Below are 57199 nucleotides of genomic sequence, written 5' to 3' on the forward strand. Positions count from 1 at the left end.
CGCGCCGGTGGTCCTGGACGCCTACGGCCGCCAGCTCCCCGCCCCGAACCGGTTCCCCTCCGCCGTGGCGGGAGCGGGCTTCGGACCCCTGGCCGGGCGGGTGCACGACCTCGGCCTGCGCTTCGGCCTGCACATCATGCGCGGCATCCCGCGCCGCGCCGTCGCCGCCCGGCTGCCCGTCGCGGGAACCGGCTTCACCGCCGACGAGATCGCCGACACCGGCTCGGTCTGCCCCTGGAACTCCGACAACTACGGTCTCGACCACGACCATCCCGGCGCCCAGGCCTACTACGACTCCCAGGTGGCCCAGTTCGCCGCGTGGGGCGTCGACTTCGTCAAGGCCGACGACATGCTCTTCCCCTACCACGAACGGGAGATCACCGCCTACGCCCGGGCCATCGAGCGCAGCGGACGCCCGATCGAACTGAGCCTGTCGCCCGGAACCGATGTCTCACTGGCCCGCCTCGGCCACCTCCGCCAGACGGCCACCATGTGGCGGGTCTGCGACGACCTGTGGGACCGATGGACCGACGTCGAGGCCCAGTTCACCCGGATGGCCCGCTGGGCACCCTGGCAGAACGAACACGGCTGGGCCGACGCCGACATGCTGCCACTGGGGCATCTCGGCATCCGCGCCGAACGCGGCGAGGACCGGCTGAGCAACCTCACCCCCGCCGAACAGACCAGCCTCCTCACCCTCTGGCTCATCTCGCGCTCCCCACTCATGATGGGCGGCGACCTGCCCACCAGCCCACCCGAGACCATCGCCCTCCTCACCAACGACGAGGCCCTGGACATCCTCTGGCACAGCAAGGACAACCGGGAAGTCCTGCGCGAACGCGACCTCATCCTGTGGACGGCAACAGACACGGACAGCCGCACCCGCTACGCCGCCGTGTTCTCCCTGGCCGACACCCCGAGCCAGGTGACCGTACCCCTCGGGTCGATCGGCGCACACACCAGCGACCAGATCCGGGAGGTATGGACACACACCGACACCCCACACGACGGACACCACCTGCACCTCGAACTACCCGCACACGGAGCGGCCCTGCTACGCCTGACCCCACCCGACGCATCTGCCTGAGCCGGTCACGGTCGCACTGCTCGCCCACACCGGGCGGCGCGGCGCGACCAACCGCACCCTGCTCTCCCTACGTCCTCCCCAGCCCCCAAGAGGAGTTGTCGTGACGAGCAGGAAGTATCCCTCTGGCCGTTTCGATTGCCTCCCTTGTACCGATCATGGGAGGGGTCTGGGAGAGGTCTGGGAGGGGTCAAACTTCTCACCCGCTCTGCCGAGCGCCGCTTCCTCTCGGCGAAGCCGCGAGCGGGAGACGATACGAAGTCGTCCTGCGACAGCTCCTCACGGAGCCGCTGTTCTACCGCCCGGGAAACCGTAGAGCGTACCGGTGCCGGCGAGCCCGGCTCACCACAAGTGGGCCTCGGGGGCGTACTCGACGCGTAGGTACTTGGCGTTTCGTTCGCCGTAGGCCGCGCGGAGGACGGGTTCGGCGGTGCCCGGGTCGTCCACGCCGACCGCGATGAGGCCGGTGCCGTCGAGGCCGACCTCGCGCATGGTGAAGCTGCCGTCCCAGCGGGTCATGTCCTCGCCGACGCGGTCGAGGAGTGCGTTGAGATCCCTCTCGTTGATGTCGCGGTCGTGGAGGCGTACGGTCACACCCTTCTCGGCGGCCCCGCAGACCGCGGTGTCGAAGGGCTTGGAGGGGATGCGGTAGATGTCCAGGGAGGCTTCGTCCTCGTCGAGGACCAGGCCGGTGTAGACGGCGGCGTAGCGGCCGGTGACCAGCTTGTCCACGTGGCCCAGGGTTCGGTACATGGGGGTGTCGTCCTCCGGGCCGCCGTCGCCGGAGTCACCGGTGCCGCCGCCCTTCGGCTGGGTGCCGTGGCAGGTTGTCGAAGGGCTCGACACGGCGTCCACGGCCTGCGCGCCCGCCGCCGAGCCCTGGAGCCCGCCGAGAGCCAGGACTGCGGCCGCCACGGCCGCGATAGTGCCGGGCCTGGCGGGTGTTCGCTCGGCCATGTGTCCCTCCGGTTCTTTGTCCATGTGTCCTACGGTTCTTGGTCCATGTGTCCTCCGGTCCTTCGTCCCGTGTGCGGTAGCCCGGGTGGGCGGGACGGAACCGCGATCGGTACTGAGACGCCGGAGAAGGGCGCGGCGTTCGGCCCGTGGTCCGGAGATCTCCACGCCTTCCCCGCTCTCACCTCTTCCGTCGCGTTCCGAGGGTCGTGCGGGGGTTGTGCCTCTTGAGCCTCGCCCCTCTCCGTGGGTCGCGGGGAGCCGGGGTCAGGCGCCAGTATCCGTACGGGTTGTGGAAGAAGTCGTCGTCCTCGAACCGTTCGCACTCCACACGGTTCATGATCCAGCGCGTGGCGTCCTGCGCGATGCGGAAGCCCTCGCCGTTCTGGACGCCGTGGTCCGGCTGCTCGGTCAGCAGGTAGTACGACGCGATCTCCATGGTGGTCACCCACTCGCCCAGCAGCTCCGGCTCGGGCACCGCGGTGCTTCCGGGAGCCAGCTCCACGTCGGCCTCGCCCAGGAGGTGCATGCCGCAGCTGTAGTAGACCTCCCCGTCGTGGATCACCGGCACGACCCACGCCCGGACGAGGGCGCCGACCAGGTCGTCCGCGGTCTCGGCGGCCGCCGCCTCGCTCGCCAGGGCCAGCCACCGCTCCCGACCGCAGGCCACCCCGCTGGACTCGTTCTTCACCGCGGTGGCTCCGTTGGCCAGCAGGGCCGCGGTGACGGCCAGCGCCCGGCGGGACACGTCGAGGCCGGTGGCCTGGGAGATCGGCGGTGACAGGACATAGGCGACCGAGTCGTGCGCGTCCACCGCGGCCCGGTCGTCGTCGCCGAACCCGTCGTCGCCGAACTCGTCGACGCCGAACTCATCGACGCCGGTGGCCCGGCGGGAAGCCACCGCGACGTCGAACGCCTCACGCATCCGGGGGTCAGGCTCCCGCTGGAACTCGTCGAGCGTGAAGTCCCCCGCGCCCGCCTCCTCGACCACCCGGCTGATGACATCGGGATCCAGGCCCACGCCGACCGCGCACAGCACGTGCCGCGGCGTCACACCGGACGCCGGGACCACGAAGCGCGTGCCATCGATGACGTGTCCTTGCCACATCTTGCTCATCAGCCCAGCATCGCAGATGTGCGTACGACGTCGTGATCTCTGTGGCACCAACAGACATTGTGGTCCGGCCCGTTCACGCGGTTCCCCGCGCCCTCCGGGAAAGCAGAGGCGCGTCCCGCACCACAGGCAGCGCGCCCTTGACGCGCCGGGCCCGGATCTGTTCCCCCCGGCCGTCCGCCGCATCGAACAGGGCCTGGACCTCGTAGTAGTCCAACTGCCGTCGCCGCGGGTCGCCTTCGTAGTCCGCGATGTGCTTGACGCTGTTCCACTCGTGGAACACCTGCTGCGGCGCCGCCCCGAGCCTCTCCGCACAGACCCGGCCCCACTGGTAGCGGGCGTCGGTCGGATACGCGCGGAACAGTTGGAGCGTGATCTCGTAACTCCGCGCCGTGGAGACCATGATCGGTCGCGGCCCCGAGCGGAGATCGCTGATGACCGCCTCCGCCTCCGCCGACGTCCACTGCCACGGATACCGCCCAGTGAACGCCGCCATCCGCCGCACCAATGCCAGACGCGGCTCGATGGTCTCCCGCTCGCCAAGGAACCCCGCCCGCTGTTGACAGGCCCAGCCCTCCAGCGTCGCCGCCCGGAACACCGTCGATTCCAGGTCCAACGGCACGACACCGTCCGCCAACACGATCAGCGCCGAGCCTGGAGCCTCGATGCTTCGGCGACGCCGGCGTAGTGGAGGACAGCTCGCCCCCTACGAACCGGCGTCCCTCGCGCGGGGCGGCGACGCCTGTCGAGCCGCTGCCGGTGAACGGGTCGAGGACGGTGCCGCCTTCGGGGCAGATCCGCACGAGCTGCTGCATGATCTCGACGGCTTCTGGTGATGTGGACGCGGTCCTTGCGCACTTGGGAGGCGACGAAGTGGTCGGGCAGGTACAGGTCCCTGCTCTTGGCCACAGTCAGGGCCAAAGCTGTCGCCGACAGTCACCGCTGGGGCAGTCGCGCCACGACGTACTCGGTGAGATCGAGGAGCCGGTTGGTGTACCCCCACTCGTTGTCGTACCAGCCGAACACCTTCACGAGGTTTCCGTGGGCCTGGGTGAGCAGGGCGTCGAAGACGCAGGAGGCCGGATCGCCGACGACGTCGCGGGAGACGATCGGGGCGTCGGACACCCGCAGGATGCCCTTGAGCGGCCCGTCGGCGGCCGTCCGGAAGGCGTTGTTGATCTCGTCAGCGGTCACCTCCCGGTCCAGTACGAGGGTCAGGTCGGTGAGGGAGCCGTCCTCGACGGGGACGCGGACCGCGAGGCCATCGAGGGTGCCGGCCAGCTCGGGCAGCACCAGGCCGACGGCGCGGGCCGCTCCGGTGCTGGTCGGGATGATGTTCACGGCGGCGGTCCGGCCGCGCCGGAGGTCCTTGTGCGGGCCGTCCAGGACGACCTGGTCGTTGGTGTAGCCGTGGATGGTGGTCATCAGACCCTTGTCGATGCCGAAGGCGTCGTCGAGCAGCAGCCGCTGGTACGCCTCCAGGCGCGGCGATTTCGGCTCTGAGCGGCCGTTCTCGTAGTTCTTCACCGTCTGCGTCGTGGTCCTGGGCGCGGTCGCGAGGCGGGCCTGGGTGATGCCGGCGGCCTCGCGCAGCCGGGCACGCTCTGCCGGGGGCGGGAGCTGCGGCTCCTCCTCCAGCAGGGCGTCGATGTTCGCGAACAGTTCTTCCGCGGACGCCATATCTGTCCTTGTGCCCCGTGCCACCGGATCTTGACGGCCTGCCGGCTTTGACGGACGCGAGTTCGTGTCATCGGAGTTTGATCACCTCAGGTCAGCGACTCAGCGCACCTTCGGTGCGCACCGGGTGCGTGGTAAAACCCGTGGCTCGCTGGAGATGCTTCTGTCGGCCCTGACCGCCATCTGCACGAGTGCGGCCTGTCGTCACCGTTCCGTCACAAGCAGTCGCCGCACGGAACCCTGCCGCTCTCCCGCCCCGTCTGCACTCACGTACAACGAACACGCGTACCGCAGGGCAACAACCGACGACCGAAACCCGCGGACGAGACAACTCAGGGGGACAACAGCATGCGGCACAGCAACGGCATTCGCAGGGCGGCTCTGGCGACGACGGCGGTCACGGCCGTCGCGGCGGCGGTGACCGGCATCCTGCCCGGCGCCGCCATGGCGGCGAGCACCACCACCGCCACCCCGCCGCCCGCCTGCTCGGCCTCCGCTCTCCAGGTCAGCGCCTGGCAGGCCGAACACCGGCCCGTCGGGACCGGGACCGGGGCGGCGGTCGTGCAGTTCACCAACGTCTCCGGGAAGACGTGCGTCCTGAAGGGCCATCCGACGACGGTCGCGGGCGCCGGCAACGGCTCCCCCACCCACACCACCCCGCTCAAGATCACCACCACCGGCAGGGCGACCACCGTGACGGTCCGGCCGCATGGCAAGGCGTGGGTGAAGCTGACCTTCGTCCAGGTCCAGGGTGAGGGCGACGGCTACTGCGTGTCGGGCAAGACCCCGAAGGCGTTTCCGACGATGGTCATCGGGCTGCCGAACTCCGGGAAGCACCAGGTCGCCCTGAACGACGGGTGGTGGGCCGAGTGCGACAACAAGGTGACCGTCACCCCGGTCTCGGCCGTCGAGCCTTCCTGACCCCACCGTCCCCACAAATAGAGCAGCCTGCACGAAGATCTCAACGCTCTGACCTGCACGTTTGCGAGGCACTGCACATAAGTACAGTTCAGCGACTCAGCGCGCCGAAGGTGCGCACGCCGACGGCGGCAAGGCCGAACTCCATCGCCGGGTACGGCGGCACGAAGAGACCGGGTTGCGGCGCGAACTACTGACGAGGCCGTAAGCGATGAGGGTGGGCCCTCCCGAGACGAGCGGGAAGGCCCACCCTCATCGCGTTGACCTGCGGAAAGAAGATGTGACACAGGCACTGACCGAAACTCGATGAATGACTCGCCCTCCCGGTGCCCTGGCAACTTGTCCGTGTCCGCCCAGGCCGGTACCTGTATCGCCGGTCAGATGGCAGCGGGTGCGGTCTTGACTGTGGCGTCCTCTCCGACAACTTCCTTCAGGGCGGCTGCAACCGCCTCGAACGTCTTCTTGGCGAGGCCGGGGATCATCTTGGTGATCGCGTTGATCGTCTTGCCGAACATCAGGTCCGGCTCTTTCACCTCTTCGGACAGAGTGCCGTCCTCGGCGTACACGGCCACGAGCCCGTACTGCGGATTCCTGGTCCGGTACATCGGATCAGGCGCGTGGTCGCGAAGGTCGCGAAGGTCGCGAAGGTCGAAGACCTGACCTCCCCGCCACACTTCCATCCAGTGTTCGACAACGGCAACTGCCAAGGCGTCACCCCCTTCACCATGGGGTGACCTCGTTAGCGGTGCCAGCCGACTCCAGAGTTCCCAGACCCTTGGGCGCCGCCGCCAATGACGTGCCGCGTCTGTCCGGGAGCGTGCTGCTGAGTCCGAGGGCGTTCCTTGACGTACGACGTGGGTCTGGCCGGGTCGGTCGTCCTCGGCTGATGATGACGGCATGCCATCTGAGTTGCTCACGGGGTTGGTCGGTCTTCTCGGCGCGTCCCTGGGAGCCGCCGGCGCGGTCTGGGCGGGATCGGTGACGGCCAGGTCACAGCGCCAGCAGACGCGTGATCAGCTCGACGCGGCGCACCTGCGATGGAAACTGGACAACAAGCGTGACGTCTACCTGCAGCTCCTCAAGTGTGCCTCCATGTGGCAGTCGGCTTCCTGGGAGCTCCACAACGCCCTTTCCGCGGGCATCGACGGAGACGAACGGGCCGAGACCCGCCGTCGGAAAGTCGGGCGGTGGCAGGAGTTCGCGGCGATGGAGACGGCCGCGAAGGTGTTCACCACGGATACCTCGGTCCAAGCGGCAGCGGGCCGGCTGCAGGGAACTCTCCTGGCCCTCGACCGGGTCATCGAGGACCGTTACCACGGGCGGGAACCGAACGGGCCGGACAGCTGGGAGGAAGCGTTCCGGACCCGAAGCCAGGCATGCTCGGCAGCAACCGCCGCGCTGGCCCGCGAGATCGAGACCGCCTTGAGCCTGGCCACGATGCCTGCGTCCGCGACGCCCGGTTCCTGAGCTTGACACCGGGCATTCCCGCGATGGCCCTTGAGTGGGCACAGGCTGGGTAGTACGACCGGAGCGCCATGACATGGAGAGTCCATAGGCGCTCGGGACGGGGGAGGACGCGGTGCGAGCGAGGATGTCCGTGGGCAGGATTGTGTGGATAGCGGCGGCGGTTGCGGTGGCGCTCGGGGTCGTGCTGATGACTCCGTTCCTCCTGATGGCCGTGGGGCCGAAGGACGCGGACTGGGCCAAGCTGAGCGAGATCAGCCAGGCGTACGGCGCTTTGTCCGTGATCCTGTCCGCGGGCGCGCTGGCCGGGGTCGCGGCCTCGTTGGCGTACCAGGCCCGTCAGACGGGCGGCGACTTCGCCCAGCCGACCCTGCCCGATCCGCGGCCCTCGCCTGCATAGACAGCGCTGCCTCGGGCCACAGCCACCTCATATCGCCGCCGCTGCGCCCAAGTGTGCCCCGCCCAACAGAACTTGTTCTCGACCTGAACTCGTAGGGAGATTCGACGTCACCCTCGGCGCTGACCCCCGTGGTCATCTTTTACGTCCGGGATTCGTTGCACGGGCATGACGCCGCACAATGCCCGGCCGAGGGTGGAGCAGTACGCCGAAGAGATCGCCGACAATGCCTGCGATCTCGCCGATACGGCCAGGCCGGAGGCCTGGAGCACTGAGGCCAAGGACGATGTCCTGGAGGCGATCGACACGCTCGCCGGTGCGCTGTGCGCGCTCGGACCGGACACGGCGAAGGCCCGCGCCCCGGTGAGGGCCGCCACCGCTGGCGCACGCCGACAACTCGGACTCGCAGACGGCGAGGAAGCCGGGCCTGGTCCGGGGGCGCGGGGGCGACGTCCCGTACGACGTGCCCGGCGCGGGCTGTGTCCCGGCTTCAAGGGCGTCCGTTCGGGCAGTTGACCAGAGCCGCGCCCGAACCGGCGGCCGGCCCGGCTGGGAGCGAAGTCTTCGGCCAGCCGGAACAGGGTTTCAGGGCCGCCGACGCGGTGTGCAAGCCGCAGGCCTTCGACAGCGGCTCGTCCGGCAGCGGGGGATTGTCAGTGGTGGCGTGCAGGATGGCGGGCATGACCACACCAGTTGCAGTGATCGTGGATGCCGCCGCCTACGCGCAGGCGGTCGAGGACGCGGTGAAGGCGTCGGCCGCCTACTACGAGGGCGGCACCTCGGTCCTGGACGACGACTCCTACGACCGGCTGGTACGCGGCATCGCCGCGTGGGAGGCCGCGCACCCCGAACAGGTGCTGTCCCGGTCGCCGACCGGGAAGGTCGCCGGCGGCGCCGTGGAGGGCGATGTCCCGCACACGGTGGCGATGCTGAGCCTGGACAACGTCTTCTCCCCGGAGGAGTTCACCGCCTGGACGACGTCGTTGGCACGGAGGATCGGCCACGACGTCACCCGCTTCAGTGTCGAGCCGAAGCTGGACGGTCTGGCGATCGCCGCCCGCTACACCCGAGGCCGCCTCACCCGGCTGATCACCCGGGGCGACGGGACGGCCGGGGAGGACGTCTCGCACGCCGCAGGCACCATCGAAGGCCTGCCCGCCGAGCTTGCCGAGCCGGTGACGGTGGAGGTGCGCGGCGAAGTCCTCATGACCACCGCCCAGTTCGAGCACGCCAATCAGGTGCGCACCGCCCACGGCGGGGCGCCGTTCGCCAATCCGCGCGGCGCCTCGGCCGGCACCCTGCGCGCCAGGGAGCGCGCCTACACCGTGCCGATGACCTTCTTCGGGTACGGCCTGCTGCCCCTCGCCGACACCGGGGCGCCGCTCACGGACCGGCTGGGCGATCTCGCCCACAGCGGCCTCATGACGCTGGCCGCCGAGTACGGGGTGAACACCACCGCGACCACCGCCGTACCCGGCATCACCGCCGACACCGTCGAGGAGGTGATGGCCCGCGTCAAGGAGATCGCCGCGCTGCGGGCGGAACTGCCGTTCGGGATCGACGGGATCGTCATCAAGGCCGACCTCGCCGCCGACCAGCGGACAGCCGGATCGGGATCACGCGCCCCGCGCTGGGCGATCGCCTACAAACTGCCCGCCGTCGAGAAGATCACCCGGCTCCTCGATGTGGAGTGGAACGTGGGCCGCACCGGGATCATCGCCCCGCGCGCCGTCCTGGAGCCGGTCGAGATCGACGGCGCCACCATCACCTACGCCACCCTCCACAACCCGGGCGACATCACCCGCCGCGACCTGCGCCTGGGCGACCACGTCATGGTCCACCGCGCCGGCGACGTCATCCCCCGCGTCGAAGCCCCCGTCGCCCATCTACGCACCGGGACCGAGCAGCCCATCGTCTTCCCCCAGGACTGCCCGCGCTGCGGGGCCGGCATCGACACCAGCGAACAGCGCTGGCGCTGCGCGAACGGCCGCAACTGCCACCTGGTCGCCGCCCTCTCCTACGCCGCCGGCCGCGACCAGCTCGACATCGAAGGCCTCGGCCACACCCGCGTCGTCCAGCTCGTCGACGCCCGCCTGGTGACCGATCTCGCCGGCCTGTTCGCCCTCACCCGCGAGCAGCTGCTGAGCCTGGAGCGGATGGGCGAGACCAGTACCGACAACCTCCTCGCCGCGATCGGCGCGGCGAAGGACCAGCCCCTGTCACGGGTACTGTGCGCGCTCGGGGTCCGTGGCACCGGCCGTTCCATGTCCCGCCGCATCGCCCGCCACTTCGCCACCATGGACAACATCCGTACCGCAGACGCCGAAGCGATGCGGCAGGTCGAAGGCATCGGCACCGAGAAGGCCCCCTCCATCGTCACCGAACTCGCCGAACTCGCCCCGCTCATCGACAAGCTCGTGGCGGCCGGAGTGAACATGACCGAACCCGGCGCCACCCCACCCGCCCCCGCTGCCACAGACGCCGCCCACGACACCCGGGAAGCAGCGGATACGCCTGCGGAGGCAGCCGGCGGGCCGCTGGCCGGGATGACTGTCGTCGTCACCGGAGCGATGACCGGCTCCCTGGACAAGCTCAGCCGCAACCAGATGAACGAACTCATCGAACGCGCCGGAGGCCGCTCCTCCTCCAGCGTCTCCAAGAAGACCACCCTGGTCGTCGCCGGAGACGGCGCCGGCTCCAAGCGCGCCAAAGCCGAAACCCTCGGCATCCGGCTGGCCACACCCGGCGAATTCGCCACCCTTGTCGCCGACTACCTCGGCTGACGCCCCCCAGCGGGACAGGTGCGCCCCAGCTGCCGTGGGCGCACCGCGCCAACGGCAACTGACGGCTCGTCTGTATGCGGCTGCGGAGGGGACCGAGGCCCCGGGCCTCGCTCACAGCCCATGGGGACGATCGCCCGGCTGAAGGCCCATCGGGCCCTCCGCCGCGAGGCGACCACCTACGCCTGGCTGCTTCTCCCCCGTCCAACCTGCGCTTCTCCAACGGGTTAGGGGTACACCGTGTTCGGCGAGCGGCGGCAGAAGGCGGATCGGGCTCAACGAACGGCGATCGGGACAACGATCGAGGCCATGGCCGCCACGGCGGCGATGCCGACCGCCATCGGCCCGCGCGCGGTGGGATGGCGGTACACCAGGTACGCGAGGGTACTGGGGGCGGAGACGAAGGCCAGGGCAACAAGGACGAGAACGAGCAGGGCGAGCGTGGACACGGCGGGTCTCTCCCGTGAGGTCAGGGCCTGCGCTTCTCGCATGCGGTGTGGAGCGTGGGCGGCTCTCACCCCTGTGTCGCGGGGTGAAGATCCGACAGGGTCCGGAGTGTGCGGGAGCGGGGGGCCGCGCAAGTCCGTGTCGGCGCACGGGTGGTGAACCCCGCCCCGGGTCCCTCGAATGCGCTTTGTTCAGCGCGTTCAGCGCGTTCAGCGCGTGCGGGGCGTGCGGGGCGTTCAGCGCGTGCGAGGCGTGCGGGGCGTGCGAGGCAGGAGGGTGCGGGCCTCCGGCCGCTGACGGGTCAGCCGCGCAACCCGACCGCACGTGCGAGAAGTCACGGCGGAGTCGTGCGAAACCCCGTTCTGTCCGCGAGGGTTGAGTGGGGCAGCGGCGAGCCGCTCGGCTAGGTGGAACGGGGTGGGGAAAGGCGCTGCGCGGAACGGCGGGTCTGTTCGGCGGCGAGCCGCTTGGCCTTGCGCCGTACCCGCTCCCCGAAGGCCTCCGGGTCGGTCGCGCCGACGACGGCCGCCGCCTCCGTCCATGTGGTGCCCTCGCCCTCGGTGTACGCGAAGACGACCACGCGCTCCGCCGGAGTGAGCCCGCGCAGTACGGCGTTGAGGCGCTCGTCCTCGAACACCCCGTCCGTCGTACGGGCGAGCAGGTCGAGGTCCGGGGCGACAAGGTCGTACAGCGACAGACCGCTACGTCACCTCTCGGTCGCGGGGAACGGGGCCACCGGCAATAAATCTCCGGGAAGCGAGCGTGATCCAGGTCACAGTGCGGAGGCAGGGGTGTGCTGCGGGGCGAGGAGTCCGGCGTACTCCCCGTCGGAGGCAGCCCCGGCGCGGATCACCTCGGCGCGGGTGCTGTGCACATCGGCCGGCTCGCCCGGTTCCAGCTCGCTCAGCTGGTCGCACAGACCGGCCGTCTCGTCGTACAGGTCCGCCTGCCGGTGCAGCGCCTCGGCCCGGTCGGCTGGTGCGGCGCGCCGGTCGGTGAGGTCGCGGAACGCCGCTCTGGCGGCGTCGCGTTGGTTCTGCAGGGCGACGAGGCGGGCGCGCAGGCCTGCAACGCGTTCGCGGCGGGCCAGCTCGGCGGCCTCCGCCCCGGGGAAGCGCACGTTCGTCCAGGCCGGAGCTGAAGGCGTGCTCCGGATGCTCCTGCGGGTTGCGGCGGCGGTGGGTGGCGTCCAGCGAGACGGCGGCGTCCAGCGCGGACAGCCCGCTGCTGCCGCCGAGCGCCGTGCGGCCGGTGGCGACCCAGCCCTTCACGTGGTCGGCCCACCGCTCGCAGGGGTGCCCGCCGGGCACCGTCGGTGTCGGGGTCGGCCTGGAGGCCATCGCGGAGTAAGGAGCCGACACGGGGGGCGAAGCCCGGGCCCGGCAGGGGGATCTCGAAGTCGTGCCGGACGGGTTGCCGCCGATGGTGAACCGTTGCGACCCGAACTCCCCCTGGTCGCATCAAAGTGGCTTGTTTTCAAGCGAGTTGACAGGGAATGAAGGGGGCGGGGCAGGTGTGAGGAGGGTGATCCGGGGTGGGTCGGACATGTCCCCTCAGCAGACGGCAGAACGGCCGGGAACTCCTGCGCTCCCCCGTACCGTTCGGTCTCGCCCGTGGTGAGGCCGGTTCGGTCCAGAAGTGATGGCCATCCGACAGGGGGGGGCGGGCGTATGAAGTGGCGCCGTTCAGCGAAGTCCGGTGCATCCGGTGACGATACGGGGAAGACCGGTTCACCTGGGGCGAGCGCGGGCCCTGGTCCGGCTCAGGACACGAGTACCGCCGACCTCCAACGGCAGGTGGGCGAGCTGTACTCCAAGGCAAAAGCGCTGATGATCGGTGGGTTGTCCGCCGAGGCCGCGCCGCTTCACCAGCAGGCCCGGTCGCTGATGTACGTGCTGGTCGACCGCGACCCGGGCGACCGGCAGGCCAAACGTATGCTCGGCAGCGTGCTCTACGGACTGGGCGCGACGCTGCCGCGCGTGGAGCAACCGAATGAGGCGCTCGCGGCGCTCACTGAGTGTGACGGAGTCTACGGGGAACTCGATGCACTCGGTGAGCCCGGCATGCAACCACTCATCGCCGACGTCCGTGTACGCAAGGCAAACGTGCTCAGCGAGCTGGGCCGCGGGGTGTCCGCTGTCATGGAGTCCGACCAGGCGGTCATGACGTACCTGGACCTCGGCGCGGACAACTCCGCTCACCCCCTGTACCTGGACCTCGCCCGAGTGCTGAGCCTGAACTCGAACGTCCTGTACAACTACGGCGACCACGATCTGGCCGTCTGTTCGGCGGACTGGGCCGTTCGCTACTACCTCGCCAAAGCCGAAGCGATCAACAACGCCCCGCTCGCGGAGTCCTTCATGCACGGTCTGTACCTGCGAGAGGCCGCCCGGATCGCGGTGCGTGTGCACACCGAACAGGGCCGGCCGGAGATCGCCCTCGCCGTCGGCGAAGCAGAGGTGCACACCGCGCGGGCGATTGCCCGGTCGAACGCCCCCGAGCACCTCACCTACCTGGCCTCCGCCCTCACCCGCCACGGACTCAACCTCCGCAAGACGGGTCGTACGGACAAGGGCACAGAACTCGTCGAGGAGGGCCGGGGGATCGATTCCGCGGCCGCATCCGCGGCCACCGAGGACTGGCGGTCCATCAGCACGGACAGTACCGGGGACACCGGAGACAGTGACGTGTCGTGGCCTTTGTCATTCTCCGCCGCCCTGACCGCCGCGGCGCGCAAACTCGGTGACGACCGGGTGCCCTCGATACTGCGCGAGCTCGCGTTCAACCCTGCCGAGAGGGCGACCACCGTGACCCCCTCGCTGCGCTGTCAGGTGCAGATCGCACCCGCTGCTGCTGCGATGCTCGCCGAACTCGCCGTCGGCCTCCTCGACGACCCGGACCCGTACAGCGCCCGGGAAGCCGGCCTTCTGGGGCGTGAGGCCCACTACTTGTTCGCCGCAGCCTCCCGGGCTCGCGTGATCTCCATGCGCTATCAGTTCCACGAATTCGGGGCCGTCTGGGCACGGATGCTCCTGGCCCTGATTCCCGCCTTCGAAACCAACTCCGCAGGCGCGGCGATCGCGGAGGATTTGGCCGGCTGGCTGGCCGGCATCACCCTGCAACTCCAGCCGTTCACCTTTGTCGACCAGGAAACCGGTCGGCTGGTCGAGGAGTGCAACGACCTCGTGGAACGCATATTGTCGTGACGCCCCATCAGGTCTTTGGAGGAGATCCCTCGGCTACTGAATACGCAGAGTGATGGCCGAGAAGAGGGCGCTCCAACCCGGCCGTGAGGTCGAGGTGTTCGCGCTGCGTGCGGACGAGGAACCCGAGTCCTCGGCACGGCTGGCGGCAGCAGTTGTCGCCGCCGCGAGGCAGACCACCTGGCTCACGGTACCTACGCTGCGCCCAGGCGCCGTCGAAGCCGTCGCGCCGTGACGTCGAGCTGACCGAGCGGATCAAGCTCGCAAGCCGCCCCTGGCTGTGCGGGACCGTGAGTGCGTATTTCTGATGGCTCCGGGCCTCCGCCCGCGTCAAAGCATGTGGGTAGCCCGTTTCCCCGCTTCATGCCGGTTTGAGTGGTAGGCCTGAACTCTCGTGCAGGGATTCGAGTGCAGTGAGGTCCACGGCCGCAACGAGCAAGGTGTCGGTGTTGTAGGAGTAGCTGGCCAGAATGCGTCTCGATGGGTCGATGAAGCTCAGCCGGTCTCCGCCCTTTTGTATCTCGTGAGACCCAAGGTAGCCGAGCAGTGACTCGACGACCCCCAGTTGCTGCTCGCGGATCCGGCACGTTGCTTGATGCGGAAGCGACCTCACGGCCTGCCTGCCAGCGACATTGATCAGGAAGGACGACAGTCTCCGGGATTCGCTGTACCACTTCCCACTCGGCTCGCTCCGCCCATGGACCCTGGGGTCGGGCCAGCCGACATCGTCCGGGCACACGCTCCACTGGGCCGACCATCGGTTCTCACCACAGAAGGCCATGTATCCGTCCTCAACGCTCAGGTGCTCGGGAGCGCTCACCCGGAAGGTGTGCTCGTGGCCGCTCATGCCCATCAGCTCCGGGTGCCGGCCTGCGGCAACGTAATAGTCACGCAAGGCGTCTGGCAGGCAGATCCCCAAGCGATCCCCGGCAGCCGCGACTTCGGCATCAGTGCATCCGTCGCTCGGAGTCCAGATACCGAGCGCGGTCGAAATGAGCTCCTGAAGCAACTCTTTGAGAGTGGCAGGCCCCAAGCCGATGGGATCATCACTTACTGCGAGTGAGCGTTCCATCCGAAATGATCATAAGTTACCCGTCCACGGCCTGGTAGTCGGGTCGCCCGGGGGAATCTCAACCCCGGCGACCCGACTACGGCCTTCCCCCGTGAAGGTGGGCACGCGGTTGAACAGCACTTTCAAGGCCGAGCTGATCGAGATGCAGGGCCCCTGGAAGGACACCGCCCAGGTCGAACGGGCGATCTTCCAGTGGATCACCTGGTACAACGAAGAACACCTGCACTCCGCGCTCGACTACGTGCCACCAGCTGAGTACGAACGCGACTTCCGGCAGAGCCAGGAGGGTATGGGTCTGTCGGTTCATGGCCTCGGCCTCGGGTCGCCGCTGATGGGAGGCTGGAGCCGCTTGAGTAGCAGTTCCATGACGGGGACGGGTAGCGCTGGATGCTGGGCGACTGTCTCCGCGGTGTCGGTGTCCCGCAGCAGCCGGGTCAGCACCTGCGCGGGTACCCGGGGGTGCTTGGCAGCCGCGTGGCGTACCTGTTCGTACGGGTCGTCGAGTAGTCGCACCGCTGATGAGGGCATCAGCCGCGGGTCGACTGCTGCCCGGAGCCGTACTTCTACGCTGCTGTCCCGACTGAATTGTTCGACAAGTTCGGCCGTGGACTCCGGGTCGTCCAAAGCCAGTTGGCGCATGCGCGGGTTCGGGTCGTCGGCGTAGCAGAGCAGACTGCGGCGGGGGAAGTTCGGGTGACTGCGAGGGCGGTCAGGGGCACTGAGACTGCCCGTCCACCAATGCCATACCCGCAGCAGCATGTCAGCGGGGGCGTCGTCGCAGGATTCCGCCAGGAAGAGCTGGACGACACGGTCTTCGTCGTGGGCAAGGAGTGCGACGACGTCCGGCGGGAGACGTCGGGCCCGGGCGACGCTCCGGCGCACGAGAGGGTGAGCGGAGGCGGCGAGGCGGCGCATGGCGTCGGGATCCTCATGCAGCGCCGTGACCCAGTCGAGCGGGTAGTAGTGGCCGCGAGGGTCGAACCCGAATCGGATGTCTGCCCGCTGCTCCTCAGTGAGGTCGGGGCGTGTAGCCACCACGGAGCGGACGTTTTCGGCGGGGTCCTGGGCGAGCAGGATGATCAGGTCCGGATCCAGGTGGGGGTTGGCCGCGAGGGAGCAGCGCAGGGCTGAATCGCTGTGACGGGCCAAGTGCTCGGCGAGGTCACGTTCCAGGTGACAGGTCACCACCGCGCGGTCTTTGGGTTCCGTCGTGTCGAAAACCGATCGGGGCATCGGGTGTTCTCGGTGGTGCTGGAGCAGTGCTTCATTACTGACCTTTCCGGAAGGGTCGCCAAGAAGTTTGTGCCGGAGGGTAGTTCCCAGCTGAGGCCAGGCACTCCGGCAGACCGAGGCCCGTACGGACGGATCAGTGTCGGCGGCCAGGGCGGTCAGTATCTGTGCGGGCATCCCGGGAAGACGAGCGGCCTCTTTGCGGACCTGGGGAGAAGGATCGATGGCGAGTTGTTCGCACGTGGCGTCGCTGAGCTTGGCGCGTCGGTCCGCCGCGAGCATGACGAGGATCCAGCGGTGCCGAGGGTCCGGCTCGTCCAGGATCAGGCGAGCCCACTGTTCAGCCGTGATGCCCGGCTGAACCTCGGCCAGCAACTGCCGCACCTTCCAATCTGGATGGACGATGGCCGCTTCAACGACCGCTGCAGGCAGGCGGCGCCACAGGAGGAAATGCGACAGGCCCAGGAGGCGGGCGAGCAGGTCATCAGGCGTGGCCGGGTTGCGCGCCAGCCCGTGAGCCCACATCTCACGCAACCTCGGCGTAGGCATTGGCCCCCGAAACAATGATGCCCAAGCGGCTGCCCGCTCTTGGGGGCTTTCCTGAGCTGCCGACTGCGCGGCTGCCTCCTGCCGCTCCCGGATGCGGTCCACGGCGATGAGCCAGACCTCGTCCTCCTCGGCGGTCGCCCCCACCAATGTTTGCCCGTCCAACGAGAGGGTGACGAACTCCGGCTGGCCAGGCCGCTCGCCCAGCACACCGGCGAGGTCCCATTCGCTGGTGAGCCGCACCCGCGTCCAGCGCCTGGGCCCGCCGCCTGTCCAGTTACCGGCGACGTCGATGAGGAAGACACCGTCACCACCGAGGAGCCTGTTCTCAGCCGCGAGCCGGTACCACTGCGCATTGAGCTCGGCGACCAGAGCAGGATGGTCTTCCCGAATGCTTACGGTCGGCGCGGCGTCCCCCGCGACGATCGGACGCCACGCCGTCCGGGGCGGCAGCACATCCTCGGTCCTCCTCTCCCCCACGATCTCCAGTCCGGCACGCCGCAGCAGCTCCAAGAGCTTGTCCCTCTCACCTGTCACGAGAGCTCATCCTGCCCGAGTGCCTTCCTTGCCGTTTCAGCATGTAGCGGGAGCCGCAGGCCTCAGATGGGCAGGGACTGCGGCGGTAGCGGTGTGCCAGAACGGATATCCCTTAGGACGCCCTCAGCGAGCCGGGCCTCTCCCTCCCGCGGGTATCTATTACGCCGTAATAGATACCGCCCTTGAGCGTGGTGCCGTCGCCGTAGCCCAGGAGTACGTCTCGGTACACCGGTCCGCGGAGTCGGCGCCTGCCGAATTGCCTCGTGCTGAGGCAGTTGGCGGTGATCGTCGGGAAGGAACCACATCTCGGACTCATGGTGGGGGACCGATCGGGTCAGGACAGTAGGCCTCACCAGGCCGCGGGAACGCGAGCCCTCTGAACTTCCTCTGTGGGCGACGAACTTGGGTGAACGCACGGTGGTGTCAGTTCGCGTCGAGCCCGGTGGCGCCGGACGAGTATGGGCGAAGCCCCGTCACCCGGCGGCACCCCGGAATGGCTCCGCCCCTTCTCTAGCCGGCGAAGGAGGAAGACACCGTGGAGATCCACACTGTGGGCGACGTGATGACCGACGAGGTCGTCCAGGCGCACCGGGAGACCCCGTTCAAGGACGTGGTCTCCCGGTGCGCCTGGACGCCCAACGGATCAGCGGGGTGCCGGTCGTCGACCACGACGACAAGGTGGTCGGGGTGGTCTCCGGGACCGACCTGGTGCGCGGTCAGGCAGCCCGGGCCGGTGGTCGCAGGGATCGCCGGTACCGGCTGCCGCGCCTGCGGCGTCCGGGGCACCGAGCGGCTGCCGGGGTGCTTGCCGCCACCGCCGGGGAACTGATGTCCACGCCCGCGATCACGGTGCGTCCGGAGCAACCCGTGCCGGACGCCGTACGAGTGATGGAGCGTCACGGAATCGAGCGGCTTCCCGTGGTGGACGAGGAGGACCGGCTCATCGGTATCGCCACCCGCCGGGACCTGCTGCGGGTCTTCCTGCGCACGGACGAGGGCATCCGCCGGGAGGTGACCGACGAGGTCCTGGTCGCCGCTCTCGGTCTGCCGCCCGATGCCGTCGTCGTGTCGGTACGCGACGGCCTGGTGACACTCGAAGGGCGCCTGGAACACCGTGCCGACCTCGCTCACGCCGTCAGGTCGACCTGGCACGTGGACGGGGTCGTCGGGGTGTTCAGCAGCCTGGCCTTCCGCCTCGACGACGACCGCTCGGCCGGGACGCGCTCTTCCCGGGGAGTCACCCGCCGCCGTACGCCCGGACAGTCCGGACACTGACGCGCGCCGCTCGGCCCGCCCGGACCGGGGGCCGGTCAGGCCTCGACGGGGGACCTTCGGCACAAGAGGCGAACTGTCGCGCGGACAAGAGTGGGGACAGGAGCGGCCGCGGTGCGGCTCCCACCGCAAGCCGCCGGGTCAGTCCTGGCGGCCCTCGACAACGGAGGCGCACTCATGACCCGTCACGACGTCGGAACCGAGGCCGCGGCCACCACCGGCGCGCCGTCCGACAGCGCCGTCGCGGTGGACCGGCTGGTGACGGCCGGTCTGAAGTCGCTCGCCGACTACGAGTCGCTGACCCAGGAACAGGTCGACCAGATCGTGAAGAAGGCCTCGGTCGCCGCCCTGGACCAGCACACCGCGCTGGCCCGCCTCGCGGTGGAGGAGACCGGGCGCGGTGTCTTCGAGGACAAGGCAGCGAAGAACATGTTCGCGTGCGAGCACGTCACGCACAGCATGGGCTCGATGAAGACGGTCGGTGTCATCGCCCGCGACGACACCGAGGACATCGTCGAGATCGCGGAGCCGGTGGGTGTGGTGTGCGCGGTGACGCCGGTCACCAACCCGACCTCCACCACGATCTTCAAGTCGCTCATGGCGCTGAAGACCCGCAACCCGGTCGTGTTCGCCTTCCACCCCTCCGCCCAGCGGTGCAGCGCGGAAGCGGCCCGCGTCGTGCGCGACGCGGCCGTCGCCGCGGGCGCGCCGGAGCACTGCGTGCAGTGGATCGAGGAGCCGTCCGTCGAGGCGACCCGCACACTCATGCACCACCCCGGGGTCTCGCTGATCCTCGCCACCGGCGGCAACGCCATGGTCAAGGCCGCCTACTCGGCGGGAAAGCCGGCCCTGGGCGTCGGCGCCGGCAACGTCCCCGCCTACGTGCACAAGAGCGCCAAACTGCGCCGGGCCGTCAACGACCTGGTGCTGTCCAAGACGTTCGACAACGGCATGATCTGTGCCTCCGAACAGGCCGTCGTCCTCGACGACGAGATCTACGACGCGGCCCTCGCCGAATTCCGCACCCTGCACGCCCACCTGGCCACCGCCGAGGAGAAGGCGAAGCTGGAGACGTTCCTCTTCCCGACGGGCAAGGTCGCGGGCGCCGGCTGCGAGCCCAAGGTCAACTCCGCGGCCGTCGGGCAGAGTCCGGCGTGGATCGCCGAGCAGGCCGGCTTCACGGTGCCCGCCGACACCTCGCTCATACTGGTCGAGGCCGAGCGGGTGGGCCCGGACGAGCCGCTGACCCGCGAGAAGCTGTGCCCGGTGCTCACCGTGCTCCGCGCGGGTTCACCGGCCCAGGGCTTCGACCTCGCCGCCGACATGGTCGCCTTCCACGGCCAGGGACACAGTGCCGTCATCCACACCGAGGACCGGGAACTGGCCGAGGCGTACGGCCGGCGCATGAAGACCGTACGGATCATCGTCAACGCCCCGTCCTCGCAGGGCGCGATCGGCGGCATCTACAACAACCTCCTGCCGTCCCTGACCCTGGGCTGCGGATCCTGGGGCAGCACCTCGGTGTCCAACAACGTCTCCGCCGCCCAGCTGCTGAACGTCAAGCGGGTCACCACGCGCCGCAACAACCTGCAGTGGTTCAAGGTCCCGCCGAAGATCTACTTCGAACCGCAGGCCATCCGCTACCTCGCCTCGATGCCGGACGTGCACCGCGTCACGATCGTCACCGACGCGACCATGACCCGTCTCGGCTTCGTCGACCGGGTGAGCCGGGTCCTCCAGCGCCGCCAGGAACCGGTGACCCTGCAGATCATCGACAACGTCGAGCCCGAGCCGAGCATCGACTCCGTCCGGCGCGGCGCCCGCCTCATGCGGGACTTCCGCCCGGACACCATCATCGCGCTGGGCGGCGGCTCCCCCATGGACGCGGCCAAGGTGATGTGGCTGCTGTACGAGCAGCAGGCCGAGGGCAAGGACGTGGACTTCGCCGACATGCGGCACAAGTTCTCCGACATCCGCAAGCGCGCCTTCCGCTTCCCCGTCCTCGGCAGGATCGCCCGCCTGGTGTGCGTCCCCACCACGTCCGGCACCGGCGCGGAGGTCACCCCTTTCGCCGTCATCTCGGACCCCGCCACCGGCAAGAAGTACCCACTCGCGGACTACGCCCTCACTCCCAGTGTGGCCATCGTCGACCCGCTCCTCACCACCGAACTGCCCCCGTCCCTGGCCGCCGACAGTGGCTTCGACGCCCTCACCCACGCCATCGAGGCGTACGTGTCCGTCTACGCCAACGACTTCACCGACGGGCCCGCCCTGCACGCGATCCGGCTCGTCTTCGACCATCTCGAAGCGGCGGTCAACGACCGCGCGAACAGCCCCGAGGCCCGGGAGAAGATGCACAACGCCGGAACCATCGCCGGCATGGCCTTCGGCAACGCCTTCCTCGGCATCGTGCACGCCATGTCGCACACCCTCGGCGCCACCTTCCACATCGCCCACGGACGCACCAACGCCGTTCTGCTGCCGCACGTCATCCGCTACAACGGCACCGTCCCGACGAAACTCACCGGCTGGCCCAAGTACGAGAACTACCGCGCCCCGGAACGCTTCCAGGACATCGCCCGCACCCTCGGTCTGCCCGCCGCGACCCCGCAGGAGGGCGTGGAGTCGCTCGCCACCGCGGTGGAACGTCTGCGCGACGCCGTGGGCATCGAACCGACCTTCCGGTCCCTGGAGGTCGACGAGCGCGCCTTCCTCGACGCCCTGCCCCAGCAGGCCATGAACGCCTACAAGGACCAGTGCGCACCCGCGAACCCCCGTATGCCCATGCTCGACGACATGCGGGAGCTCATGCGCGCCGCCTACTACGGCCGTGAGCGCCGGGACCAGGGCCGTCCGGACGCCCCGCGGTCGGCTCAGCCGTAGTCCGCACAGCCACATGACCGGCGTCCGACGGGTCCGACGGAGCTGAGAGACGCGGTTCCCGCCCGATCGGCCGGCGAGCAGAAGGGAGTTGTGTGATGGCGAGGGCATATCTGGTGGGCAGCGGAATCGCGGCACTGGCCGCGGCCACGTTCCTGATCCGCGACGGCGGCTTCAAGGGTTCCGACATCCATCGGACGTCCACCGTGGTGCCCTGTGTGATGCCGTACATCACCAGCCAGTTCCTGGCCCGGCGCCGCGACGACCGGCCCCGTGTGGTACCGGAGGGATCGGTCAACCTCGCCTTCACAAGGGCCACCACGACCCCCGCGTACTGGCCGCCGCCCTGGAAACCATGCACCACCGGTAAGCCACCCACGGCCTGAAGGCCGTCCGGCCCACAGTGAGGACCATCGGCACCTGTGGGAACAGCGTGACCCGAGAGACAGTGGACGCAGGAGCGGCACCGATCCCCCGCGGTGTCGCTCCGTGCAGGTTGATACGCCCTGAGCCGCGCGAAGCAGGGACCACCGGACACCGACCGGGGCCGAACGGCCCTGGTGCGAGATGCTCCCGCGCGGTTCGAATGACCCGATCAGGCCCACGCGTGGCTCCGGGAGACAGTGAACTGTGAGTGACCCAACGATACGGAAACCTGCCATGGTCAGCGACGACGAACCGTCGAGCTCCTCAGGAGCGCACACGAGTGTCGAGCTGGACGGGCGCGAGGCGCTGCGGCTGTTGGGCAGTGTGTCCTTGGGGCGGGTCGTCTTCACCCGGCTCGCGCTGCCGACCGTCCGCCCGGTCAACCACGTCGTCGTCGACGGAGACATCGTCATCCGCACCCACGGTGACGCCACCCTGGCCCGGTACGCCCAGCAGAACGGGGGTGAGGGCGCCGTCGTCGCCTACGAGGCCGACGACATCGACCCCGACACACACACCGGCTGGAGCGTCGTCGTCACCGGCTACGCGCGACTGGTCACCGACCCACACGAACTGGACCGCTATCGGGCCTTGTTGCGCCCCGGGGTGATGCAGCGGATGGATCACGCCATCCGCATCCACCCCGATCTGATCACCGGGCTCCGCCTCAGGGACCACGCCCCGCCCCCGTTTGCCTGAGCGCCGTCAGTCGTGCGGCACCACCGCGACCGGTGCGACCGCGTTCCGGAGGACAAGGGTCCGGCGAGGACACACTGCCCGGCGACGCCGGGCGCTCGGGCCCGGGACATGCGCGCGGCCTCGCCCAGCGCCCCACCGCCACCGTCCGGGCCGCCGACCCGGCGTCGCGAATGGATGGGGGCACCCTGCGGCACAGGACCGGAACGAGATCGTGGTCGGCGTGTCCGAGCCCGGGCCGGCCGTCGGCCTCCTGCTCTCGGACGGTGGCGGTCCGCAGGCCTTGGCCGCGGTCGGTGAGGTGCACCGGCTGCTCACCGAACGGCTGTTGCCCCGTCTGCTGACCGAGCCCGAGCCGTGGCGGTTGGTGGGCGCGGACCCTTCCAACGTCTCGCGGGCCATCGAAGGGACGCCGCACGTCGACTCGTCGGTGCGGTCACTGATGCGGAGCACGACCGAGGACGTCGAAATCAACGGCCGGCACATCGCCAAGGGCGAACGAATCGCGCCTCTCACCGCGTCGGCCGGCCCTCGGTCCTCCGCTCCTCGGTCCTCCGCTCCTCGGCCCTCAGCCCTTCCGTGCCGGCACCCGCCACACCAGCGCGGTGCCGCCGGTCTCGGGCGTCCCCAGTTCCAGCCGTCCGCCGAGCTGCTCGGCGCGCTCCGCCATGTTGCGCAGCCCGCTGCGACGGCCGTCGGCGGGGATGCCCACTCCGTTGTCGGTGACCGACAGCCGTACCTCGCGCCCGTCCGTGGCCAGGAGTACGTCGGCACGGTCCGCCCGGGCGTGCCGGGCGATGTTGGTCAGGGCCTCGGAGAGCACCGCCACCACGTGGTCGGCGATGTCCCTGGGTACGTCGGTGTCCAGCAGCCCTTCCATCCGGACGCTGGGGGCGAAGCCGAGAACCGGGGCGGCCTCGCCCACGACCCGTACGGCACGGGCCCGCAGGCCGGTCTCTCCCGTGCCTCCGCGGGTGCGCAGGCCGAAGATCGTCGACCTGATGATCTTGATGGTCTCGTCGAGGTCGTCGACCGCGCGGGCCACGCGCTCGGCGGCCTCCTCGTGCTCGATGAAGCGGCCGGCGCTCTGAAGCGTCATTCCGGTGGCGAAGAGCCGCTGGATGGCCAGATCGTGCAGGTCGCGTGCGATGCGGTCCCGGTCCATGAGCACCGCGACCGCCTCGGCGTCCTGACGGCGTTCGGCCAGCTCCATCGCGACGGCCGCCTGGCCCGCGAAGGACTGGAGGGTCTCGGTCTCCGTCGCCGAGAACTCCGGCTGACCGGCCTTCCGCGCCAGCAGGACCACGCCTCGCGGCCCCGCCTCTCCCGTCCCGATGGGCACCGCCACGGCAGGGCCGAGTCCGCCGAACCTCGGCGGTTCCAAGGAGACACGTTCGTCCTGGGTGACGTCCGCGCTGGTCACAGGGGCCGCGTCGGAGAACGCCAGCCCCATCAGGCTCTTGTCCATGGCCAGTACGAGGCCCCGGTGCGCCTCGGCGTCCATCCCGACGGCGATCTCCACGGCGAGCGACCCGGTGTCCTCCATCGGCAGCGCGACCGCCGCCAGTGCGCATCCGGTGATCTCGCCGGCCCGCTCGGCGATCAGGGCGAGGACCTCGGAGCGCTCACCGCCGGACATCAGGCTGTGTGTGATCTCCGCGTTCGCCCGCAGCCAGCGTTCCCGCAGCCGGGACTCCTCGTACAGCCGGGCGTTGTCGATCGCGACTCCGGCCGCCACGGCGAGCGTCAGCGTGACCGAGACGTCGTCCTCGTCGAACTGGGCTCCGCCCCGTTTCTCGGTCAGGTACAGGTTGCCGAAGACCTGGTCGCGCACCCGGATCGGGACGCCCAGAAAGGTGTTCATCGGCGGGTGGTGCGCCGGGAAGCCGAACGAGGCCGAGTGCTCGGAGATCTTCGCCAGGCGCAGCGGCTCCGGGTGGCGGATCAGTTCCCCCAGGATGCCGTGACCTTCCGGATACGGGCCGATCCGCGCGATCTGCTCCTCGCTGACGCCCACGGTGTGGAAGGCGGAAAGACGCCTGCCGTCCGGTCCGATCACGCCGAGCGCCGCGTACTCCGCGTCGACGAGTACCGCGGCGGCCTCCACGATGCGGCGCAGGGCCTGCTCCAGATCCAGCTCCCGGCCGACCGACAGCACCGCCTCCAGCAGGCTGTGCACCCGGTCCCTGGTGCCGCGGGCCGCGTCCAGCCGCGACTGCAGCTCCTCCAGCAGCTCGTCCAGCCGCAGCTGTGGCAGCCGCACGCGAGCCTCTTCCGGGGTTTCCACCCTGCGTTCCTCCAGGTCACCTCGACGCTCGGACCCCCAGTGGTCCGGTCAGGTGTCACGGTAGTGGTCGGCCGCGAGGTCCGGTAGCGAATCCGGCCGGGCATCCCGGCTTCCGTCCCCCGGATCTCTGCACCACCGACATCATGTCCGTCCCGGCGTCAACCCGCAGGCGCCAGGCTCACGACGGACCGCCCCGGACCTGCCGGGGCCGACCGGCCCCCTGGAGGGGACCGAAAGCACCTGCCCCTTCCGGTCCCGGTGGCCGGACGCTGGAGAGGTACCCAGCCCGAAGCCCATCGGAGGAGACCGGCGTCATGGTCCGATACGTGTACGACTTCACGGAAGGCGGCCGTGACCTGGCCGGCCTGCTCGGCGGCAAGGGCGCGAACCTGGCCGAGATGACCCGGCTGGGCCTGCCGGTCCCGCCGGGCTTCACCGTCACCACCGAGGCCTGCCGGGCCTTCCTCGCCGAGGGCACCGAGCCGGAGACCCTGGCCGGCGAGATCCGCGCCCACCTCACCGCCCTGGAGCAGGCCGCGGGACGGCGACTGGGGCAGCCGGACGATCCGTTGCTGCTGTCCGTCCGCTCCGGGGCGCGGTTCTCCATGCCCGGCATGATGGAGACGATCCTCGACATCGGCCTGGGTGACGACTCGGTGCTCGGCCTGGCGAAGGTCTCCGGGAACGAGCGCTTCGCCTGGGACTCCTACCGCCGCCTCGTCCAGATGTTCGGCAGTACGGTCATGGGCGTCGACAGCTCCCTGTTCGAGGACGCCATCGCGGACCTCAAGCGAAAGCAGGGGGCGCCGAACGACCTGGGCCTGAACGCGGCGGACCTGGCCGGGCTCGTCGCGACGTACAAGGAACTGATCCGCCGGGAGACCGGTGAGGACTTCCCGCAGTCCCCGGCCGAACAACTGCGCCGGGCGGTCCTGGCCGTCTTCGAGTCCTGGCACGGCGAGCGGGCCAGGCTGTACCGCCGCCGCGAACACATCCCCGACGACCTGGGCACCGCCGTCAACGTACAGACCATGGTCTTCGGCAACCTCGGTTCAGATTCCGGCAGCGGCGTCGCCTTCACCCGCGACCCCGCCACGGGACAGCCAGGCCTGTACGGGGACTACCTGGCCGACGCCCAGGGTGAGGATGTCGTCGCCGGCATCCGCAACACCGTTCCGCTGACCGCTCTGGAAGAGCTGGACCCGGCTTCGTACGGGCAACTACGCCGTCACATGGGCACGTTGGAGACGCACTACCGGGATCTGTGCGACATCGAGTTCACCATCGAGCGGGGCCGGCTGTGGATGCTCCAGACCCGTGTGGGCAAGCGCACCGCCGAAGCCGCGTTCGCCATCGCGACGGAACTCGTCGACGAGAAGCTGATCACTCCCGACGAGGGCCTGGCCCGGGTCGGCGGGGACGGCCTGGCCCGGCTGATGTTCCCCCGGTTCGACACCTCGGCCGTCGGCGGGGCGCTCGCCCATGGACTGCCCGCCTCACCCGGTGCGGCCGTGGGCGCGGCCGTGTTCGACTCGGCCGAAGCGGTCCGCCGGGCCGCCACGGGCGAGAAGGTCGTCCTCGTCCGCCAGGAGACCACGCCCGACGATCTGCCGGGCATGATCGCCGCCCAGGCGGTCCTCACCAGCCGCGGCGGCAAGACCAGCCACGCGGCCGTGGTCGCCCGTGGCATGGGCACGGTGTGCGTGTGCGGTGCCGAGGAGATCGTCGTGGACCTGAAGGCCCGCCGGTTCACCGTGGGCGACACGGTCGTCGAGGAGGGCACCGTCGTCTCCGTCGACGGCTCGGAGGGCACCGTGTACCTGGGCGCCGCTCCGCTGGTCGACTCGGCGGTCATGCGGTACTTCGAGACGGGCGAGCGGTCGGCCGGGCTGGTCGAGGCCGTGGCCCGCGCCATGGAGCGGGCCGACGACGCCCGGCGGCTGGAGGTACGGGCCAACGCCGACACCCCCGAGGACGCCGCCCGCGCCCGGCGGTTCGGAGCGCAGGGCATAGGGCTGTGCCGCACCGAGCACATGTTCCTCGGAGAGCGTCGCAGGCTGGTCGAGGCGATGATCCTGGCCGGCGACGAAGCCGAGCGGGAGAAGGCGCTGAGCGCGCTGCTGCCGCTCCAGCGGCGGGACTTCATCGGCATCCTGGAGGCGATGGACGGTCTGCCGGTGACGATCCGGCTCATCGACCCGCCCCTGCACGAGTTCCTGCCCGATCTCACCGCACTCGCCGTGCGCATCGCCGCCGTGGAGGCCCGCGGGGAGCGGCCCGATCCGCACGACACCGAACTCCTCGCAGCGGTCAGCCGTATGCACGAGGAGAACCCGATGCTCGGGCTGCGCGGCGTTCGCCTGGGCCTGGTGGTGCCGGGGCTGGTCGCCATGCAGGTGCGGGCGATCGCCGAGGCCGTCGTGGCCCGCACCCGGGCCGGGGGCTCCCCCGAGGCGGAGATCATGGTGCCGCTGGTCGGCGCCGTCGAGGAACTGCGCATCGAGCGGGCCGAGGTGGAGCGTGTGCTGGCCGAGGTCTCCGAGGAGTCCGGCATCCCTGTCCACTGCCCGGTCGGCACGATGATCGAGCTGCCCCGGGCCGCGCTGACCGCCGGCAAGATCGCCGGTGAGGCGGAGTTCTTCTCCTTCGGCACCAACGACCTCACCCAGACCACCTGGGGCTTCTCCCGCGACGACGTCGAGGCGGCCTTCTTCTCCGCCTACCTCGACAAGGGCATCTTCGCCACCTCTCCCTTCGAGACCCTCGACCGTGACGGGGTGGGCCGGCTGGTGCGGATCGCGGTCGACGAGGGCCGCGCCGCGCGTCCCGATCTGAAGATCGGCGTCTGCGGCGAACACGGCGGGGACCCCGACTCCGTGCACTTCTTCCACGCGGCCGGTCTGGACTACGTCTCCTGCTCGCCGTTCCGTGTCCCGGTCGCGCGGCTGGAGGCCGGCCGGGCCGCGCTCCCCGAGCCCGGGACGAGCGACAGCCGGTGACGAGGAGGTGGGGCACAGGGCCGCACCGTCGGCGAGCTGATGGCCCATGAGGGCGTAGAGGCCCGCCGGGAGATCAACGACGAGGTGCTGTCCCACGCCCTCGGCCGGCCTGACCACGGTGTGGCCGTCTCGCTCCGCGACAGCATGGCCACGCGGGATGGGGCGCCGGAGCACGGCGTGCCGGAGACCCTCCGCTCGTGATCCGGCCGACGTTTCGGGTGGACGGTGTGGTGGGCGTCGTCAACAGACCGACCGTCCCTGTCGCCTTGGGACCGGTCGGCCCCGTGAAGGGACCAACAGGTCCTGGGGCGGAACACCCCTGACGAGAGACGCTGCTCATGGGAGCCGCTCCGCTCCCTCCCCCGCAGTGCCGTTCCCCGCAGTGCCGTCCGTGCGGCGGCGCCCTTTCGACAACCGACGGAGGCTCACCCTCATGACCCGCCACGACGACCGCGGCGCGACCGCCGAACCCGCCGCCGCGCCGTCCGGCAGCGCCGTCGCGGTGGACCGCCGGGTGACGAACGGGCTCAAGGCATTCGTCGGCCCCGACGCGCTCGACCAGGAGCAGGTCGACCACATCGGGAAGCGCGCACCCTCGATATGCCCGCCACCCCGGCCGAGGGCGGGAAGTCGCTCGCCCCGGCCGTGGAGCGGCTCCGCGACGCCGTCGACATCGAACCGCCCTTCCAGGCGCTGGGCATCGACGAGGGCGCCGTCCCCGGCGCCCTGCCCCAACAGGCCCTGAACGCCTACGAGGACCAGCCCGCGCCCGCCAACCCGCCCATGCCGACGCCGATGCCGATGCCGATGCTCGACGGCACGCGGGAGCTCGTACGCACGGCGTATTACGGCCGTCGCGGGGAGACCGGCACGAACGTGCCCACGAACTGACCCGACCGGGCGAGCCCGCCCCTTTCCCTTCCCTTCCCTTCCCATCCCTTCCTTTCGCTCCCCTCACCCGCCTTCCCAGGAGGATCCATGCTGTCCGCGGAGTCCGCAGCCCTCGTACGGGCCACCCTGCCCGCCGTGGCCGGAGCGCTCGACGAGATCACCACCCGTTTCTACGCCTCGATGTTCCACGACCGGCCGGAACTGCTCGACGGGATGTTCAACCGCGGCAACCAGGCCAGCGGGGTCCAGCGACGGGCACTGGCCGGTTCGATCGCCGGGTTCGCCGGCGCGCTGCTGGAGAACCCCGACACGCGGCCGGACGCGCTGCTGTCCAGGATCGCCCACAAGCACGCCGCCGTCGGCGTCACCGACGACCAGTACACGATCGTGCACAAGTACCTGTTCGGCGCGATCGCCGAGGTTCTGGGGGACGCGGTCACCCCGGAGGTGGCGTCCGCCTGGGACGAGGTCTACTGGCTGATGGCCGGAGCCCTGATCAGCCGCGAAGCCCTTCTCTACCAGGAGGCGGGCGTACGGCCGGGGAGCTGGCGGCCCTGGACGGTCGTCGAGCGCCGGACCGAGACACCCGACGTGGTGTCCTTCGTGCTCCGCCCGGCGGACGGCGAACGCGCGCCGCGGGCCCGCGCGGGCCAGTACGTGAGCGTCCGTGTGCGCATGGACGACGGCGCGCACCAACTGCGCCAGTACAGCCTGTCCTCGGACCCGGGCGGAGACCTGCGGCGGATCACCGTGAAGCGGGTGCCGGCCGGCGCCGACGGACCGGAGGGCGAGGTCTCCGCCCTGTTGCACGACCGCGTCCGTGACGGGGACGAGCTGCTGCTGTCCGCGCCGTTCGGCGATGTCTTCCTCGACGACCCGGTGGACGCCACCACGCCCGTGGTACTCGTCTCGGCCGGTATCGGCTGCACTCCCATGACGGGCATCCTGGCCCGGCTCGCCGCCCTCCGTTCCATCCGCCCGGTACTGGTCCTGCACGCCGACCGCTCCCCCGCCGACCACGCCCTGCGGGCCGAGACGCACGACCTCGTCGGGCAACTGCGGGACGCCCGGGCCGTCTTCTGGTACGAGCGCCCCGGACCGGAGGAACCCGACGCCCGCACCGGCCTGATGGACCTGAGCGGCACGCGGCTCCCCGACGACGCCACCGTGTTCCTGTGCGGCCCGCTGCCCTTCATGCGTGAGGTACGGGGACAACTGCTCGGCGCCGGGGTTCCCGCGCGACGTATCCGCTACGAGGTCTTCGGCCCCGACCTGTGGCTGCCCGGCACCACCGGCTGAACAGCACCGCTGCTTACCGCACCCCATTGAAAGGACCCCTCATGACCAGCGAGAACATCCAGGAGACTCCCCTGGTCCGGCTGCGTGCCGACGGCGCCGTGGACGAGGAGACCCTGGCCTACGCCCGTACGAAGATCGACGCCGTGGTGGGCAGGCCGGGCCTGTCCGCCGTCACCGGCGAGGTGCACATCGTGCGTGCGGCGGTCCACCACGCCGGCCACCCGTGGTCGGCCACCGCCGACCTGCGCGTCGGCGGCCGTCAGGTGGTCGCGGCGGCCGAGGAGGCGACGGGCACGGAGGTCGTCGACCGGCTCCAGGACCGGCTGCGCCGCCAGACCGACAGGGCCGCCCATGCCTGGGACGCCAAACAGCGGACGACGGCGCCGCCGTGGCGCGGCGGAACAGTGGACGACCCTCGCACCGCGTGATCTCGCGGTGCCCGATTGACGACAGACCCGGTCGGTGACGATCCGCCGACCGGGCCGCCGGGCCCGCGTGGTGTGGGCCGTCCGGCCCGGTGCGATGACCAACGGCCCACTGACGCACCGCCCGGCTGCGGGAAACCGTGGGAGACACGGTTCCCGATCGGCCGGCGAGCAGAAGGAGTTGTGTGATGGCGAAGGCATATCTGGTGGGCAGCGGAATCGCGGCACTGGCCGCGGCCACGTTCCTGATCCGCGACGGCGGCTTCAAGGGTTCCGACATCCATCTCTTCGAGGAACAGCGGTCCCTCGGCGGCAGTCTGGACGCGGGCGGCACGCCGGAAGCCGGCTACACCATGCGCGGCGGGCGCATGTTCGAGGCGGAGTTCCGCTGCACGTACGACCTGCTGTCCGGCATCCCCACTCTCGACGACCCGGCCGTCTCCGTGACCGACGAGATCCTGGCCGGGCACGAGGAGTTCGCCTGGGACGACATCGCCCGGCTCGTCGACGGGGACGGCAAGATCGTCGACACGACCTCGCTGGGGTTCTCCGAACGCGACCGGCTGGAGCTGGTCCGCTGCCTGGCCACCTCCGAAGGGCACCTGGACGGCAAGAAGATCACCGACTGCTTCGGTGAACACTTCTTCACGACCAACTTCTGGTTCATGTGGTGCACCACGTTCGCCTTCCAGCCCTGGCACAGCGCCATCGAGTTCCGCCGCTACCTGAGGCGCTTCATCCATCTGTTCTCCGAGTTCGCCTCCATGTCGGGCATCCACCGCACCCGCTACAACCAGTACGACTCCATCGTCCGGCCCCTGACCGCCTGGCTCCGCGAGCAAGGCGTCACCGTGCACACCCACTGTCACGTCACCGACCTCGGATTCGCCCCCGGCGCCGGCCGCGGCACCGTCGAGACGATCTACCTGAACCAGGACGGCTTCGACAAGGAGATCACCGTCGCGCCCGAGGACCTGGTCCTCGTCACCAACGGCTCCATGACCGACGCCTCCAGCCTCGGCTCGCACACCACCGCGCCTCCGCCCGCCCCGCACCGCTCGGACGCCTGGCTGCTGTGGCACCGACTGGCCCGTGGCCGCGACGACTTCGGCAACCCCTCCGTCTTCGACAAGCACGTCAAGGACTCCCGGTGGGAGTCGTTCACGGTCACCACCAGGGACCCCGCCTTCGTGGAGGCGCTCAAGGAGTTCAGCGGCCGCGAGACCGGCAGGGGCGGCCTGATGACCTTCACCGAGTCCAACTGGCTGCTCACCATCGTCGCGAACCGCCAGCCCGTATACCGCGACCAGCCCGAGGGGGTCTCCGTCTGGTGGGGCTACGGACTGTTCCCCGACCGCGCCGGCAACCACACACCCAAGCCGATGACCATGTGCACCGGCCGGGAGATCCTCGAAGAGGTCCTGCGGCACCTGCCGTTCGACGAACCGACCTCGGCCCGGATCCTGGAGACCTCCACCGTGGTGCCCTGTGTGATGCCGTACATCACCAGCCAGTTCCTGGCCCGGCGCCGCGACGACCGGCCCCGGGTGGTCCCGGAGGGATCGGTCAACCTCGCCTTCATCGGACAGTTCGCCGAGGTGCCCGACGACGTCGTCTTCACCGTCGAGTACTCCGTACGCACCGCCTGGACGGCGGTGGCGCGGCTCCTGAAGCTCGACAGGCAGCCACCGCAGGTCTACAAGGGCCACCACGACCCCCGCGTACTGGCCGCCGCCCTGGAAACCATGCACCACCGGTAAGCCACCCACGGCCTGAAGGCCGTCCGGCCCACGGTGAGGACCATCGGCACCTGTGGGAACAGCGTGGCACGAGAGACAGTGGACGCAGGAGCGGCACCGATCCCCCGCGGTGTCGCTCCGCTTCACATGAGCACTCGGTCGTCCGCGTGATCAGGGGACTTCCGGTGCACGCGTGGCTGCGGGAGAGGGAGAGAGAAGCATGAGCGACCCGCCGATACGGAAACCTGTCCCGGCCTGCGACGACGCCTCGTCGAACGTCTCGGAAGGGCGCGTCAGCGTCGAGTTGGACGGCGTCGAGGCGCTGCGGCTGTTGGGCAGCGTGTCATTGGGGCGGATCGTCTTCACCCGGCTCGCGCTGCCGACCGTCCGCCCGGTCAACCACGTCGTCGTCGACGGAGACATCGTCATCCGCACCCACGGTGACGCCACCCTGGCCCGGTACGCCCAGCAGAACGGGGACCCGGGAGCCGTCGTCGCCTACGAGGCCGACGACATCGACCCCGACACACACACCGGCTGGAGCGTCGTCGTCACCGGCTACGCGCGACTGGTCACCGACCCACACGAACTGGACCGCTATCGGGCCTTGTTGCGCCCCTGGGTGTCACGGCGGATGGATCACGCCATCCGTATCAGCCCCGAGCTGGTCACCGGGGTTCGCCTCACGGCGGACGATCCGCCCGCGACGGCCTGAACCCGGCCCGGACCGCGCGCCGTCAGCCGTGCGGGACCGCGGCGACCGGTGCCGGTGTGTGCTGCGGGACGGTGTGTGCCACCGGGCCGGTGTGCGGGCCGAGGGCGGACCACGTCCACGGACACGAGCGGGCCGCCTTCGGAATGCGGCTGACGGCGTGGCGGCGGGCGGGTCATCCGGGGACGACGACCACGGCACAGTGCGCCCGGTGCAGGAGTGTGTGGGCGACCGGGCCCAGGCGGGGGCCGAGCGCGTGCGTACGGCGGTGGGCGCCGATGACGACCACGGCAGCCTCCCGGGTTGCCGCGAGCAGCTCGTCGGCGGGAGCGGTGCGCACCGTGCGGGTCTCGACCGTCACGTCCGGGTACCGGTCCCGGAGGCGGGTGAGGGCGTAACGGGGCACTGCCTCCTCCGCCCGGGCCTTCGCGGTCTGCCGTTCCTGACCCGGACCGCGGGCCGGCACGAGCGAGGGAAGTTCGGGGGTGACGTGCCGATGGGTCCAGGAATGCAGGACACGGAGGTTCACACCGCGCCGCTCGGCCTCCTGGAAGGCGTACGCCGCCGCAGCCGCGTCCGTGTCGTCCGCCAGGCCGAGCAGCACGTCCCGCCCGTCGCCGCACGGGTGGTTCCCGCGGACGACCATGAGCGGTCCCCGGGTGAGCGCGGCGAGCCTCAGACTCACCGAGCCGAACGCCAGACCGGTCAGCGCGCCCATGCCGCGTGTTCCCACGACGGTGAGTGCCGCGTCCGCGCTCTCGCGCGCCAACGCCCGCACCGCGCCGCTCTCCGCCGCGACGGTCTCCACGAGCAGTTCCGGATGCCATGCGTGGGTGCGCGACGCGGCGTAACGCAGGATCGGTGCGGCCTCGTCACGGTCGGGGACGGCGTAGAGCACGCGCAGTCCGGTGCCGTGCCGTACGGCCTCGCTCTCGGCCCAGTCCAGGGCCCTTACGGAATTCAGCGAGCCGTCCACTCCGACGACTATGTGACGCGAGGTCATGGCCGCAACCGTCCCTTCTCCGAGTGACCGTCAGCGGAAGCGGCGCTCGACGAACGCGCACCGGCCTCCTCGAACGATGCTCCTCGTGGGCCATCGCCTCGGGCAGGAGCCGGGAGACCCGGAGAAACGCCGAACGGCCCTTGCTCCAAGGGCCGTTCGGTCCCGGACAGCACGGACAGGCGCAGCCCGGGGGCAGATTCAGGAGGGAAGGTGGACTCCGTACAGGGTGCGCCCGCCGACGAGTTCACGTCCGGTGACCAGCTCCGGTTCGATCCGTACGAAGACCTCTCTGGGTGCCGGCGCCCAGGAACGCGGCCCGGTCCGCAGCAGCCGGGCGTGCTCGGCGGGGTCGGTCACCACGGCGGCCGAGCCCATGACCACGACGCTCCAGCCCGACTGCGTCGTGGCGTCGACCGCGTCGGCCTCGAAGGCCACCACGGCTCCGTCGACCGCGCTCACCAGTTCCGACGAGGCCGAGGCGCGCACCAGCACCGCACCGTCGCGGTCGAGGCCGAAGTTGACCGGCAGGACGGCGGGCAGGGCCTGCCGTGTGTACACGATGCGGCCCAACGGCACCTTGGCCAGCAGGCCCAGGCACTCCTGCCGGTCGAGTTCGCGGAATCCGTCGTTGGCGTCCATCTGCCTTCTCGTCTCTCACCTGACATGGTGGTGGTACGGGCACTGCCCATCGTCGAGCGGGGCGGGCGCCCCGGCCAGGGGCCTTCGGTCCCGGTTTCCGGAGAAAGGCCCTGTTCGGACCACGCTGCGCCGTCCGGCGAGGGCATCCGGTTCGATGCGTACCCTCAGGCCGCCCGGACGGCGACCTCCTCGTGGGACGGCCCGCCGAGCACCACCTTGAGGGCGCCCGTGTCGGCGGCGCGGGCGAAGACGTCGTACGCCTCCTCCATGTGCTCCAGCGGGAAGGTGTGGGTGACCAACTGCTCCGTGGGCAGCCGGCCGGCGGTGGCCATGCGCAGCAGGGTGGGCGTGGAACTGGTGTCCACGAGCCCGGTGGTGATGGTCACGTTCTTGATCCACAGGTCTTCCAGGTGCAGCGTGGCCGGCTTGCCGTGGACGCCTATGTTGGCCACGTGGCCGCCGGGCCGCACCATGCGCGTGCACAGCTCGAAGCTCTCCGGCACGCCGACCGCCTCGACGACCACGTCGGCGCCGAGCCCGTCGGTGAGATCGGCGATCAACTGTTCGGGGTCCTCGCGGGCGTCGGCCACGGCGTCGGCGCCGAGCCGCTTCGCGGCCTCCAGCCGGGGAGCGGCGATGTCGACGGCGACGATCCGCTCGGGCGCGAACAGGTGTGCCGTGGCGATCGCCGCGAGTCCGATGGGACCGGCTCCGACGACGGCGACGGTGTCGCCGGGACGTACCCGTCCGTTGAGCACGCCCACTTCGTAGGCGGTCGGGAAGATGTCCGCGAGCAGGACGGCGTCCTTGCTCTCGACCGCGCCGGGCAGGGCGTGCACGGACAGGTCGGCGAAGGGGACGCGGACGTACTCGGCCTGGGTGCCGTCGATCAGGTGGCCGAGGATCCAGCCTCCACCACCCCGGCACTGGCCGTACGCGCCCTCGCGGCAGTAGCCGCAGCGTCCGCAGGCGCTGATGCAGGAGACCAGCACGCGGTCACCCGGACGTACGGTCCGCACGTCGGTGCCGACCTCGACGATCTCGCCGACGGCCTCGTGCCCCAGGACCGTGCCCGGGCGTACCTCGGGGACGTCACCCTTGAGGATGTGCAGGTCCGTGCCGCAGATGGTGACAGCGCCGACCCGCACAATGGCGTCGGTGGGTTCCTTGACGGCGGGGTCCGGGACCTCCTCCCAGGCCGACTGCCCGGGGCCGTGGAAAACGAAGCCTTTCATGACGCTCCTCCCTGATCCTTTCGAGTGCCGAGGGTGCCCCACGCATCCAGGTTGTCCGGTATTCACCCGCTCCGCTTGGGCCGTCCGGCCCCTTCGCCGGCCGGACGGCCCCGGCCGCCGGTTCGAGGCGCGTCGCGGGGCCGACCGACCCGCCCGAACGGGGACCGAACAGCCCTTCCCCGCACCCCGACGGCCCCGCTTCTCTCTCCTCATGGCCGCTGACGACACGAGGTTCACGCCGTTCCGCTCCCACCGCACATCCGGTGGCACGACCGTCCTGCCCCTGCGGGGCGAGATCGACATCCTGACGGTGCCCGCGCTCTCGGCACAGCTGGACACCCTGACCGCCGACCACTCCCCCGACCTGGTGCTCGACCTGCGCACCGTGTCCTTCATCGACTGCGCCGGGCTGGGCCTGCTGTGCAGGGCGCGGAATCGCGCGCGGGCCCGGCACGGCCGGCTGCGGCTGGTCACGGACAGCACCTGGCTCCTGCGGCTCCTGCGCTGCACGGGCCTGACCGACAGCTTCGACATCCGTCCCCGGTGGCCCGAGGATCCGGCCGGTACGTCGACGGCGTAGCCGTGTCCGCGACGGTCTTCAGCAGCGCGGCACCGGGCTTGGGCCGCGTTGACAGCGGTGACCGCGGTGACCGCGTTTCAGGTGGACCTCATGACCTCTTGGGCCGAACGGCCCTTCTCGACCGTGGAGTTGACCCCGAGCGGCCTTGCGGCGGCACCTGGTCGGCCCATGTGGCGGCACAGCCCTCGCTGTCACCTTCGGAGGTGTCACGACGGCGTAGAGGACGAAGAGGGAGTGCGGACCGATGGCTGGTGGCAGGTACGCGAAGAAGTGGCTGTGGCGGTGGGGCGGCAACCCGCTGCGACGGCGCGACGACATCGTCGAGGCCTGGATCGTGCTTGCCGTGTGGACGGTCTTCGCCGTGGGCGGCACCGTGGCCGGGCTGGTGACCGCCCATGCCGCGGACGAGGTGTTCGCGCGGCAGCGAGCCGAGCGTCACCCCGTACGCGCCCTGCTCCTGGACGACGTCCCCGCCGGTACCACCACGCTCGGTGGTACCTCCGACCGCAGGATGGCGCGCGTGCGCTGGACGGCGTCCGACGGTTCGGCCCGCACCGGCCAGACCCTGCTGAAAACCGGTCTCAAGGCCGGATCCAGGGTCACGGTGTGGCAGGACGGCCAGGGCCGTTTCACCGTCGCGCCACGGAGTTCCACCGAGGCCGCGGTCGAGTCGGGGTTTCTGGGGACCGGGGCCGCCGCGGGCTTCGCCGGCCTGGTGTTCGGTGCCGGAGCTGTCGCCCGGTGGCGGCTCGACCGGCGCCGCGTCGACCAGTGGGGCAGGGAATGGGACCTGGTGGGACCGCGATGGAGCCACAGGACCACCTGACCGCACGACACATCCGGAGCTCCAGGCCGAAGGGCGGCCTGGAGCTTCTCCGTGCGTCCGGGGCACGGGTCGGCACGCATCGGCGCAGGTCGGCACGGGTCCACACGGGTCGGCGCAGGTCGGCACGGGTCGGCACGGGTGCATGACTCCGCCCGACCGTTCGGGCCCTGCCCCGGCCCGAAGACGTACGCCTGTACCGACCCGTCGCGCCGAGCCGTTCCGCGGTCGGCCGGGCCGAGCGCGCGGCACGACTGCGCGGTCCGACGACGCGCACGAGATGCCCTCCCGCACGTCGTACACGCCCGGTCGCTTCCGCCCGGTGCCGCGGAGTGGCCTTTCTGCGTGCCGGCGGCGGAGCGTGCGGCCTGGGAGTAACAGGAGGTACGACGTTCCCTGCCCCGTTGCCGTGGTGCCGGCCCGGACGGCGCCGTGAGGTCGGCCCCGAGGTCCGGTGCGAACCGGACCTCGGGGCCGACCTCACGGGCTGGGCAGTTCCTCTCCTTCTACGAGTCCTTCGAGTCCTTCGAGGGTGTCAGCGCCTCGGCGATGCCTTGCGCCCATGCCTCGATCGCCCCGAAGTCCCGGAAGTCGCCGCCTTTCCCGGAGCGGAGGATCATCCCCGCCACCCACCCCTTGGCGCCTTCCTCCAGGCTCCCTCCGAATGTGACGTGATCCCGGACGTCCAGGCGGTTCATGGTCCGCCGCACGCCGGGAACCGGCGGGATGTCCCGCTCGGAGGCCGAGGCGTCGAGCGGGCCGCTGCTGAAGAGCCACACCGGACGCTGCGCGAGTGCGGTGCGGTACCGGCGGACGAACCGCCGGGCGTCCTTGTGCCAGCGTCCCGCGTAGAGCCCGCCGCCGACCACGACGGCGTCGTACCGCGCCACGTCCGTCACGGACCGGGCGGGGGCCGACTCGACGGTCAGCCCGTCCTTGCGCAGGACGTCGGCGACGGCTTCGGCGATCTCCGCCGTGGCCCCGTTCGTCGTTCCGTAGGTGACCAACACGGTGTCGGTCGTGCTGCCGGTCATGATGGTCCGCCTCCTCTCACAGCCGGCGCAGCCAGTCGTCGGCCACGCCGTGCGTCGCGTGTGTCTGTGCCTCGGCACGCAGGTCCGCGTCGTCCAGTCGGTAGGTGAGTTCGCTGACCACGTCGACCACACCGTCGATCCGGCGGGTCATGGCGACGGCGATCTCCGTCTCGCTCTTGCGTTCCATGTGCCCGGTGAGTGTGACGACGCCTTCCTCGACGGAGACCTCGACGCCGCGCGGCGCCAGCCACAGCGCGCGCACCAGGACCTCGTCGATCACCTCGGTGCGGATCTCGGGGTCGGGCCGCAGGAAGACCCGGAGGAGGTCGCGGCGGGTGACGATCCCGACGAGCCGGTCCTCCTCGTCGAGGACGGGGAGCCGTTCCACGTGGCGTTGGACCATGGTGCGGGCGGCCTGCACGATGGTGTCGTCGGCGTGCACGGTGACGGGTGGCCGCGTCATCAGCTCACCGGCGGTGCGTGCGCTGCCCTTCGCGTACTGGTGCCTGGCGCCGGGTGTCAGTTCGGCGAGCCTGACGCGGTGCTTGGGTTCGTACGGGTCCGAGGTGGTCGCCTGGTGCATCATCAGGTCCGTCTCGGACAGGACCCCGACGACCTTGTCGTCCTCGTCCACCACCGGCAGTCCGCTGATCCGGTGGGCCGCCAGCAACTCGGCCACCTCCTTGAACGGTGTGCCGTGCTCGGCGCGGACCACGTCCGTGGTCATCACGGAACCGATCTTGTTGTGCCTCATCATCGTTCCCTTCTCAGCGCAGCCGGCGCAGATACGGGTCCTGGGGGCTGCGCGGCAGCAGACGTATCCGTGCGTCGAGCACGGTGACGCCGCCGGGCGTCGCCAGGACGGGGTTGAAGTCGGCCTCGGCGAGCTGCGGCAGGTCCGCCGCCATCCGGGACAGCCGCAGGAGCAGCTGTTGCAGTTCCTTGAGGTCGACGGGGGCGTTCCCGTTCGCGCCCAGCAGCAGCGGGGCGCACCGCGGCGAGGTGATCAGCTCATGCACGTCGCGGTCGGTCAGGGGGGCGAGGCGGGCGGCATGGTCCGCGAGGACCTCCGTGGCGGTGCCGCCGAGCCCGAAGAGGACGAGCGGGCCGAAGACCTCGTCCTGGACGACGCCCGCGAGGAGTTCGGTGCCACGGGCGGCGAGGGGTTGCAGGACCACACCGGTCATGAGTCCCTCGAAGCGGGTCTCCAGGTCGCGGAACGCGGCCCGGACCTGGGCGTCGCCGCGCAGGTCGAGGTGGACGGCGTTCTCCTGGGTCTTGTGCAGCAGTCCGGGCCAGTGCGCCTTCATGACCACCCGGCCGTCGAAACCGCGCAGCCGTTCGGCGGCGAGCACGGCCTCGTCCTCGCTCACGGCCCAGGCCCAAGGGATCTGGGGAATGCTGTAGCAGGCCAGCAGGTCGGCGCAGGTACCCGGATCGAGCCAGCCTCCGTCGGGGAGTGCGGCCAGGAACTCCGCCACGACCCTGCGCGCCCGTTCGGTCTCGATGTCGTCGAGGTCGGGGACGACGCCTGCGGGCCTGGCGAGCCACGCCGCACGCTCGGCGGCGTGCGCCAGCGCACGGGCCGCCCCCTGCGGTTCGGCGTAGGAGGGGATCGTGCCGCCGTACGCGGCGGGCAGCAGCTGGACGGACCGGTCCTGTTCCAGGCGGACGGCGAGCACGGGGCGGGCCCGTCGGCCGGGCGCCGTCGTGACGGCCCGCACCAGGTCGTCACCGGTGGCGGCGGCGACCGCCGTCGGTACGAGGGCCACCACGACCGCGTCGATGCCGGAGCATCGGGTCAGCCGGTCGACGCACTCCGTGAGCTGCTCCTCGGACACCGCGGCCGTGGCGTCGATCGGATTGCCGACGGCGGCGCCCTCCGGCAGCACGGCGAGGAGTTCGTCGGTCATCGCGGGGGTGAACGGGGGAAGGGCCAGCCCTGCCTCCGCGCAGGCGTCGGCGGTGAGCACTCCCGCGCCGCCCGCGTTGGTGACGATCGCGACACGGCTGCCTTCCGGGAGCGGCTGGGAGTGCAGCAGGGCCGCCGTTTCGAGGAGCTCGCCGACCGAGCGGGTCGCGGTGATGCCGGCCTGGGTGAACAGCGCGCCGCGCGTCATGGTGCGGGTGGCGGCGGCAGCGGTGTGCGAGGCGGCGGCCCTGCGGCCCGCGTCGGTACGGCCGGCGTCGACGGTGAGCACCGGGATACGGCGCGACACGCGCCGGGCGGTGCGGGAGAAGGCGCGCGGGTTGCCGAAGGACTCCAGGTGCAGCAGGGCGAGGTCGGTGCGGCCGTCGCCCTCCCACCACTGGAGCATGTCGTTGCCGCTGACGTCGTACTTGTCACCGAGGGAGACGAACGAGGAGACCCCGATGCCGAGGCGGGACAGTCCGTCGAGCAGCGCGATGCCGACCCCGCCGGACTGCACGGCGACACCGGCCGTCCCCGGGCGGGGGTGCTCGGCGGCGAAGGTCGCGTCGAGGTTCAGCTTGGGGTCGGTGTTGGTGACGCCGAGGCAGTTGGGGCCGACGAGCCGCATGCCGTAGGTGCGGCAGGCGCTCAGCAGGGCCTGTGCCTGGTTGTGGTCGAGTCCGGCCGTGACGACGACGAGGGCGCGTACCCCGGCCTTGCCGCACTCCTCGGCGACGGACGGCACGGCGGCGGCCGGTACGGCCACGATCACCAGGTCGGGCGTCATCGGCAGGGCCGCGACCGACGGGTGGGACGGCACACCGAGGACGGAGGTGACTCCGGGGTTCACGGCGAAGAGACGACGTGTGAAGCCGCCCGAGTGCAGATGGTGCAGGATGGCCCGGCCCACCGATCCGGGCTTGCGCCCGGCGCCGACCACGGCGACCACGGACGGCCGCAGGAGGGGCAGCAGGCTGGCCACGTCGGCGGCACGTCCTCGGGCCTCTACGGCCGACAGGTAGGTGTCGTCCTGGTCCAGATGGATCGTGCAGCGCACCTCGGGCCCCTCGAAGCGGCGGGAGGTACGCAGTCCGAGGTCGGAGAAGAGGCGGAGCACCTCTTGGTTCTCGCTGAGCGCGTCGGCGATGAACATGGTGATGCCCCCGTCGCGCGCCGCGGAGACCAGGTGCTCGACGAGCAGGGTGCCCACGCCCCGGTGGTGCAGGCCGTCGGCGACGGCGATGGAGATCTCCGCGCCGCCCTTCCCACCGCCGTCCGCCTCGTTGCTGTCCGTGTCGTTGCTGTCCGTCCGGTTCCCGGTGCGGTACTCGGCGATGCCGATCACCCGGCCGTCCGCCTCGGCCAGCAGGGCCCGGTGGCCCGGGTCAGCCGGGGAACAGGCCTGGTCGGCGGCCATGGCTGCCGAGCGCCGGCTCACCGCGAAGAATCGCCGGCGGAGGTTCTCCGACGACATCTCCTCGTAGAACCCTTGAAGCTGATCGTGGTCGCCCGGCCGCACCGGACGTATGCACACGGTGGTGCCGTCCGCGAGCAGGGCGTGGACCGTGGGCCGGTCGAGCAGGTCGTCCGTCATCGCAGGTCTCCTCAATGGCTTTCGATATGTCGATCGTCCGGCGGAACGCGGGATGAGCGAATGGGCTGCACGGGGCCGTACCCGGGGCCGGTCGGCCCCCCTCCATGACGCCGACCGGCCCGCCTCGGCCGCTGTGACGAGCGGTGGGGACGCGTCAGTCGTCCGCCACCAGGGCCGTCAGGTCCGGGAGGCGGTTGATGCGGCCCCACTCGTTGTCGTACCGGCCGAAGACCTTTCAGGCGTCCCAGGCCCAGTCGGCGACCTCGGGCAGGTCGGTGCCGTGTTCGCGGATCCAGGCCGCGTGGCGGGTGCGGGCGTCGGCCATCCGCTGGCGTACGGCGGCGGCGCGGACGGCGAGACCGGGGACGCGGTCGATGACGTCCATGACGAGGCGGTAGCGGTCGAGGTCGTTGCGGACGACCATGTCGAACGGTGTGGTCGTCGTGCCCGACTCCTTGTAGCCGCGCACATGCAGGTTGGCGTGGCCGGTGCGGCGGTAGGCAAGGCGGTGGATCAGCCAGGGGTAGCCGTGGTAGGCGAAGATCACCGGCTTGTCGGTGGTGAACAGGCCGTCGTACTCGAAGTCGCTCATCCCGTGCGGGTGTTCCTCGCGGGGCAGCAGCCGGGCCAGGTCGACGACGTTGACCACGCGCACGGCGAGCTCGGGCAGGTGACGGCGGAGCAACTGTGCGGCGGCCATCACTTCCAGGGTGGGGACGTCCCCGGCGCAGGCGAGGACGACGTCGGGCTCGCGGGAGCCGTCCTCCGTACCGGCCCACTCCCAGATGCCGGCGCCGCGCGCGCAGTGGGCGCGGGCCTGGTCCATGGACAGCCAGTCGAAGCAGGGCTGCTTGCCCGCCACGATCACGTTGACGTAGTCGCGGCTGCGCAGGGCGTGATCGGCCACGGACAGCAGGGTGTTGGCGTCCGGCGGGAGATAGACGCGTACGACCTCGGGGCTCTTGTTGAGGACGTGGTCGACGAACCCGGGGTCCTGGTGGGAGAAGCCGTTGTGGTCCTGGCGCCAGACGTGTGAGGTGAGCAGGTAGTTGAGGGAGGCGATCGGGGCCCGCCAGGGCAGCTCCCGCGACGTCTTCAGCCACTTGATGTGCTGGTTGACCATCGAGTCGACGATGTGGACGAAGGCCTCGTAGCAGGAGAACAGCCCGTGCCGGCCGGTGAGCAGATAGCCCTCCAGCCAGCCCTGGCAGGTGTGTTCGGAGAGGATCTCCATCACCCGGCCGTGGTGTTCGAGGTGCTCGTCGACCGGCAGGTGTTCGGCCTGCCAGGCCTTGCCGCTGACGTCGAAGACGGCCTGGAGCCGGTTCGAGGCCGTCTCGTCGGGGCCGACGAGGCGGAAGTCCCGGCGCCCGCCGGTGTCCTTCATCACCCGGGCGAGGAGGTCCCCAAGGACGCGGGTGGGTTCGTGCAGGGTGGCGCCCGGCTTGTCGACGGGCACGGCGAACTCGTCCAGCGGTGCGAGCGGCAGATCGCGTACGAGAAGCCCGCCGTTGGCGTGCGGGGTGGCACCGAGCCGTTTGGTGCCGTCGGGGACGCAGGCGAGGACGTCGGCGGCGGGGCTGCCGTCCGGCCCGAAGAGCTCCCGGGGCTTGTACGAGCGCAGCCAGGTCTCCAACTGCCGCAGGTGGGCCGGGTTTTCGCGCACTTCCGCCAGCGGCACCTGGTGGGCCCGCCAGGTGCCCTCGACGGGGACGCCGTCGACCTCGGCGGGGCCGGTCCAGCCCTTCGGGGTGCGCAGCACGATCACCGGCCAGTGCACGCGCTCGGCGATCCCGTCCTCACGGGCGGAGCGCTGCATCTCGGCGATGCGGTCCAGTGCCGAGTCGAGGGCGGCGGCCATGGCGTGGTGGACCTTCGCCGGGTCGTCGCCGCTGACGTGGATCGGCTCGTGGCCGTAGCCACGCAGCAGTTCGTCGAGTTCGTGCTCGGGGAGGCGGGACAGGACGGACGGATTGGCGATCTTGTAGCCGTTGAGGTGCAGGATCGGCAGGACCGCGCCGTCGTGGACCGGGTCGAGGAACTTGTCGGAGTGCCACGCGGCGGCCAGCGGTCCGGTCTCGGCCTCGCCGTCGCCGATCACACAGGCGACCAGCAGGTCCGGGTTGTCGAAGGCGGCACCGTAGGCGTGGGAGAGGCAGTAGCCGAGTTCGCCGCCCTCGTGGATGGAGCCGGGTGTCTCGGGGGCGACGTGGCTGGGCACACCGCCGGGGAAGGAGAACTGCCGGAACAGCCGTGCCATGCCCTCCGCGTCGCGGGGCACGTCCGGGTAGGTCTCGCTGTAGCTGCCCTCCAGCCAGGAATTGGCCAGGACCGACGGACCCCCGTGACCGGGACCCCACACGCACAGCGCGTCGAGCCCGCGCGCCTTGATCACCCGGTTGAGGTGGGTGTACACGAGGTTGAGGCCCGGTGAGGTGCCCCAGTGGCCCAGCAGACGCGGCTTGATGTGCTCGGGCCTCAGGGGCTCGGTCAGCAGCGGGTTCGCCATCAGATAGATCTGGCCCGCGGCCAGGTAGTTGGCGGCCCGCCAGTGCGCGTCCACAGTGCGCAGTTCGTCGTCGGAAAGTACGGTGGCGTCCAGGTGTTCGACCATGGGCATGAGTGACTCCGAAGGTCATCGAGGTCGGGCAACGGGTGTGGAGGCGGTATGGCCGGGAAGAAGGCGGCGAAGCTGCCACGCGAGACGTACGAGCGGGAACTGCTGCGCTTGCAGACGGAGTTGGTGAAACTCCAGGAGTGGGTACGGGCGGAGGGCGCCCGGCTGGTGGTGGTCTTCGAGGGGCGGGACGCGGCGGGCAAGGGCGGCACGATCAAACGGGTCGCCGAGCACCTCAACCCGCGCGTGGCCCGGATCGCGGCGCTGCCGAAGCCGACCGAGCGTGAACGCACGCAGTGGTACTTCCAGCGGTACGTCGAGCAGCTCCCGGCGGCCGGGGAGATCGTGCTGTTCGACCGGTCCTGGTACAACCGGGCCGGGGTCGAGCGGGTGATGGGCTTCTGCACGAAGGAGGAGCATCAGCTGTTCCTCCGCCAGTGCCCGATCTTCGAACGCATGCTGGTCGAGGCCGGGGTCCTGCTGCGCAAGTACTGGTTCTCGGTGAGCGACACCGAGCAGCAGGAGCGCTTCCGGCGCCGTATGGAGGACCCGCTGCGGCGCTGGAAGCTCTCGCCGATGGACCTGGAGTCGATCACCCACTGGGAGGCGTACTCCCGGGCCAAGGACGAGATGCTGGTGCACACCGACATCTCCGAGGCGCCCTGGCACATCGTGGAGAGCGACGACAAGCGGCGGGCGCGGCTGAACATGATCGCCCATCTGCTGTCGTCCGTGCCGTATCACGAGGTGCCGCCGCCGGTGCTGGAGCTGCCCCGACGGCCGGCGTCGACCGGCTACCAGCGCCCGCCGCGTGATCTGCAGACCTACGTCCCCGACCACGCGGCGAGCCTCTGAGCAGCCGGTCATCCCTCACACCTGCTCGGGGACGACCGCGACGGCGCAGGCCGAGTGGTGCAGCACCGCGTGGGCGACGCGCCCCAGCTGGAGTCCGAGGTGTCCCTTGTCGCGCCGGGCCCCGACCACCAGCAGGTCGGCCCCGCGGGAGACGCCCGGCAGGACCCTGTGCGCGGGGCCCTCGACGGTGCGCCGACGCAGGTCCACGTCCGCGGGTACGTCCTTCAGCGCCCGCTCCAGGACCTCGGTTGCCTGCTCCTCGTGCAGCCGGGCGGGTTCGACGGAGAGCATGGGGTGGTCGGTGGTCTCGTGCGCGGGGCACCGCCAGGCCCGTACGGCGTCCAGGGTCGCGTGGCGCAGCCCGGCCTCCTGGACGGCGAAGCGCAGCGCGGCGGACTCCGTCTCCCTCTCTCCGACGCCCACGACGACGCGGCCGTGCTCCCCGGCGCGGACCTGGTTGTCGTGGCTGCCGCGCAGCACGATCACCGGGCAGTGCGCACGGGCGGCGACGGCCAGGCTGACCGACCCGAGCAGCATCTCGACGACGCCGCTGCGCCCGCGGGTGCCGAGCACCAGCGCGGCGGCCAGGTCGCCCTCGCGCACCAGGGCGTACTCGGGCTCCTCCGGCAGTACGTCGGTGGTGATCCTGAGATCGGCCTGGCGCAGGCGGGCGCGCTTTGCGGCGGTCCGTACGATGTCCTCGGCCATGACCTGGTCGGACGGCTTGCCGAGATCCTGTGCGAGCGCGGCTCCCTCGTAGCGTTCCCAGAGGGAGGCGTACACCAGGCGCAGGGGTGTCCCGCGCAGGGCGGCCTCGTCGGCCGCCCAGTCGACGGCCCGCAGGCTGGGTTCCGAGCCGTCGACGCCGACGACGATCGGCAGGTCCGTCGTCATCGCTCTCACCGTCCCTCTCCGAGATCGAAGACGATCCGGGCCTTGACCTCGCCGCGCAGCACCTCGTCGATGGAGTCGTTGACGGAGGCGAGGGGGCGGGCCTCGTAGATGACCTTCGTACGGCCGGCCGCGTGCAGCTGGAAGACCTCGGCGAGGTCCTGGCGGGTGCCGACGATCGAGCCGATGACGGAGGTGCCGTTGAGGACGGTGTCGAAGATGGGCACGCGGACCGTGCCGTGCGCGGGCAGGGCCACCATGACCAGCTTCCCGCCGCGCCGCAGGCCGGAGTTGACGGCTTCGAAGGCCGCGTCGTTCACCGCGAGCGCGATGGCCGCGTGGGCACCGCCGTGCTGCTTCAGGACCGCGCCGACGTCGTCCTTGCGGGCGTCGATGAGGATGTCCGCGCCGAGGTCGGCGGCGAGTTGCAGCTTCTCGTCGGTGACGTCGATGGCCGCCACGGCCGCCCCGGCGATCTTCGCGTACTGCACGGCGAGGTGTCCGAGCCCGCCGACACCGGAGATGGCCACGAGCTGCGCGGGCCTGACGTCGGCGACCTTGAGCGCCTTGTACGTGGTGACGCCGGCGCAGGTCAGCGGGGCGGCCTCCAGGGCGCTGATCCCGTCGGGCACCGGCTGGGCGAAGTCGGCCCAGGCGAGCATCTTCTCGGCGTACCCGCCGTCGCAGCCGTACCCGGTGTTGATCTGGCGCTCGCAGAGCGTCTCCCAGCCGGAGAGGCAGTGCTCGCACCGCCCGCAGGCCTTGCCGAGCCAGGGCACGGCGACCCGCTGCCCGACGGCGAGGTGGGTGACGCCGTCGCCGAGCTTCTCGACCAGGCCGACGCCCTCGTGGCCGGGCACGAACGGCGGGCTGGGCTTGACGGGCCAGTCGCCGTGGGCGGCGTGGATGTCGGTGTGGCACAGCCCGGAGGCCTCGACGCGGACCCGGACCTGGCCGGGGCCGGGCTCGGGGTCGGGACGCTCCTCGATGACCAGGGGCTCGCCGAACGCTCGTACGACCGCTGCCTTCATGGGTTCAACTCCTCTAGTTTCTGGGGGTCTTCGGGTGCGGCGTCAGTCGTGCGGGACGACGGCGACGGGGGCGGCGGAGTGGTGCAGGACGGCGTGGACGACCGGGCCGATGTGGGCGCCGAACGGGTTGCGGCGGATCCGGCGGCCCACGACGACCAGGGAGGCCTCGCGGGAGGCGTCGACGAGGTGGTTGCCGGGGGTGCCGTAGAGGGACTGCTCGGTGACCTCGACGTCCGGGTGCTTCTCGCGCCACGGGCGCAGGAACTCGGCCAGGGCGACGCTCTCGCGGCGGGCGAGGGCGCCGTGGAGTTCGAGGTCGACGGAGAGGCCGTAGGCGTAGTACGGGGGCGGGTTCCAGCCGTGCACGACCCGCAGGGACGTCTCTCGGCGGGCCGCCGCCGCGAAGGCGAACTCGATCAGGTTCTCGTGCGGGCTCCCGATGTCGAGGCCGACGACGACGGGCCGGAACGGGGTCGCGGCGGACGGGATGCCGGCCGGGTCCGTCTCGTGCTCGTCGGCGGCCTGTGCCCCGGACCGGACCAGGACCACCGGCCGCTCGGCGTGTGCCACGGCCGACAGGCCGACCGAGCCGACCATGAAGCCGCCGATGCCGCTCATTCCCCGCGAGCCCAGCACCAGCAGCTCGGCGTCCTTCGCCGCGTCCGCCAGGACGTCGCCGGGGTGGCCGGACAACTGCTCGGTGGTCACTTCCAGGCCGGGGTGACGCAGCCGGATGCCTTCGGCGGCCTCGCGCGGAATCCGCTCGGTCCAGTGCGTCTGTGTCTCGGTGCCGAGCAGCGGCGCCTGCGCCATGGGAGCCGGCACCGGCTCCCACACATGCACCAGCTTCAGCGGCAGGCCCAGCAGCACGGCCTCACGGGCCGCCCACTCGGCGGCGGCCAGGCTCTCGCTCGAACCGTCGAGGCCGACGGTGATGGTGCGGGTCATGATCTCCACCTCTTGAATCGGGGGGCTCGATACGAGCCTCGTCTCCGTACGAGGCCCTCGGCAGGGGCCGCAGGTCCCTGCCAAGGGCCGACCGGCCCCATCCGGCCGGTGATGCGGAGCGGCGGACCCAACGGCCCGGTCCGCCGCCCCTCCCGCGGATCAGCGCAGCCAGGGGCTGCGGCGGACCAGCGGGAGCTTGGCCCACAGCCGGCCGAGGCCGAGCGCGTCCCCGGCGGACATGGCGGCCAGGGCGATCAGGACGACGGCGTAGACGACGTGGTAATCGGCGAACGGGTTCGTCGACATGCTCGGCGAGCCGTCGGAGAGGTGCTGGGCGGGCGGCCACTCGGCGACCCACATCAGCGCCATCATCACGGTGCCCGCGAGGGCCGCGAACCGCAGCGCCACACCGGCGATCAGCGCGACACCGATGCCGAGCAGCCCGAGCATGAACAGCCAGTCCGCCCAGGCGGCCCCGGCCCAGTCGTGGAAGGTGGACTCCATCGGCCCGGCGGCCACGGAGCCGAGGAAGCCTCTGGTGGGCGAGGAGCCGTCGATCCAGCCCTTGCCGGAGGAGGTGGCGTAGCCGAGGCCGAAGGTCTTGTCGAGGAAGGCCCACAGGAAGACGAACCCGGTGAGCAGGCGCAGGGACGCGAGGACGTAGGCCCGCGCGGTGTGCGTGTCGCTGAGTGCCGACACGGCGGACTCGGAGGCGGAGGCGTTCCGGTTCCTGCGGAAGGACGGCAGGTGGAAGCCAGAACTCCGGTGCGGGTGCTCGTGCACGGCCATGGCGGTGTCCCTTCGGTGCGGGTGGGGGTGAGGGCGGTTCGGTCGCTGTCCGACGTCCCTCACTCTCGTCCCGTGGAACCGCTGCCGCCGGATGCCGAAGGTCCGCGGCCGTTGGGCTGAACGGCCCTGCCCGCAGGGCCTGTTGGGGTGTGCGTCCGTCGTCGGCCCGCGGACCGCGCGAGAGCCGTGTTTCGGTGATCCAGGTGGACACGGCCTGAGACCGGCCTCGTTGGGCCGGGGCGATGCCTGGGTGAAACGGGTGCCGAACGGTGTCAGGCGGGGAGCGTGAGACGGAAGGTGGTCCGCCCGGGTCCGCTGGTGACGGTGGCTGTTCCGCCGTGGGCGGTGATGACGGCGTGGACGATGGCCAGGCCCAGACCGGTGGATCCGGTGCTCCGGGAACGGGCGCGGTCGGCCCGCACGAACCGCCCGAAGACCTCGGGCCGGAGTTCTTCGGAGATGCCCGGTCCGTTGTCGCTCACCTCGACGTGGACCTCGGTCTCCGCCCTGGTGAGTGTGATGGTCACGTCGGTGCCGGGCGGGGTGTGGGTGCGGGCGTTGGCGAGGAGGTTGCCGATGGCCTGCTGGAGGCGATGGGCGTCGCCGGTGACGGTGACGGGTTCTTCGGGGAGGTCGAGGAACCAGTGGTGGCCGGGGCCCGCGGCGCGGGCGTCGTCCGTCGCGTTCAGGATCAGCAGGGTCAGGTCGACCGGTTCGTGTTCGAGGGGGCGCCCGGCGTCCAGGCGGGCGAGGAGCAGCAGGTCGTCGACGAGGTGGGTCATGCGCCGGGACTCGGCGTCGATGCGCTTGAGGGCGTGGCGGACCTCGGTGGGGACGGGACCCTGGTGACGCAGGGCGAGTTCGGCGTGGCCGCGGATGTTGGCGACGGGGGTGCGCAGTTCGTGGCTGGCGTCGGCGGCGAAGTGCCGGAGACGTTCCTCGCTGGCCTGCCGTCTGGTGAGGGCGTCCTCGATGTGGCCGAGCATGTGGTTGAGCGCGGTGCCGACCTGCCCGACCTCGGTGCGCGGGTCGGTGTCGGGAAGGGGTCCGGGCATGGCCACCTCGCCACTGGCGAGCGGTAGTCCGGCGACTTCCGCCGCGCGGGCGGTGACCTTCTGGAGGGGGCGCAGGGAGATCCGTACCCACAGGGCCCCCGCGATGCCGGTGGCCACGAGCGCGGCACTGAACACAACGGTTTCGACCGCTTCGAGGCGGTGCACGGTCTCTTCCACCGGGTGCAGGGGCAGGCCGGTGATCAGGATGTCGTGGTCGTCGCCCTGGACGGCCGTGACCCGGTACGTGCCCAGGCCGGAGAGACGGACGCTGTGCCCCTTGCCGTCCACGGGGATTCCCGTCAGCGCGCGGCGGTCTCCGGGAGTGAGCGCGAGGGGGCGGTCGGTGGCGTCGTCCACGACGGCGGCCCGGGTGACGGTGCCGTTCAGGAGGCGGGCACCGAAGGTCGACTCGGCCTGGCCGCGGGTGTCCGGGCGGTTGTCGGCGTCGGGTTCCGCCTCGTGTTCCAGGCTGGCCGCGAACCGGCCCCCGGAGGCGGCGAGCTGTTCGTCCAGGCGTCCCATGAGGAAGCCCCGCAGGGCGAGGGCGGTGGTGATGCCGACGGCGAGGCAGGCGACGGCGAGCAGGGTGACGAGCCCGGCGGTGAGCTGGCCGCGCAGGGTGCGGGGCGCCGGGTGCCTCACGGCGCTTCCGGTTTGAGGACGTAGCCGACGCCGCGCACCGTGTGGATCATCGGGGTGCGTCCGGCGTCGATCTTCTTGCGCAGGTAGCTGATGTAGAGCTCGACGATGTGGGCGTGGCCGCCGAAGTCGTAGGCCCAGACCCGGTCGAGAATCTGCTCCTTGGACAGCACCCGGCGCGGGTTGCGCATGAGGAAGCGCAGGAGCTCGAACTCGGTGCGGGACAGGTCGATGGTGGTCCGGCCGCGTCTGACCTCCCGGGCTTCCTCGTCCATGGTGAGGTCCCCGACGGTGAGCCGGTTCGTTCCCGGATCGGCGGTCATGCCGGCGCGTCGGAGGAGTCCGCGAAGCCGGGCGAGGACCTCTTCCAGGCTGTAGGGCTTGGTGACGTAGTCGTCGCCGCCCGCGGTGATCCCGGCGATACGGTCCTCGACCGCGTCGCGGGCGGTGAGGAAGAGCACGCACACGCCCGGTTCCTCGCGTCGCAGGGCCCGCAGGACCTGAAGCCCGTTCAGGTCGGGCAGCATCCAGTCCAGGACCACCGCGTCGGGCCGGAAGTCACGGGCTGTGCCGATCGCGGTCGCGCCGTCCGCGGCAGTACGGACCTGCCAGCCCTCTCCGGCCATCACTCCGGCCAGGACGTCGGTGACGTCCGGTTCGTCGTCGACGACGAGGATCCGCACGGGTTCCCCGTCGGGGCGGTGCAGAAGCGATGTCGTACGCGGTTCGTCCATGGTGCCCTCAGCATGCCCCGGCCGGGGCCACGACGTGGTCAGGCATGTCTCTGAGTTTCCTCTGAATCAGGGCTGAGGGCTGCCTACGGCGCTGTTTCAGAGGGTTCTCAGAGACTGCGCTGTGAGGCTGGCCGCCCAATCGCCGGAGCGCTTGCCACATCCGGAGGAGTTCCATGACCACCGTGTCCACCCCCACGTACGCAAGCCACCGGGTCCAGCACCGGCGCCCGCGCCACAGCATCGTCCCGGTCCTTGTGCCGCTGGTGATCTGGGCCGGCGCCGCCGGGGTGCTGGCCTTGTGGTGGAGCGACACGACCTCCGTGGTCGGCCCGGCGGGCTGGCTCACCGGTGCGGGACGCATCACCGGACTCCTGGCCGGCTACGCCTGTGCGGTCCTCCTCGCCCTGATGGCCCGCGTGCCGCTGCTGGACCACACCGTCGGGAGCGACCGGCTCGCCCGCTGGCATGCCATGGGAGGCCGCTGCACCATCTCTCTCGCGCTCGCCCACACCTTGCTGATCATCTGGGGCTACTCACTGACCTCGCACACGAACGTGGTCAGCCAGACCTCCACGCTCGTCCTGCACTACCCCGACCTCCTCAAGGGCACGGTCGGCTTCCTGCTGTTCCTGGCGACCGGAGTGCTCTCGGCCCGCGCCGCCCGCCGCAGGATGAGCTACGAGACCTGGCACTACCTGCACTTCGCCACCTACCTGGCGGTCTTCCTCACCTTCGGCCACCAACTGTCCAACGGTGCCGACTTCGTCGGCAACCGAATCGCCCAAGCGGCCTGGTACACCCTCTTCCTCGGCGTCGCGGCGCTGCTCGCCTGGTACCGGTTCGCCATGCCCCTGCGGCGCGGACTGCGCCACCGGCTGCGGGTGGCCGGGGTCCGTCCCGAGGCGCCGGGCGTGGTCTCGGTCCACCTCACCGGCGAGCACCTCGACGAACTGGGCGGCGAACCGGGGCAGTTCCTGCGCTGGCGCTTCCTGACCCGTGGCCTGTGGTGGACCGCCAACCCCTACTCCCTGTCCGCGCCCGCGCAACCCGGACACCTGCGGATCACGGTGAAGGCCGCGGGCGGCCACAGCGCCGCGCTCGCCCGCCTCGCGCCCGGCACCCGGGTGTGGGCCGAAGGCCCCTACGGCGGCTTCACCGCCAACCGCCGCACCGCCCCCAAGGTCCTGCTCCTGGCCGGCGGCGTGGGCATCACCCCGCTGCGCGCACTGTTCGAGACGCTGCCGGGCGAGGTCACCCTCGTCTACCGCACCCGCCGCGCCGTCGACCTCGCCCTGCGCGGTGAACTCGACGCGATAGCCGCCCGCCGACGGGCCACCGTGCACTACGTCGTCGGCGAACCGGCGGGGTATCCCTCGCCCCTCACCGCCCAGGGGCTGAGCGCCCTGGTGCCGGACCTGGCCGCGCACGACGTCTATCTGTGCGGTCCGCCCGGTATGACACAGGCCGCGATCACCGCCCTGCGCGAAGCCGGTGTTCCGGCGCGGCGCATCCACCACGAGTCCTTCGCGTTCTGAGGAGAACCGCCATGCGCCGAGCCGTCCTCGCCACCACCGGGATCAGCGCCCTCGTCGTCGTGCTGCTCTCCCTCAAGCCCCACCAGCTCCCCGTCCTCGCGGGAGCGGCCCCACGGTCCCCGGCCTCCTCCGCGACTCCTCACACCCGCGCCACGACGTCCACGGGGACAGGCACCTTCACCGGAGATCCGATCAACACCGACTACGGAACCGTGCAGGTCGCCGCAACCCTCGCCAAGGGAAGGATCACCTCGGTCAAGGTCCTCCAGGCCCCGGACCAGAACGGCCGCGACCAGCAGATCGCCTCCTACGCCCTGCCCCGTCTCACCCAGGAGGCCATCGGTGCCCAGAGCGCGCACATCGACGCCGTCTCCGGTGCCAGCTACACCAGCCAGGGCTACATCCAGTCCCTGCAGAGCGCCCTGGACCAGGCCCATGCCTGACACCACCGCGCGCGGACCGCGCCACGTCGAGCACGTCATGGGCACCGTCTTCACCTTCGACATCCGCGACCGGCCCACCGCCGCCGTCCACCGTGCCCTCGCCGAGGCCGTGGCCCACCTCCACCGGGTCGACGCCGTGTTCTCCACCTACCGGCCCGACAGCCACATAAGCCGCCTCGGCAGCGGCGGGATCCGCCTCGCGGACTGTCCGCCCGAGGTCCACGAAGTCCTGTCCCTGTGCGAGCGGGTCACCCACGACAGTGACGGCTGGTTCAGCGTCGTCCCGGCAGGCACCCTCGACCCCTCGGGCCTCGTCAAGGGCTGGGCCACCGAAGCCGCGTCCCGGCTCCTCCACGAAGCGGGCGCCCACCACACCTGTGTCAACGGCGGCGGCGACCTCCAGCTCCGCGGCCAGGCCGCCCCGGGCATCCCGTGGCGCATCGGCATCGCCCACCCGCTGCGCCCCGGTGAACTGGCCACCGTCGTCACCGCCGACGGCGACCTGGCCGTGGCCACCTCGGGCACCGCGGAACGCGGCAGTCACATCCTCGACCCGCACAGCGGCACACCCGCCTCCGCGTTCGCCTCGCTCACGCTGGTCGGGCCCCGACTGACGCTGACCGACGCCTACGCCACCGCCGTGTTCGCCAGAGGCGACAGCGCTCATGACTGGGTCGAGAAACTGCACGGGTACGAAGCGCTCGCGATCCTGCCCGACGGCCAGGAATGGCGGACATCGGGCTTCAGCCGATATGGGTCGTGAGACCGTACGCGGACGCGTTCCCGCGCGCCGGCAACGTGCGCCACCCGCCCGCGGCCTTGCCACCGAAGACACCGAAGGCGCCTGCCTGCCCCCGTCCAGCATCGATCACCGACTCCGAAGGAGCCCCCTGTGGGACTCGACCTGATCAACGGCATACCCGCACACGTCCTGTTCGTGCACGTCGTCGTGGTCCTGGTACCCGTCACCGCCCTCGCCCTGATCCTTTGCTCCGCCCTCCCCTCCGTCATGCGCCGGTTCGGTATCGCACTGCCGGCCCTCGCCCTGGTGTCCCTGATCAGCGTGCCGCTGACCACGGACGCCGGTGAATGGCTCGAACAGCACGTGGACAGCAACGCCCTGGTCCGCAGGCACGCCGAACTCGGCGACGAACTCCTTCCCTGGGCCGTCGCGCTCTTCCTGACGGCCGCCGCGGTGTGGTGGTTCTATCGCCGCGCCGTCAGCCGCACCCCCGACGCTCCGGGATCCACCGGCACAGTGGCCGTCCCGCTGCGCATCACCGCCGCGGTGCTGTCCCTCGTCATCGGAGTCGGCGCGGGCGTGCAGGTCTACCGGATCGGCGACTCCGGCGCCAAGGCCGCCTGGCACGACGGCTACTCCGCCACCGCCCGCCCCGACCACGACTGACCTGCCGTCGATCCCGGTCCGCCCGCGGACCGGGATCGACGACTTCACCCCGGCTCAGTAGGCGTTCAGGCCGCGCTCCCGGAACAGCTCCCGTACCCGCTCGACCGACTCCCGCTCAGGAACCGGGGTGTCGCGCAGCGGGAACGGGATGCCGAGGGCCTCGTACTTCGCGGCGCCCAGCTTGTGGAACGGCAGGACGTCCACCCGGTCGACCGAGCCGAGGCCCGCGACGAATCCGGCGAGTCCCGCCACGGCCTCCGGGTCGTCCGTCCAGCCGGGGACCAGGACGTACCGGATCCACATCGGGACGCCGAGGCGGTCCAGCCGGGTGGCGAAACCGAGGGTGGGGGCGAGTTCGCCGCCGGTCAGACGGCGGTAGGCCGGGATGTCGAAGGACTTGATGTCCAGCAGCACCAGGTCGGTGTGGGCGAGGAGTTCGTCGCTCGCGCGGGCGCCGAGGAAGCCGGAGGTGTCGAGGGCGGTGTGCAGCCCGGCCTCCTTGCAGCGGCGCAGGATCTCGCCGGTGAAGGCGGGCTGGAGCAGCGGTTCGCCGCCCGTGACGGTCACCCCGCCGCCGGCCGTGGTGAGGAAGGCGCGGTATTTCTCGATCTCCGCCATCACCTCGTCGACGGTCGTCTCCTTGCCGTCGCGCATGTGCCAGGTGTCGGGGTTGGCGCAGTACAGACAGCGCAGCGGGCAGCCGGAGACGAAGAGGACGAACCGGGTCCCGGGGCCGTCCACACCGGTGGACAGGTCCCAGGAGTGGATCCGGCCCGTTACCGGCCTGGTCACGGTGTTCACAACGCTCCGTGGAAGGTACGGCTGATCACGTCGAGCTGCTGCTCCCGCGTGAGCCGGACGAAGTTGACGGCGTAACCGGAGACGCGGATGGTCAGGTCCGGGTACTTCTCCGGGTGTTCCATCGCGTCCTCCAGCGTGGCCCGGTCGAGGACGTTGACGTTCATGTGGAAGCCCCCGGCGGCCATGTAGGCGTCGAGGATGCCCACCAGATGCCCGGCGCGCTCGTCCGGGTTGTGGCCCAGCCCCTCGGGCGTGACGGTCGTGGTCAGCGAGATGCCGTCGCGGGCCTGCTCGTACGGCAGCTTGGCCACCGACAGCGCCGAGGCGGCGACCCCGTGCCGGTCACGGCCGTTCATCGGGTTGGCGCCTGGCGCGAAGGGGGCCCCGGCGCGGCGGCCGTCGGGGGTGTTGCCGGTGTGCTTGCCGTAGACGACGTTGGAGGTGATCGTCAGCACGGACTGGGTGTGCTCGGCGTCCCGGTAGGTGGGGTGCTCACGCACCTTCGCCATGAACGACTCCACCAGTCCCACGGCGATGCCGTCGGCGCGGTCGTCGTTGTTGCCGTACGCCGGGAAGTCGCCCTCGGTACGGAAGTCGACGGCGAGCCCGGTGGCGTCCCGGAACACCTTCACGCGCGCGTACTTCACGGCGGACAGGCTGTCGGCCGCGACGGACAGGCCGGCGATGCCGCAGGCCATGAAGCGGTGCACGGGGTGGTCGTGCAGGGCCATCTCGACGCGTTCGTAGGCGTACTTGTCGTGCATGTAGTGGATGACGTTCAGCGCGTCGACGTAGGTCTTCGCCAGCCAGTCCAGGACCCGGTCGTACGCCGCCGACAGCTCGTCGTAGTCCAGGTACTCGCCGGTCAGCGGGGGCGCCGCGGGCGCGATCTGCTCGCCGGTCATCTCGTCCCGGCCGCCGTTGACCGCGTACAGCAGGGCCTTGGCCAGGTTGACCCGCGCGCCGAAGAACTGCATCTGCTTGCCGACCGCCATCGCCGAGACGCAGCAGGCGATCGCGGTGTCGTCCCCGGTGCGCGGGCGGATCAGCTCGTCGGACTCGTACTGGACGGCGCTGGTGTCGATCGAGACCCGGGCGCAGAACTCCTTGAATCCGGCGGGCAGCCGGGGCGACCACAGGACGGTCAGGTTGGGCTCGGGGGCCGGGCCGAGGTTGTAGAGGGTCTGAAGGAAGCGGAAGGAGGTGCGGGTGACCAGGGTGCGGCCGTCCTCGCCCATGCCGCCGATGGACTCCGTCACCCAGGTGGGGTCGCCGGAGAACAGGGCGTCGTACTCGGGGGTGCGCAGGAACCGGACGATCCGCAGCTTGATCACGAAGTCGTCGATCAGTTCCTGGGCGCGGGTCTCGTCGATGGTCCCGTCGGCGAGGTCGCGCTGGAGGTACACGTCGAGGAACGTGGACGTACGGCCCAGGGACATCGCGGCGCCGTTCTGCTCCTTCACCGCGGCGAGGTAGCCGAGGTAGAGCCACTGCACGGCCTCGTGGGCGGTGGCGGCGGGCCGGGTGACGTCACAGCCGTAGGTGGCCGCCATCTCGGCCAGTTCGCCCAACGCCCTTGTCTGT

At 70.8% G+C, this 57199-nt stretch carries 50 protein-coding genes and 6 pseudogenes (1 of these 56 cut by a window edge); 28 read left to right on the top strand and 28 right to left on the bottom strand.

The annotated features are described in order from the left end of the window. Positions 1-1087, top strand: a 1087-nt coding sequence (locus tag AOK08_RS08070; RefSeq protein ID WP_055524767.1) for a glycoside hydrolase family 27 protein, incomplete at its 5' end; no start/stop codon positions are given. Between the two features lie 339 nt (positions 1088-1426). On the opposite strand, the gene AOK08_RS46380 is transcribed toward AOK08_RS08070, so the two are convergent. The 6 genes and pseudogenes from AOK08_RS46380 to AOK08_RS47110 all read right to left on the bottom strand — a co-directional run. Next, positions 1427-2065, bottom strand: coding sequence for a hypothetical protein (locus tag AOK08_RS46380; protein WP_241826869.1), 639 nt, complete (start codon positions 2063-2065; stop codon positions 1427-1429). 154 nt (positions 2066-2219) lie between these two features. Further along, a complete protein-coding gene (locus AOK08_RS46385) occupies positions 2220-3155 on the bottom strand; it encodes a hypothetical protein (protein WP_198539168.1) in 936 nt (311 codons plus the stop codon). 73 nt (positions 3156-3228) lie between these two features. Next, the gene (locus AOK08_RS46390) at positions 3229-3774 is read right to left on the bottom strand and encodes a hypothetical protein (RefSeq protein WP_198539180.1); all 546 of its coding nucleotides are present in this window, start codon (positions 3772-3774) and stop codon (positions 3229-3231) included. Positions 3775-3794: 20 nt separating this feature from the next. Then, positions 3795-4052, bottom strand: a pseudogene (locus AOK08_RS42910) (DNA methyltransferase); the annotation flags it as partial. 36 nt (positions 4053-4088) lie between these two features. Beyond that, a pseudogene (locus tag AOK08_RS08090) lies at positions 4089-4613 on the bottom strand (type I glyceraldehyde-3-phosphate dehydrogenase); the annotation flags it as partial. 12 nt (positions 4614-4625) lie between these two features. Further along, a pseudogene (locus AOK08_RS47110) lies at positions 4626-4832 on the bottom strand (helix-turn-helix domain-containing protein); the annotation flags it as partial. A gap of 345 nt (positions 4833-5177) precedes the next feature. Here AOK08_RS47110 and AOK08_RS08095 point away from each other — a divergent pair. Then, positions 5178-5750 (top strand): DUF4232 domain-containing protein, encoded by a 573-nt coding sequence (locus AOK08_RS08095; RefSeq protein WP_055524770.1) that lies wholly within the window; start codon positions 5178-5180, stop codon positions 5748-5750. Positions 5751-6124: 374 nt separating this feature from the next. Here the strand turns inward: AOK08_RS08095 and AOK08_RS08100 are convergent, their stop codons facing one another. Continuing rightward, positions 6125-6454 carry a hypothetical protein gene (locus AOK08_RS08100; RefSeq protein ID WP_206743401.1) on the bottom strand — a complete coding sequence of 110 codons (330 nt, stop codon included), beginning with the start codon at positions 6452-6454 and terminating at the stop codon, positions 6125-6127. 190 nt (positions 6455-6644) lie between these two features. On the opposite strand from AOK08_RS08100, the gene AOK08_RS08105 reads away from it, so the two are divergent. The 4 genes from AOK08_RS08105 (at position 6645) to ligA (ending at position 10391) form a co-directional block, all read left to right on the top strand. Continuing rightward, complete coding sequence (locus tag AOK08_RS08105) at positions 6645-7214, top strand: hypothetical protein (RefSeq protein ID WP_157876603.1); 570 nt, start codon at positions 6645-6647, stop codon at positions 7212-7214. Positions 7215-7344: 130 nt separating this feature from the next. Then, the gene (locus tag AOK08_RS08110) at positions 7345-7611 is read left to right on the top strand and encodes a hypothetical protein (protein WP_157876604.1); all 267 of its coding nucleotides are present in this window, start codon (positions 7345-7347) and stop codon (positions 7609-7611) included. A gap of 165 nt (positions 7612-7776) precedes the next feature. Continuing rightward, on the top strand, positions 7777-8124 hold the full coding sequence (locus tag AOK08_RS08115) for a hypothetical protein (protein WP_055524774.1): 348 nt from the start codon (positions 7777-7779) through the stop codon (positions 8122-8124). Between the two features lie 164 nt (positions 8125-8288). Next, the gene (ligA, locus tag AOK08_RS08120; RefSeq protein WP_079053899.1) at positions 8289-10391 is read left to right on the top strand and encodes an NAD-dependent DNA ligase LigA; all 2103 of its coding nucleotides are present in this window, start codon (positions 8289-8291) and stop codon (positions 10389-10391) included. 272 nt (positions 10392-10663) lie between these two features. On the opposite strand, the gene AOK08_RS45580 is transcribed toward ligA, so the two are convergent. The 3 genes from AOK08_RS45580 to AOK08_RS08130 form a co-directional block, all read right to left on the bottom strand. Next, the gene (locus AOK08_RS45580) at positions 10664-10879 is read right to left on the bottom strand and encodes a hypothetical protein (RefSeq protein WP_157876605.1); all 216 of its coding nucleotides are present in this window, start codon (positions 10877-10879) and stop codon (positions 10664-10666) included. Between the two features lie 359 nt (positions 10880-11238). Next, complete coding sequence (locus tag AOK08_RS08125; RefSeq protein ID WP_055524776.1) at positions 11239-11472, bottom strand: hypothetical protein; 234 nt, start codon at positions 11470-11472, stop codon at positions 11239-11241. Positions 11473-11607: 135 nt separating this feature from the next. Then, on the bottom strand, positions 11608-11955 hold the full coding sequence (locus AOK08_RS08130) for a hypothetical protein (protein ID WP_055524777.1): 348 nt from the start codon (positions 11953-11955) through the stop codon (positions 11608-11610). Positions 11956-12017: 62 nt separating this feature from the next. On the opposite strand from AOK08_RS08130, the gene AOK08_RS45585 reads away from it, so the two are divergent. From AOK08_RS45585 to AOK08_RS08140, 3 genes are all read left to right on the top strand, one after another. Then, positions 12018-12185 carry a hypothetical protein gene (locus AOK08_RS45585; protein ID WP_157876606.1) on the top strand — a complete coding sequence of 56 codons (168 nt, stop codon included), beginning with the start codon at positions 12018-12020 and terminating at the stop codon, positions 12183-12185. A gap of 479 nt (positions 12186-12664) precedes the next feature. Next, on the top strand, positions 12665-14041 hold the full coding sequence (locus AOK08_RS08135; RefSeq protein ID WP_198539171.1) for a hypothetical protein: 1377 nt from the start codon (positions 12665-12667) through the stop codon (positions 14039-14041). A gap of 52 nt (positions 14042-14093) precedes the next feature. Then, positions 14094-14273: a hypothetical protein gene (locus tag AOK08_RS08140; protein WP_055524779.1), complete on the top strand. Its 180-nt coding sequence runs from the start codon at positions 14094-14096 to the stop codon at positions 14271-14273. Between the two features lie 126 nt (positions 14274-14399). On the opposite strand, the gene AOK08_RS08145 is transcribed toward AOK08_RS08140, so the two are convergent. Beyond that, positions 14400-15110 (bottom strand): hypothetical protein, encoded by a 711-nt coding sequence (locus AOK08_RS08145; protein ID WP_157876607.1) that lies wholly within the window; start codon positions 15108-15110, stop codon positions 14400-14402. Between AOK08_RS08145 and AOK08_RS48840 the strand changes: the two are divergent. Further along, positions 15076-15360, top strand: a pseudogene (locus AOK08_RS48840) (integrase core domain-containing protein); the annotation flags it as partial. The gene AOK08_RS08145 and the pseudogene AOK08_RS48840 sit on opposite strands and share 35 nt — an antisense overlap. Before the next feature lie 53 nt (positions 15361-15413). On the opposite strand, the gene AOK08_RS08155 reads toward AOK08_RS48840, so the two are convergent. Further along, positions 15414-17423 carry a hypothetical protein gene (locus AOK08_RS08155; protein WP_055524782.1) on the bottom strand — a complete coding sequence of 670 codons (2010 nt, stop codon included), beginning with the start codon at positions 17421-17423 and terminating at the stop codon, positions 15414-15416. 535 nt (positions 17424-17958) lie between these two features. On the opposite strand from AOK08_RS08155, the pseudogene AOK08_RS08160 reads away from it, so the two are divergent. From AOK08_RS08160 to AOK08_RS08175, 4 genes and pseudogenes are all read left to right on the top strand, one after another. Then, a pseudogene (locus AOK08_RS08160) lies at positions 17959-18698 on the top strand (CBS domain-containing protein). A gap of 174 nt (positions 18699-18872) precedes the next feature. Beyond that, on the top strand, positions 18873-21578 hold the full coding sequence (gene adhE, locus AOK08_RS08165) for a bifunctional acetaldehyde-CoA/alcohol dehydrogenase (RefSeq protein ID WP_055524783.1): 2706 nt from the start codon (positions 18873-18875) through the stop codon (positions 21576-21578). Between the two features lie 95 nt (positions 21579-21673). Continuing rightward, positions 21674-21961, top strand: a complete 288-nt coding sequence (locus AOK08_RS48845; RefSeq protein ID WP_055524784.1) for an oleate hydratase — start codon at positions 21674-21676, stop codon at positions 21959-21961. Positions 21962-22235: 274 nt separating this feature from the next. Beyond that, positions 22236-22700, top strand: a complete 465-nt coding sequence (locus AOK08_RS08175) for a pyridoxamine 5'-phosphate oxidase family protein (protein WP_055524785.1) — start codon at positions 22236-22238, stop codon at positions 22698-22700. 565 nt (positions 22701-23265) lie between these two features. Here AOK08_RS08175 and AOK08_RS08180 read toward each other — a convergent pair. Beyond that, the gene (locus tag AOK08_RS08180) at positions 23266-24984 is read right to left on the bottom strand and encodes a GAF domain-containing sensor histidine kinase (RefSeq protein WP_055524786.1); all 1719 of its coding nucleotides are present in this window, start codon (positions 24982-24984) and stop codon (positions 23266-23268) included. Positions 24985-25298: 314 nt separating this feature from the next. Here AOK08_RS08180 and ppdK point away from each other — a divergent pair, with 314 nt between their 5' ends. The 7 genes and pseudogenes from ppdK to AOK08_RS08210 all read left to right on the top strand — a co-directional run bounded on the left by ppdK (position 25299) and on the right by AOK08_RS08210 (position 33052). After that, positions 25299-27983, top strand: a complete 2685-nt coding sequence (gene ppdK, locus AOK08_RS08185) for a pyruvate, phosphate dikinase (RefSeq protein ID WP_055524787.1) — start codon at positions 25299-25301, stop codon at positions 27981-27983. Positions 27984-28022: 39 nt separating this feature from the next. After that, entirely contained in the window at positions 28023-28184 is a 162-nt protein-coding gene (locus AOK08_RS45590; RefSeq protein WP_157876608.1) for a hypothetical protein, read from the top strand. A 384-nt stretch (positions 28185-28568) separates the two neighbouring features. Continuing rightward, positions 28569-28874 (top strand): annotated as a pseudogene (locus AOK08_RS08190) (hypothetical protein); the annotation flags it as partial. A gap of 87 nt (positions 28875-28961) precedes the next feature. Continuing rightward, positions 28962-30173 (top strand): globin domain-containing protein, encoded by a 1212-nt coding sequence (locus tag AOK08_RS08195; RefSeq protein ID WP_055524789.1) that lies wholly within the window; start codon positions 28962-28964, stop codon positions 30171-30173. 41 nt (positions 30174-30214) lie between these two features. Beyond that, positions 30215-30601 carry a hypothetical protein gene (locus AOK08_RS08200; protein WP_055524790.1) on the top strand — a complete coding sequence of 129 codons (387 nt, stop codon included), beginning with the start codon at positions 30215-30217 and terminating at the stop codon, positions 30599-30601. A 137-nt stretch (positions 30602-30738) separates the two neighbouring features. After that, positions 30739-32358: an oleate hydratase gene (locus AOK08_RS08205; protein ID WP_277816012.1), complete on the top strand. Its 1620-nt coding sequence runs from the start codon at positions 30739-30741 to the stop codon at positions 32356-32358. 199 nt (positions 32359-32557) lie between these two features. Continuing rightward, entirely contained in the window at positions 32558-33052 is a 495-nt protein-coding gene (locus AOK08_RS08210) for a pyridoxamine 5'-phosphate oxidase family protein (protein WP_055524792.1), read from the top strand. Between the two features lie 172 nt (positions 33053-33224). Here AOK08_RS08210 and AOK08_RS08215 read toward each other — a convergent pair whose 3' ends face one another. From AOK08_RS08215 to AOK08_RS08225, 3 genes are all read right to left on the bottom strand, one after another. Then, positions 33225-34052 (bottom strand): universal stress protein, encoded by an 828-nt coding sequence (locus AOK08_RS08215; protein ID WP_198539173.1) that lies wholly within the window; start codon positions 34050-34052, stop codon positions 33225-33227. Positions 34053-34250: 198 nt separating this feature from the next. Beyond that, on the bottom strand, positions 34251-34691 hold the full coding sequence (locus AOK08_RS08220) for a pyridoxamine 5'-phosphate oxidase family protein (protein ID WP_055524793.1): 441 nt from the start codon (positions 34689-34691) through the stop codon (positions 34251-34253). 164 nt (positions 34692-34855) lie between these two features. Further along, positions 34856-35926 (bottom strand): zinc-dependent alcohol dehydrogenase family protein, encoded by a 1071-nt coding sequence (locus tag AOK08_RS08225; RefSeq protein ID WP_055524794.1) that lies wholly within the window; start codon positions 35924-35926, stop codon positions 34856-34858. A 211-nt stretch (positions 35927-36137) separates the two neighbouring features. Between AOK08_RS08225 and AOK08_RS08230 the strand changes: the two genes are divergently transcribed. Together AOK08_RS08230 and AOK08_RS08235 are read left to right on the top strand one after the other, a co-directional pair. Continuing rightward, a complete protein-coding gene (locus AOK08_RS08230) occupies positions 36138-36506 on the top strand; it encodes an STAS domain-containing protein (RefSeq protein WP_055524795.1) in 369 nt (122 codons plus the stop codon). Between the two features lie 244 nt (positions 36507-36750). Further along, positions 36751-37332, top strand: a complete 582-nt coding sequence (locus tag AOK08_RS08235; RefSeq protein WP_055524796.1) for an Rv1733c family protein — start codon at positions 36751-36753, stop codon at positions 37330-37332. Positions 37333-37835: 503 nt separating this feature from the next. Here AOK08_RS08235 and AOK08_RS08240 read toward each other — a convergent pair. The 4 genes from AOK08_RS08240 to AOK08_RS08255 all read right to left on the bottom strand — a co-directional run bounded on the left by AOK08_RS08240 (position 37836) and on the right by AOK08_RS08255 (position 44489). Next, the gene (locus tag AOK08_RS08240) at positions 37836-38363 is read right to left on the bottom strand and encodes a flavodoxin domain-containing protein (protein ID WP_055524797.1); all 528 of its coding nucleotides are present in this window, start codon (positions 38361-38363) and stop codon (positions 37836-37838) included. A gap of 16 nt (positions 38364-38379) precedes the next feature. Then, a complete protein-coding gene (locus AOK08_RS08245; RefSeq protein WP_055524798.1) occupies positions 38380-39117 on the bottom strand; it encodes a CBS domain-containing protein in 738 nt (245 codons plus the stop codon). 13 nt (positions 39118-39130) lie between these two features. Next, positions 39131-41869 carry a bifunctional acetate--CoA ligase family protein/GNAT family N-acetyltransferase gene (locus tag AOK08_RS08250; RefSeq protein WP_055524799.1) on the bottom strand — a complete coding sequence of 913 codons (2739 nt, stop codon included), beginning with the start codon at positions 41867-41869 and terminating at the stop codon, positions 39131-39133. A 235-nt stretch (positions 41870-42104) separates the two neighbouring features. Beyond that, positions 42105-44489, bottom strand: coding sequence for a phosphoketolase family protein (locus AOK08_RS08255; protein ID WP_055524800.1), 2385 nt, complete (start codon positions 44487-44489; stop codon positions 42105-42107). Between the two features lie 48 nt (positions 44490-44537). Between AOK08_RS08255 and ppk2 the strand changes: the two genes are divergently transcribed. Beyond that, positions 44538-45341: a polyphosphate kinase 2 gene (gene ppk2 / locus AOK08_RS08260; protein ID WP_055524801.1), complete on the top strand. Its 804-nt coding sequence runs from the start codon at positions 44538-44540 to the stop codon at positions 45339-45341. A gap of 15 nt (positions 45342-45356) precedes the next feature. Here the strand turns inward: ppk2 and AOK08_RS08265 are convergent, their stop codons facing one another. The 6 genes from AOK08_RS08265 to AOK08_RS08290 all read right to left on the bottom strand — a co-directional run bounded on the left by AOK08_RS08265 (position 45357) and on the right by AOK08_RS08290 (position 51428). Continuing rightward, a complete protein-coding gene (locus tag AOK08_RS08265) occupies positions 45357-46235 on the bottom strand; it encodes a universal stress protein (RefSeq protein WP_055524802.1) in 879 nt (292 codons plus the stop codon). Positions 46236-46240: 5 nt separating this feature from the next. After that, positions 46241-47263 carry a zinc-dependent alcohol dehydrogenase gene (locus tag AOK08_RS08270; RefSeq protein WP_055524803.1) on the bottom strand — a complete coding sequence of 341 codons (1023 nt, stop codon included), beginning with the start codon at positions 47261-47263 and terminating at the stop codon, positions 46241-46243. A 42-nt stretch (positions 47264-47305) separates the two neighbouring features. Continuing rightward, on the bottom strand, positions 47306-48211 hold the full coding sequence (locus tag AOK08_RS08275; protein ID WP_055524825.1) for a universal stress protein: 906 nt from the start codon (positions 48209-48211) through the stop codon (positions 47306-47308). Positions 48212-48370: 159 nt separating this feature from the next. Next, the gene (locus tag AOK08_RS08280; RefSeq protein WP_055524804.1) at positions 48371-49000 is read right to left on the bottom strand and encodes a DoxX family protein; all 630 of its coding nucleotides are present in this window, start codon (positions 48998-49000) and stop codon (positions 48371-48373) included. A gap of 272 nt (positions 49001-49272) precedes the next feature. Then, positions 49273-50697 (bottom strand): sensor histidine kinase, encoded by a 1425-nt coding sequence (locus AOK08_RS08285; RefSeq protein ID WP_055524805.1) that lies wholly within the window; start codon positions 50695-50697, stop codon positions 49273-49275. Further along, complete coding sequence (locus AOK08_RS08290; RefSeq protein WP_055524806.1) at positions 50694-51428, bottom strand: response regulator transcription factor; 735 nt, start codon at positions 51426-51428, stop codon at positions 50694-50696. Before AOK08_RS08290 ends, AOK08_RS08285 begins: the two co-directional genes overlap by 4 nt. A 173-nt stretch (positions 51429-51601) precedes the next feature. On the opposite strand from AOK08_RS08290, the gene AOK08_RS08295 reads away from it, so the two are divergent. From AOK08_RS08295 to AOK08_RS08310, 4 genes are all read left to right on the top strand, one after another. Further along, positions 51602-52963, top strand: a complete 1362-nt coding sequence (locus tag AOK08_RS08295; protein WP_055524807.1) for a ferredoxin reductase family protein — start codon at positions 51602-51604, stop codon at positions 52961-52963. An 11-nt stretch (positions 52964-52974) separates the two neighbouring features. Further along, entirely contained in the window at positions 52975-53406 is a 432-nt protein-coding gene (locus AOK08_RS08300) for an FMN-binding protein (RefSeq protein ID WP_055524808.1), read from the top strand. After that, complete coding sequence (locus tag AOK08_RS08305; RefSeq protein ID WP_055524809.1) at positions 53399-54169, top strand: FAD:protein FMN transferase; 771 nt, start codon at positions 53399-53401, stop codon at positions 54167-54169. Before AOK08_RS08300 ends, AOK08_RS08305 begins: the two co-directional genes overlap by 8 nt. Before the next feature lie 129 nt (positions 54170-54298). Further along, a complete protein-coding gene (locus tag AOK08_RS08310; RefSeq protein WP_055524810.1) occupies positions 54299-54814 on the top strand; it encodes a DUF2231 domain-containing protein in 516 nt (171 codons plus the stop codon). Between the two features lie 54 nt (positions 54815-54868). Here the strand turns inward: AOK08_RS08310 and pflA are convergent, their stop codons facing one another. Both pflA and pflB read right to left on the bottom strand, forming a co-directional pair. Continuing rightward, positions 54869-55615, bottom strand: a complete 747-nt coding sequence (gene pflA, locus AOK08_RS08315; RefSeq protein ID WP_055524811.1) for a pyruvate formate-lyase-activating protein — start codon at positions 55613-55615, stop codon at positions 54869-54871. Further along, positions 55612-57199, bottom strand: the 3' portion of a protein-coding gene (gene pflB / locus AOK08_RS08320; protein WP_055524812.1) for a formate C-acetyltransferase. It continues 713 nt past the right edge of the window; 1588 of the gene's 2301 nt are visible here — the last part of the coding sequence; the start codon falls outside the window, past its right edge; it ends in the stop codon at positions 55612-55614. The genes pflA and pflB overlap by 4 nt, the downstream gene beginning before the upstream one ends.

This window comes from Streptomyces graminilatus (assembly GCF_001418565.1).
GTDB classification, from domain to species: domain Bacteria; phylum Actinomycetota; class Actinomycetes; order Streptomycetales; family Streptomycetaceae; genus Streptomyces; species Streptomyces graminilatus.

Coding starts and splice junctions, on each gene's coding strand:
- AOK08_RS08195 (WP_055524789.1), top strand. CDS start 28,962: ATGCTGTCCGCGGAGTCCGCAGCCCTCGTACGGGCCACCCTGCCCGCC.
- AOK08_RS46380 (WP_241826869.1), bottom strand. CDS start 2,065: ATGGACAAAGAACCGGAGGGACACATGGCCGAGCGAACACCCGCCAGG.
- AOK08_RS08235 (WP_055524796.1), top strand. CDS start 36,751: ATGGCTGGTGGCAGGTACGCGAAGAAGTGGCTGTGGCGGTGGGGCGGC.
- AOK08_RS08280 (WP_055524804.1), bottom strand. CDS start 49,000: ATGGCCGTGCACGAGCACCCGCACCGGAGTTCTGGCTTCCACCTGCCG.
- adhE (WP_055524783.1), top strand. CDS start 18,873: ATGACCCGTCACGACGTCGGAACCGAGGCCGCGGCCACCACCGGCGCG.
- ppk2 (WP_055524801.1), top strand. CDS start 44,538: ATGGCCGGGAAGAAGGCGGCGAAGCTGCCACGCGAGACGTACGAGCGG.
- AOK08_RS08275 (WP_055524825.1), bottom strand. CDS start 48,211: ATGACCCGCACCATCACCGTCGGCCTCGACGGTTCGAGCGAGAGCCTG.
- AOK08_RS08145 (WP_157876607.1), bottom strand. CDS start 15,110: ATGGAACGCTCACTCGCAGTAAGTGATGATCCCATCGGCTTGGGGCCT.
- AOK08_RS45580 (WP_157876605.1), bottom strand. CDS start 10,879: ATGCGAGAAGCGCAGGCCCTGACCTCACGGGAGAGACCCGCCGTGTCC.
- AOK08_RS08215 (WP_198539173.1), bottom strand. CDS start 34,052: ATGACCTCGCGTCACATAGTCGTCGGAGTGGACGGCTCGCTGAATTCC.
- AOK08_RS08255 (WP_055524800.1), bottom strand. CDS start 44,489: ATGCCCATGGTCGAACACCTGGACGCCACCGTACTTTCCGACGACGAA.
- AOK08_RS45590 (WP_157876608.1), top strand. CDS start 28,023: ATGGCCCATGAGGGCGTAGAGGCCCGCCGGGAGATCAACGACGAGGTG.
- ligA (WP_079053899.1), top strand. CDS start 8,289: ATGACCACACCAGTTGCAGTGATCGTGGATGCCGCCGCCTACGCGCAG.
- AOK08_RS08135 (WP_198539171.1), top strand. CDS start 12,665: ATGATCGGTGGGTTGTCCGCCGAGGCCGCGCCGCTTCACCAGCAGGCC.
- AOK08_RS08245 (WP_055524798.1), bottom strand. CDS start 39,117: ATGAGGCACAACAAGATCGGTTCCGTGATGACCACGGACGTGGTCCGC.
- AOK08_RS08200 (WP_055524790.1), top strand. CDS start 30,215: ATGACCAGCGAGAACATCCAGGAGACTCCCCTGGTCCGGCTGCGTGCC.
- AOK08_RS08270 (WP_055524803.1), bottom strand. CDS start 47,263: ATGAAGGCAGCGGTCGTACGAGCGTTCGGCGAGCCCCTGGTCATCGAG.
- AOK08_RS46385 (WP_198539168.1), bottom strand. CDS start 3,155: ATGAGCAAGATGTGGCAAGGACACGTCATCGATGGCACGCGCTTCGTG.
- AOK08_RS08250 (WP_055524799.1), bottom strand. CDS start 41,869: ATGACGGACGACCTGCTCGACCGGCCCACGGTCCACGCCCTGCTCGCG.
- AOK08_RS08300 (WP_055524808.1), top strand. CDS start 52,975: ATGCGCCGAGCCGTCCTCGCCACCACCGGGATCAGCGCCCTCGTCGTC.
- AOK08_RS08220 (WP_055524793.1), bottom strand. CDS start 34,691: ATGGACGCCAACGACGGATTCCGCGAACTCGACCGGCAGGAGTGCCTG.
- AOK08_RS08290 (WP_055524806.1), bottom strand. CDS start 51,428: ATGGACGAACCGCGTACGACATCGCTTCTGCACCGCCCCGACGGGGAA.
- AOK08_RS08095 (WP_055524770.1), top strand. CDS start 5,178: ATGCGGCACAGCAACGGCATTCGCAGGGCGGCTCTGGCGACGACGGCG.
- AOK08_RS08115 (WP_055524774.1), top strand. CDS start 7,777: ATGACGCCGCACAATGCCCGGCCGAGGGTGGAGCAGTACGCCGAAGAG.
- AOK08_RS08225 (WP_055524794.1), bottom strand. CDS start 35,926: ATGAAAGGCTTCGTTTTCCACGGCCCCGGGCAGTCGGCCTGGGAGGAG.
- AOK08_RS48845 (WP_055524784.1), top strand. CDS start 21,674: ATGGCGAGGGCATATCTGGTGGGCAGCGGAATCGCGGCACTGGCCGCG.
- AOK08_RS08230 (WP_055524795.1), top strand. CDS start 36,138: ATGGCCGCTGACGACACGAGGTTCACGCCGTTCCGCTCCCACCGCACA.
- AOK08_RS08140 (WP_055524779.1), top strand. CDS start 14,094: ATGGCCGAGAAGAGGGCGCTCCAACCCGGCCGTGAGGTCGAGGTGTTC.
- AOK08_RS08240 (WP_055524797.1), bottom strand. CDS start 38,363: ATGACCGGCAGCACGACCGACACCGTGTTGGTCACCTACGGAACGACG.
- ppdK (WP_055524787.1), top strand. CDS start 25,299: ATGGTCCGATACGTGTACGACTTCACGGAAGGCGGCCGTGACCTGGCC.
- AOK08_RS08210 (WP_055524792.1), top strand. CDS start 32,558: ATGAGCGACCCGCCGATACGGAAACCTGTCCCGGCCTGCGACGACGCC.
- AOK08_RS08265 (WP_055524802.1), bottom strand. CDS start 46,235: ATGACGACGGACCTGCCGATCGTCGTCGGCGTCGACGGCTCGGAACCC.
- AOK08_RS08105 (WP_157876603.1), top strand. CDS start 6,645: ATGCCATCTGAGTTGCTCACGGGGTTGGTCGGTCTTCTCGGCGCGTCC.
- AOK08_RS08175 (WP_055524785.1), top strand. CDS start 22,236: ATGGTCAGCGACGACGAACCGTCGAGCTCCTCAGGAGCGCACACGAGT.
- AOK08_RS08305 (WP_055524809.1), top strand. CDS start 53,399: ATGCCTGACACCACCGCGCGCGGACCGCGCCACGTCGAGCACGTCATG.
- AOK08_RS08295 (WP_055524807.1), top strand. CDS start 51,602: ATGACCACCGTGTCCACCCCCACGTACGCAAGCCACCGGGTCCAGCAC.